A 57,671-nucleotide genomic window follows, 5' to 3' on the forward strand; every position below is an offset into this window, starting at 1 on the left:
TTACAGGATGTTTGCCATCTTTTGCAGTCTTTTGAGGTTTTTGGTGGTGAAAGTTCGTTGTTCGAGCGTCTTCGTCTGCCGGGTGGTGTGCGTGGCTTCTCGCTTTGAGACTGGTCGATAGGGCGCCTTCACCGCGGGTTAAAGACCCACGGCGAAGACACTAACCTATCGAAAACCTCGGTCTAAAAAGCAAGCGGCCCCGAATACTTCCGTATCCGGGGCCACCAGCTGTGGTTATTTCAACCTACGAGGCAATCTTCGCGGTCTGGAACATGGACGCCGGCATCGGTCGGTCCAACGACCAGCGAATATGCATCGGCTTGGAGCCCTCGTGAGAAATGTATTTCACGGTGCCCAGGCACATGTAAGGGCTGGTGCCTATAGCATCCTTCTTGTTGCGGCGAACAAAAAGAACGATGCGTCGGTCTCGCTCCTCGTGATGCTGGAAGAGCTGACCCGTCGGACTTTCGGGGGATGTCGCGCTCTGCGAATCCCATGCGAACTCATCAGTGCTGATGGCGTAGTCCTTGTACATGGTGGCCGGGGAGAAGTGCTTCTCAGATTTCTCTAACGTCACCAGCAACGCGGTGGTATTCGTCGGGTCGAAGGGTACAACACCGTTGACCACGCCGCCGGGTACCTTGAAGTTCTCCTCCTGGCCGCCCAGTCCGGCGAATAGTTCCTCGCGGGAGTAGAGGGCGTGAGTGCGCAGGGGGATGCCTTCGCCTTCAAAGAGCGGCAGGGTGGAAGTGGTGTCCGTACCGGCGTTGAAGTTCCAGACGCTTTCTAACTCTTGCAGAATACCGCGGCTCTTACGTAGAGTTGCCAGGCCCTCGTCGAGGGTGAACTTCTTGGTAGAACCGTCCCACTTGGCATAAGGCCAAATGGAGAACAGGAGCATCCATGCGTGGCGGTGCTGTTCATCGGTCATGTCCTGCTCCAGGATGTCCGTGTTCAGCAGCTCCAGGTAGGCGTTAATGCGGAACATATCGTGCACGTGCGTGAGTGCCTTGACTCGCTTATTCGTCTCGACGGCCACGTTGTCCTGGAAAGGAACCACCAGGTCGGGGTACAGTCCACTCGCGGCCTGGAGACTGGTCCAGGTCGTTGCGACGGGCTTAGTGACACCGGGCAGGGTCACCTTGCTGCTACGGCCGTAAATCTGCGGCAGTCCCAATCCGTAGTGGTTGATGAAGTCAATGACGGTGGGGCGAATATCGAGGTCCGTGGAGTTTTGGCGGATATCTTCCAGGTAGCTCTTGACGGTGTCGATGAGGGCGTTTTTATTCATACGCAGGGACTCACGAATTTTCTCGAGAACTTGCTTCTGAGTCAGCTCGTCCAGATGAAAGTGACAGCCAGCCGGCAGTTCAGGGCTCTCAATGTCCCGCTCGGTCAGGGTACCCTGCCGCGTAAAGGCGCGGTACTTGTGGTGAACCATGAAGTTCTTGTTCTGGTGTCCCACAAAGTCGAGGACCGTCAGAACAGACTTCAACGGTGCACGGCGCAGACCGCGGCCCAGCTGCTGCAGGAAGAGGGTGAGCGACTGGGTGGGGCGCAGCATCAGGAGGGTGTCGACGCTCGGAATATCGACGCCCTCGTTGAACAGGTCCACGGTGAAAATAACAGCAAGTTCATGATCGTCACTCATGAACTTTTTCATAACCTCATCACGACGTTTGGAGCTATCATCTCCCACCAAGAAATCAGCGGGAATACCCACCTCGTTGAACTTCTGTGCCATGTATTTGGCGTGCTTCACGTTCACGCAGAACCCGAGCGCCTTCATGCGCAGGGGGTTGTCGACCTTCTCGCGTAGTTCCTTCACGATGATGCGCAGGCGGCGTTTAGCATCTTCATGGTCGGTGTACCGTTTTGCCAGGTCGTTTTCGTCGTACCAGCCACCACGAATGTTGATGTGGCGCAGGTCGGTGCCGTCGGCAATACCGAAGTACTGGAAGGGTACGAGGAGGTTGTCTTCGAGTGCGTCCCACAGGCGGATAGAGGTTGCCACGTAGCCGTCAAAGTACTTGTCGGCGATGTTCACCCCGTCTTCTCGTTCGGGGGTTGCGGTCAGGCTGATAAATTCGCGGGGCTTAAAATAGTTGAAAACTTTGTCCCAGCTGACAGCTTCAATGTGGTGACATTCGTCCATGATGATGACATCGAAATAGTCCGGTGCATAGTTTTCGAGGGCGGCACCTGACAACGTTTGAATGGTTGCAAAAACAGCCTCATTGTATTCAGGCTTTTTGCCGCCGGTCAGGAGCTCACCGAAATTACCTTTTAGCATGACGTCGCCGAAAGTGCGACGCGCCTGGTCAAGGATTTCTTTGCGGTGCGCAATAAAAAGCAGCTTCAGCTTTTTGCCGGACTGCTCGCAGAGGCGCCTGTAATCGAGAGCCGAGAACACGGTTTTGCCGGTGCCGGTTGCGGCCACGGCGAGGTTGCGGTGACGACCCTTAGAACGAGCGTTCTGCATTTCTTCAAGCATGCGCTCCTGGTGCGGGAACGGGTGCACATCCAGCAGGGACGAGTCGATATCGTACTCCAGGCCCTTGCTTTTACGGCCGGTAATATCCGCCTTGGCCAGGACAGTGTCGAGCTCCTGTTTCTCCTTGTCAGAGGCGGTGTAAAGAGTGAAATCGCCGCTCTTCCAGTAGCTTTCAAAGAGGCCCTCAAACTGGCGGATCAGGCCGGGAGTAATCGGGCTGGAGATGCGAACATTCCACTCCAGGCCGTCAGTGAGCGCGGCGCTGGAGAGGTTCGAGCTGCCCACATAGCCGGTGGACATGCCGGTATTGCGGTGGAACAGCCAGGCCTTCGCGTGCAGGCGGGTGCTGTCGCCCTGGGAACTGATTTTTACCTCGGCACCGTACTCTTCAACGAGGCGGTCAATAGCCTTTCGGTCGGTTGCGCCCATGTAAGTGGTGGTAATAATACGAAAAGGAATACCGCGATTTTTAATAGCTTTAAGCTGCTCACTCAAACTATTAACACCGGACATTTTAAGAAATGAGCAGAGCAAATCTACACGGTCTGCACTTTCTAATTCTTTCTGAATTTCAGTATTGAGATTCAGGTCTTTAGAAGTATTCGTCATCAGAGCAACGTCGCTCAGAGGAATGTCGGGGCGCGTAGTCTTTGTATTCGTGAGGGCGAGTTCGCGCATCTGAATTACGTTGCTGTCGTCATCGGTCAGCAATGAATCGTTCTGCTCTTCGGCATCCTGCGGTAGGAGCTCCATCATGCGGTTGACGAGTTCCACCTGGTCTGCAGGGGTTTTGAGGCTTTCGAGGGCGGGGGCCAGCTGGGTGGCAAAGAACTGGGTGAGCAGTTCGGGGATGTTGTAGTCGTCCTTTTTGAGAATTTCTTCCTGCCATTGTGCGCCTTCGGGGATGGCGTGGCTCATGAGCGATGCGCTCTTGAGGTGTTCGTACAGTCCCAGGGGGAGAGTTTCGTCAGTCGTGGTCATAGCAGCAGCCTAGCAGCCCGGGCGGTTTGCTGCTGCTTGGGTGGTCACCGGCTCACGGGGTCGGGGTGGTGGAATCCTGTAATTACAAAAATTCTCTACCCGTCTTCTCCTCGAAAAGCCACATGTGTTTCGAGAAGCCACGTAACATGTTGCTTTTCGAAACACATGTGGCTTCTCGGCGGTTAAACTCGGCGCACCAAACACCCCGCCCCGCACGCAGAACACACCAGCCCAAACGCTATTGATTCGCATCACACACCGGTGTTCTTGGGTATCCTTGGGGTAACACTCAGACAGAAGCCCGCCCTCCACCTCGAAAGGGGCCGCATGAAAACCTTCTGGACTAACCTACCCCTCACCATCCGCGCGGCCGTCATCTTCTGCTACGCCTACACCGTGGTGCGCCTCCTCAACCTCTTCGCCGAGGTAGGCACCGCACCGCTGACCCCGCGCACGCTCCTCGACGGCACCCTCACCGCGGCTGTCGTCGTCGGTGCTCTCGTCCTGTACCTGGGTAACGCCCTGGGTGCCGCTCTCCGCGCCCGGCGAGAAGGCTACGAGACCCGCCCGGTCGGCGTCATCGTCGCCTACGCGCTTTTCGTGGCGGTGTGTGCCTACCTTGTCGGCTGCCTCATCGCCTACACCGTGGAGGCGGGGCTCACCTGGCTCTTCCCGCCCGCCCTCGGCCCGGTTCTGACCGCCGTGGGCATGGCTGTTCTTGGCGTGATTAACTATGTGCGCCTCGACCGCCGTACCCGCAAGGTCTAACCGGGAAGTTGCACCAAAAGAAATCCCTGTAATTACAAAAAATCTCCCGCACCGGGTGGAGCACACCTCCAAGGCATGCCCCGCCCAGTGCGGGAGATTTCTATATCAACGGAACGCCGCAGCCTTCACGCTACAGCGCCGCGTGCACCTTACAGGCTCTGTGCCTGAATTGCGGTGATCGCAACGGTGTTGATGATGTCCTCAACGGTGGTACCGCGCGACAGGTCGTTCACGGGCTTACGCAGACCCTGCAGAACCGGGCCCACAGCGGCAGCACCCGAAGACTGCTGAACAGCCTTGTAGGTGTTGTTACCGGTGTTCAGGTCGGGGAAGACGAACACGGTAGCCTGACCAGCGACCTCGCTGCCGGGCAGCTTGGTCGACGCAATGGACATGTTCGAAGCAGCGTCGTACTGGATCGGGCCCTCAACCGCGAAGTCGGGGTTCGAAGCGCGCACAATCTCGGTTGCTTCACGCACAACGTCCACGTCTGCGCCGGCGCCGGAGGTGCCGGTCGAGTAGGACAGCATAGCAACCTTCGGCTCCACACCGAACTGGCGTGCAGTCTCCGCGGATGCCTTCGCAATGTCGGCCAGCTGCTCTGCGTTGGGGTTCGGGTTCACTGCGCAGTCGCCGTAGACCAGAACGCGGTCTTCCATCAGCATCAGGAAGACGGAGGAGACGATCTTGGTGCCGGGGCGGGTCTTGATGAACTCGAGCGAGGGGCGGATGGTGTTCGCGGTGGTGTTCACAGCACCGGAAACCATGCCGTCGGCGATGCCCTTGTAAACCAGCATGGTGCCGAAGTACGAGGGGTCGGTCATGCGCTCGCGAGCAGCCTCAATGGTGACACCCTTGTGTGCACGCAGCTCGGCGTAGGTTGCGGCGAAGTCCTCGGAGTACTCGTTGTTCTCGATGTCGATGATGCGGATCGAGCTGGGCAGCTCAATGCCCTCAGCCTGGCAAATCTCTGCAATCTTGGCGGGGTTGCCGAGCAGGATCAGGTCGCAGAAGTCGCGGCGTGCAATGATTTCGGATGCACGCAGGATACGCACGTCGTAACCCTCGGGCAGGACCACGGAGCGGCGGTTTGCGCGTGCGGTCTCGATGAGGTTGTGCAGGAAGCGCAGCGGGGTCATGGAAGCCGGGCGCTCGATGGACAGGCGGGACAGCAGCTCGTCCTTGTTGACGTGCTCGTCCCAGCCACCCAGGGCGGCGGCCAGCTTGCGCTGGTGACCGCTCTCGAGGGAGCCGTGCACGCGGGAGACGGCGCGTGCGGACTTGAAGGTGTCGTGCTCGGTGGACAGCACCGGGAAGGGTGCGTTCTTGATGAGCTCGCCCACGGCGGTGTGCTGGCCGGAAACGTCGTCCAGGCCGCCGGTGAGCAGCACGCCCGAGGGAGCGGGGAAGGACGGTGCCAGTGCGGAGGCCAGGGTTGCGGCCACGATGTCTGCACGGTCGCCGGGGACAATCACGAAGTCGCCGTCGACGAACTGGCCCAGGAAGTTGGAGACGGTCATGGCGGCAACCTTGATGCCGTGAATATCGCGGCTGAGGTCCTCAGCCTTCACGCCGGCGGTGTCGAGCTTGAGGGCCTCGGCCACCTCACCGACGGTCGGAGCGGTCAGCTCGGAAATCTCGGGCAGCACGTAGACGGGCAGGTTTGCCTCGCCGCGCTTGACGGACTTCTCGATGTCCTCGCGCAGGGTGGGCTCCGCACGGTTGACGATGACGGCGAGCAGGTCAGCCTTGGATGCGGTCAGCTCGGTGCGGGCCACGTCAACGGCGGTGACTGCCTCTTCGACGGTGGCTTCCTGCGCACCGACGATAGCGACGACGGGCAGGCCCAGGTCGCGTGCAATCTGGACGTTCAGGTCGAATTCGACTGCGAGTGCGTTGGCGGGCAGGTAGGCGCCGTCAACAATCACGACGTCGCTGTTGGCTGCGACCTTCTCGTAGGCGGATACCGCGCGGGAGGAAATCTCTTCGGTGTCGCCCTCAGCGATGAGTGCGAGTGCGTCGTTCATGGAGACGGCGCCGCCGACCTGCTCTTCGGAGAGGTTGAAGTGCTCGCGAATCAGGCGTGCTACGGGGTCGTCAGCGATGGTTGCGCCGTCGAAGACGGGGCGGAAGAAGCCGACGCGGTCCGCGCGCTTAATCAGGGAGTCTGCCAGGCCCAGGGCAATCAGGGACTTGCCCGAGTTCGGGGACGTAGCGGAGAGGTAAAGACCGGTGGTCATATTCTACTTTCCTTCGGTGGGGTGGCGTTCGGCGCCGGTACCGCGCGTGCGCAGGGGTTCCCTGTGTCTGTGCGGTGTGCGTCGAGCGTAGGTCACTTTCTATGTTAAGACTTTGCGGGTGTGGCGCCTAACAGCGTTCAGGGTGCGATGTGTCGCACGGCGTCCCGGGCGGGGCCGCCGCGTGCCTCGCGGTGCCCGCAGCTGCTGGACTAGCCGTCTGGCCCTCCCGTTTACGGGTTTTACGGGTTGGGGATGCGCGCGTACCGTACGCTGTGGCCGGGCGCCCAGATGCCGCGTGCCTCAAATTCGATGCTGTTGCGCTGGTAGCCGAGGCGCTCGTAAAAAGAGAGCGCCCGTTCGTTTTCTGCCATGACCCACAGGTAGGAGTTCTCGTCCGGGTAGATGACGGATTCGTAGAGTGCCTGACCGAGGCCGGTGCCGTGCATGTGGTTGAGGGTGTACAGGTGCGTGAGCTTGCGGGTGCCTGCGGGCAGTTCGGGGAGGTTGTCGGCACGTTCGAGCTCCCACTCGGAGGGCTCACACAGGGAGAGCGCCAGGCCGACCGGCTTATCCCAGTCGATGCGGGTGCCGATGGAGCAGGAGAGCCCGCCGTCGGGGGTCCAGCCGGGCACCTCATAGGCGAAGAAGCCGCGCACGGTGGGGGAGGAGAGGTGGCGGTGGAAGTCTTCGAGGTATTCGTTGCGTTCGGCGCGGTGGCGGGCGGTGAAGCTTTCCCCGAGCGTGTCGAAGTAGATCGGGTCGTAGGTTTGCTCCATGCAGTCCAGCTGCAGGTTGACGTATTTTTCGGCGTCGGTCGGTTCAATTGGTGCGAGCGCGTAGCGGCCCTGACATACAAATCCCATGGGTTCTAGTCTACTCAGTCGGCCCCTGTGGAGGCGGTTCCTTGCGGGTGCGTACGCTAGGGGCGTGCGGGAGCGGCACCCCGGGATGCGAGCGCCGTCGGGCGGCCCGCCCCCGATTAGGTGCGGCGCTGACCGGGGGCGGGCCGTCGGCTAGGCTAGAGGGTATGGCGAAAAAGAGCAGGGCACCCAAGAAAACCCAAAAGGCGCAGAAATCCCAGAAGCAGCAGAAGAACCGGGCCGACGATACCGAGAACACCCCCGTGCAGGGCGCGGCGGCAGGCGTGTACCCCATCTCCACGGGTGAGGCGGAGCTCGTCCCCGACGGCTACCACGCCGACGGCTGGCTGCTGCTCATCAACGGCGTGCAGTCTTCCCACGTAATCGTGGGCGAACCCCGCCAGCTGGATTTTGAGTACATGCGCTGGATCGCGGCGGTCGTCTCCTCGCACGTGGAGGAGCACCTGGACGCCGCGAAGCTGCGCATCACCCACCTCGGCGGCGGCGCCTGCTCCATGGCGCGCTATTTCGCTGACCTGTACCCGACCAGCCGCAACACGGTCGTTGAGCTGGATGCCAAGCTCGCCGAGTATGTGCGCGCCTGGTTTGACATCCCCAAGGCGCCGCGCGTGAAGATTCGCGTGGGCGAGGCGGGTGCCGTCACCTCCACGTTTGCCCCGGCTTCCCGCGACGTGCTGATTCGTGACGTATTCGCCGGGGACACCACGCCCGAGGCGCTCACCACCGTCGAGTTCACCCGCACCGTCGCCGAGTCGCTCGCACCCGGCGGCCTGTACATCCTGAACTGCGGTGACGGGCCGGCGCTGACCGGTGCCCGTGCGGAGGCGTCCGCCCTGCTTGAGGTGTTCGAGTACGTGTGTATTGTGGCGGATTCGGCCATGTTGAAGGGTCGCCGCCGCGGCAACGTCATTATTGCCGGCTCGCACGCGCCCCTGCCCGAGACCGGTTCCGTGCAGGCGGCCGCTATTTCCCGTGAGCTTATGGGTGGAGGCGTACCCGCCCAGTACTGGGACACCGCGCGGGTACGCCAGTTCGCGGGTTAGGTTTTCAGTCGCGGCTTAGGTTTCGGGGATAGGTTAGTTTTTTCAGTCATAGGTTAGTGACGTTGGGGGTGGTTCTTAACCACCCCAAAAGTCACTACCCCACCCCTAAAATCGCTAACCCACGGCCGAAGCCATTCCGAGATATATACGGCACGGGCGAAACCCCACCGCTACCGACCCCAACCCGATACCATGGTGACCATGCGATACACCTATCTGGGCCCCTCCGGCACCTTCACTGAATCCGCCCTGCTGAGCGTCCCCGGCGCAGCCGACGCCGAACGCATCCCCGCCACCAGCGTGCCCGACGCGCTCGCACGCCTGAACGCGGTCGAGGCGGACGCCGCCATGGTGCCCATCGAAAACTCCGTGGAGGGCGGCGTGAGCGCCACCCTGGACGCTATCGCAGCCAGCGAGGGTGTACGCATTATCCGCGAGGTGCTCGTACCAATCCGCTTCGTGCTGGTCGCCGCGAAGCCCATCAGCATCGAAGACGTTAAGACCATCTCCACCCACTCGCACGCCTGGGCGCAGGTGCGCGGCTGGGCGCAGGATAACGTACCCGCCGCCGCGTACCTGCCCGGCTCCTCCACCGCGGCGGCGGCTGTCGGCCTGCTCGAAGAGGGCTGCACCTACGACGCGGCAATCTGCTCCCCGGCGCTACTCGCCTACCATCCCGAACTGCACGTCATCCAGGACAACATCGGCGACAACAAGAACGCCGTGACCCGCTTCGTACTGCTTTCACGCATCGCCGACATTCCCGAACCGACCGGATCCGACAAGACCACCCTGACCGTGCCGCTACCCGCTAACCGTGCCGGCGCGCTCATGGAGCTGCTCGAACAGTTCTCGGTGCGTGGCGTGAACCTCTCCCGCATCGAATCCCGCCCCACCGGCGAGGGCATGGGCTCCTACTCGTTCAGTATCGACGCCGACGGCCACATTTACGAGGCACGCATGCGCGATGCACTGCGCGGCCTGCACCGCGTCTCCCCGACGCTGAAATTCCTCGGCTCCTACCCGCGCGCCGACCACGAAAACACCGAAGTCGACAGCATCCACTCCGACGGCTCCTTCGACGCCGCACACGAATGGGTCGAGTCGCTCTTCCCGAACGGTCGCCCCGCACAGCTGCAGCGCCACTAACGGCACCACAAGCAACACCACCGGCGGCGCCACTTACAACACCACAGGCCGGCCGCCGCTAGACACCCCCGCACCTACCCGCGCCCCACCAGCGCAAACCCCGCCCACAACCCACCGCAAGATTAGGTAGGATAAAACAGTGATTGATATTAACCTCCTCCGCGAAAACCCCGACGTCTTCCGCGCCTCCCAGCGAGCACGCGGCAAGGACGAAACCCACGTCGACCGCATCCTCGAAGCCGACGCCGCACGCCGCGCACTCATCGGCGAATACGAGACCCTGCGCGCCGAGCAGAACGCCTTCGGCAAGAAGGTCGCCAAGGCGCCCAAGGAAGAAAAGCCCGCACTCGTTGCACAGGCCAAGGAACTGGCCGCCCGCGTCAACGATGCGAAGGCAGCCTCCGAGGCGAAGACCGCCGAATACGAGGAACTGATCAGCAGCATCGAGAACCTCATCATCGATGGCGTGCCCACCGGCGGCGAAGACGACTACGTGGTCGTCAAGAAGGTCGGCACCCCCCGCGACTTCACCGGTGACGGCTTCGAGCCGCGCGACCACCTCGAAATCGGCGAGCTCGTCGACGGCATCGATATGGCCCGCGGCGCGAAGGTCTCCGGCGCACGCTTCTACTTCCTCAAGGGCCAGGTAGCACGCCTCGAACAGGCACTCATGTGGATGGCGCTCGACCTCGCAACCGAGCACGGCTTCACCATGATGACCACCCCCACCCTGGTACGCCCCGAAATCATGAACGGCACCGGCTTCAACGTCAAGCACGATGACGAAATCTACCGCCTGGAGCGCGACGACCTGTACCTGGTCGGCACCTCCGAGGTGGCGCTCGCCGGCTACCACACCGACGAAATTCTCGACTTCGAGAAGGGTGCGAAGAAGTACCTGGGCTGGTCCTCCTGCTACCGCCGTGAGGCAGGCTCCGCAGGTAAGGACACCCGCGGCATCATTCGCGTGCACCAGTTCAACAAGGCTGAAATGTTCGTGTACTGCCCCGTCGAGCAGGCAGAAGAGATGCACGAGAAGCTGCTGTCCCTCGAAGAGGAAATGCTGCAGCGCTGCGGCCTCGCATACCGCGTGATTGACACCGCCGCAGGCGACCTGGGAACCTCCGCAGCCCGCAAGTTCGACTGCGAGGCGTGGGTCCCCACCCAGGGCACCTACCGTGAGCTGACCTCCACCTCGAACTGCACCACCTACCAGGCGCGCCGCCTGAACATTCGCGAGCGCACCCCGGACACCGTGGACGAGGCAGGCAACGTGCGTAAGGGCCGCACCCGCTCCGTAGCGACCCTGAACGGCACCCTGGCAACCACTCGCTGGTTGGTGGCCATCCTGGAGACTCACCAGCAGGCTGACGGTTCTGTTGTGATTCCGGAAGCACTGCGCCCGTACATGGGCGGCGCCGAGGTCATCCCCGCAGTAGCCGCTGAGTAAAGGATTCCTGCTGGAGTGAGTCTCCACTCCGGCGGGGGATTTGGTGCCTCGCGCGCTCGGAATCCCCCACCTCCGTCCCACCAGCAGGCCGATGGCTCTGTGCGTATTCCCGAGGCATTGCGCCCGTACATGGGTGGCGCCGAGGTTATCCCCGCAGTAGCTGCTGAGTAATCTCGAACCCGGCCGAAAACCCGCTCACCGCGTAAACGGTGGGCGGGTTTTTGCGTGGGCAGGTAGTCTAAGAACTATGCCTCTTTACCGTAAACTCCTTGGTGTTTCGGCGGCGGCGGCGCTGACCGCCTCCGCCACTGGTGCCCGCAAGAAGGCGCGCCGACGCGCTATCGAGCTGGGTGCGCCCTTCGGCGTTCTGCCGACCCTGCCCACCGGTGAAGCGCAGCGTGTGGGCGTGGTGTACAACCCGAGTAAGCCCGGTGCCGCGGCCACCGTCGAGATTCTGGAACGTATCCTCGCGGCGAACGGCCACCCGAAGGCGCTGGTGCGCACCACCCGCGTGGACGAGCCCGGCTCAGAGGCCGCCCGCGAGCTGATTGCCGAGGGCGTTGACCTGCTGATTGCCGCAGGTGGTGACGGCACGGTGCGTGCCGTGGCGGCGGCGCTGGCGCATCACGAGGGGCCCAAGCCGCGCCTGGGTATTCTACCGATGGGCACCGGCAACCTGCTGGCGCGCAACCTGTACATCCCGGTGAGTGACGTGGCGGCGTGCGTTGATATTGCGCTCAACGGCGCGGGTCAGAGTGTTGATGCGATTGAGATGACGACTACGAGCACCACCGGCGAAGAAACCGAACACACGTTCTTTGTGATGAGTGGTGCCGGCTTTGACGCGCTCGTCATGAACGATACGAACGAGGAGATTAAGGCGAAGTTCGGCTGGGTCGCGTACGTGCAGTCCGGCATGAAGCACATGCTGGGCAGGTCGCATCCGGTGCGCATCAGCGTGGACGGTGGGGAGCCCCGCATCCTGCCCATGCGTTCGGTGCTGGTCGCGAATTGCGGTCGCCTGCAGGGCGGTATTCGTCTGGCGGATATGACGGATGTGCACGACGGCAAGCTTGAGGTGATTGTGGCGTCCCCGCGTGACCTGGTGGAGTGGGGCCTGCTGATGGCGAAGGTGATGCGCCGTACGATTCTGGGTTCGCCGCGCGTTGAGCTACCGGTGATTCGCCACCTGGTGGGGTCCGAGGTGGTGCTGGAGTTCCCGGATGGTGCGCAGCCGGTTGAGGTGGATGGCGACCCGGCGCCGTCGGCGCACCGTATTAGCGCGCGGGTGCTGCCTGCCGCCGTGGAGGTGGCGGTTCACCCGGACGTGCTCTAGGGTCGCGACGTTTTAGGAGCGTATTTTAGGGTTGCGGGCCGTTTGCGGCGCCTGTTTTTGAGGAATCGCCCAGGTGGGTGGCGTATTCTCGGGATTGTTGATGTATACACCGAGTACGTCAGGAGACAACCACGATGAGCAACCAGCCTGCCCTTCAGCACACGTATCTTCCGCATCCCGCGGATGGCCTGCGGGAGAAACCGCGGCGTGGTTTCTGGAAGACTGTTCTACGTATCATCGCCTGGGGCATGTACGTTCTGAGTGTGCCCGTGTGTTTGATCGTGACGGGGGTTGTTATTGTCGGCCTGGTGTTGCTTGGCGGTTCGATTGATAACGTGATTCTTCACTTTGTGGTCATGCTGGTGATGCCTTTTGTGGCTCTGGTCCTTGGCTGTGTTGGGCTGTATTTCTTTGGTGTGAAGATCATTGGTGGTCTTTTCACGTATTCGCGGGCTGATAGCGAGGTGGAGGACCGCAGCGAGCGTTTTGTGATAGGTACGTACGAGCTCTTTGCTGAGATATTTTCGGGCCTCCCTGACATTGACTTCTTCTGACGGAGGTGGCGTCTAGGGGCTGGCTCCTAGAGCTGGCTTAAACGTATAAACGCGGTGGGGCGCGACCTGTTGAAAGGTCGTGCCCCACCGTGTTTTATTGCCCGTACAGGCTGTTAGGTTTTAGGAACCCCAGGTAATGAACTCGTCCGGGTCAGCCTTGCCAGCTTCAGTAGGAGTAGTAGGAGCCCAATAGTGCCAGTCACCATCGTGCCACTCCATCACAATATCGGCAGACCAGTACGTAGCCGACGGGGTCTTGATTAGCAGTCGCACCGTTGCGCGCTCCGGGGTGTAGGAGATGTAACGGTAGCCGGAAATGTGGAGAACCGGAGCGGTCGTAGTGTCCTTCTTGCGGAGTTCGCGGAGCGTATCGGCGCCGGGGCCAACAATAGTCGGCATATAGTCCTTCGGGGACTCTACCATCTGAATATATGCCCAGGTTGCGGCGTACAATCCGCCTTCAGCCGAGTGCTCGAAGCAGTTACGAATCGGCGAGTTTGCTACCGGACCTGCGGTCTTCGATACCGGACCCATCCAACCCCCATCAGTGGTTACCCACGTGGTGTCCTTGGGTGCTGCATCCAGTACTGCCTGGTCGTCTGAGGCGCCAGCGCCGCAGGTGCCTGCCGCTACCGTTGAGGTGGCCTTCGACTGAGCCGCACCGTTCGAGCCGCCTGCGGCGGAGGTGTTGGAATTATCGCCGCCGCGCGGAATGAGCACGATGACCAGTACAACGAGGAGGGCGACGACAGCTGCTGCCAGTCCGAAAGCCCAGCGGGGGATAGTGACTCCACCCTTGTTCTCCATAACAATCTCCAAAATACGTAGACCCCGCAATTTCGGGGCGCGACAAACCCACCCCCAGCAGGAGGGCAGAGATTGAATGAGTGATGAGAAACTATGCGGTGCCGCAGGAAAAGCGTCTGAGCCAGAACACAACATCGAGGACTGCAAGACGCAAAAACACGACGGCACATATTTATCGGTGTCAAAAGATACCCTATCATGCCTACAGATATCCTGCAGGCGCTCGCCCTGAGTTACCATGATATGAGCTGGACTGCACGAAAAACACCGAATTTCTACCGATAATCCGGTGTCGAACCATGCACCCGCTATGCGTCAATGCCTGACGCAGACACCAACCGCAGGCGGTCGCAACGCTACACTGCCCCGCCTAGACACATCACACCGATACATAGAACCGTTCATCAGAGAAAGCTCCTCTCCATGACCCGCAAAATCACTGCTGCCGCCGCTGTACTTGCCCTGCTCGCCACCGGCTGCTCCGCTAGCACCGATAGTTCCGCACCGGGCGGAACCCTCATCACCGGCGGAACCTCTACCGCCACCAGCACCCCCACCCCCACCTCTACTACTCCTGCACCCGCAACCACCACCGCAGGTCGCACCCCCACCGTTGCCGAGGTGACCGCTTCCCCGAGCGCAGAGGCAAGTACCACCGCGGCATCCACCACTGCGGCAGCGACCCCGACCGTGAGCCTTGACCCCTCACCCCTGGCGGGAACCGGTGGTGGACCCCAGCAGCCCTCCAGTGTTCCCACCCTCAATAGCATCACTGACGAAGACCGCGGTCGTGCCCTTGAAACCGCGAAAGCAATTGTCGCCGCATACACCAGCGGCAAGCCGTACAAGGAATGGTCAGAAGAGCTTTACCCCATGATTGATCCCAAACTGCAAAACCAGTATGGACCTAACTCTCGTATTGATATTTTCAAGGGAACCGTCACCAATGCTGAACTGGTTGATGACCCGACCCTGAAGGTTCCTGGTGGCGACAATCCCTACTGGCTCACGGTTTGTGTGAAGGTCGAAGGAAGTATCAGCCCCGCCTACTATGTGCGGTTGCACCGTACCGCGGAGCGCCCTGATAAGTGGAAGGCGTCTCATATCCTTGAGCCGCAGGGCTTCAACAGCTTTGTGAAGGAACGACTGAAGGAACAGAATAAGTAGAGCGATGGGCGCGGCTTCCTGCTAGGATGCCCCCTGCAGGGGGCCTGGGTCGGGGAGCTCACCCGGTACCCTAAACGCCCACATGTGACCTGGATTATGAAAAAAACCGCGGATTTTTTCACTATTTCCTGAAAATCAGGAGGGATAGTGAAAAAATTGACGATTTTTTACACTATTTTTCTTGCCGTCCGCCCCGGTGCAGTCCTCGCCTCTATACGCTGTGAATCGGCAAAAATCCCGATAGCTAGAGGACCAACCCGCAAACGTAGAAGCAGGGGAGGGGGCGCACCGGAGTGCGTCCCCTCCCCGTGTAGAGCTTGCTACTTTTCGTAGCGCCTAGTAGTGGTAGTGGTAGTGATGGCGGGGGGCCGAGGCGGCCACCGCCGTAGCCGTAGTCGCCACCAAAATGCCGGATAGCAGAACGTTGGCCCTGCGCTGCTCGTACAGCTGCTTGTCCATCATGTCCTCCACGATAGCGTTGTGAATTCGCGTCTCGCGGGCCTGCTCCTCCATGCTCAGGCGCACCCACAGCTGGTGCCTCTCCTGCTCGTACAGGTTCAGCGCCTCCTGCAGGGTGTAGGTGCGGCCCTGGCGAACGTACTTGTACAGGGTGTCCGCCGCGTTCGGGTACAGGTAGTCTTCCGGGAACCAGTGGGAGAAACGCTCCATGTACTCGTTGTGCACCTTAGAAAGCTCGGCGATGGCCGGCTCCTCATAGTCGCTCCACACAGAGTCGTTATGCGCCCGACGCTTGTTGTTCTCCCTCTCAACCTTCGCCGCCGCCAGCGGGTATGCGACAAAGTACATCAGCGACCACCAGAGAGCCGCAATCACAATCGCTGAGACAATCGCCGGCACGTGAATGGTGTGCCACGGAATATCGCTCGAGTGAATCTGCGGGTTGGCGTACAGGTAGCGTAGGTAGGCGATCAGCATGATGATGGAGCTGGCAAGGTATGTCCACGGAATCAGCTTAAAACAGGCCACGAAGAGCCGCTTGAGCTTAATCCGAGGGGGCTCAGGTACGGCGGCAACGTATGCCTTCTGCGCGCTCTTCATCGAATCGGCCCAGGGCGCGGCGCGATCCACCAGCTGCATGACCTGGCGGAGGTGCTCCAGCAGGTCCTGACGCTGATGCATCTGCTCCTGCGGAATCGGCGAGTTGGTGGAGGGGGCTGGGATGGGAGCCGGACTACTGGCCGACATGGGGGTCTGCGACATCGGGGTGCCCTTTTCGTAGTGTAAAAGTGTGTATCTGCGTGCTACTCGTGCGGTGCGGCGAACGTGAGGAACCTACGCGGCCGTCCAGGTGACGTACTTGTCCTTGGCGAATTCGTCGGTCACCTGCGGCTGCTCGGCGGGTACCCACAGGGCCCAGTCGCCGTTGTGCCACTCCATGGTCGTCTCAAAGTAACGGTAGGTGCCTGACGGGGTTTGGAAAAGAATACGGATGACGGCGCGTTCCGGGGTGTACGACATGTAACGGTACCCCATGATGCGTACGACGGTGCGGGTCGTCGTGTCCTGCAGGCGGTCCTTGGTGATTTGCTCCGCGCCGGGGCCGATGACGGTCGGCAGGTACGCCTCCGGGCTGTCATTGACGTGGATGAGTGCCCACGCGGATGCGTACAGGGCACCCTGCGCCGAGTGCTCAAAACAGCTACGAATCGGGGATTCCACGACGGGGCCCGCGGTCTGCGAGATGGGGCCTATCCATCCCGATTCGGTGGTCACCCACTGGGTGTCCGTCGGTGCGGTCTTCAGAACGGTCTTGTCTGCGGATGCGCCGGCCCCGCAGGTTCCGGGTTCGGCCGCAGCCTGATTGGGGGAGCCTAGATGCTCGACCGGGGAGGCCCCGCCTCGCGGCACCATGAACAGCAAGATGGCGAGGACGATGAGGCCGAGGATGTAGAGGAAGACGTAAACTCCGCGTGGGATGCTCGAATGGGGTGTTTGCTGCAACGTGTCTCCAATCTTTGCGCTCCCAGCGGTGGGAACGTGGCGTGGCCCGGCCCCTTGGTGCGGGGGCTGCTTTCGTAGAGTGTGGAGTGAGTGAAGACGGCGCGAGGCTCCGCGTGCCAATCCACGGTAGGAATTGATGATTCCGAATGGACTGTCAGCGCCTCGGTACAGGTGTCAGATTTACCCTATCACGCCTGCCGCTAGGGCGCTGAGTGAACGGTCGTTCTCTCATGAAGAGAGCGTAGAACACGGCAAAAGGCGCACCCCGTGGGGCGCGCCTTTCTGAGGCAAAATCCCTGTCTGACAGCGTGGTGGCTTCTATATATTTCACCACCTGCAACCCAGGAGGGCCCATCCATCCAACCTAGCAACTCGGGGTCACTAGTGCCGCCTTCAGGTTTTTGATGCACCATCAGACTACCATCCGTCGGAAACCAGTATCCAGAGGTTTGTCACGCCGGGCGGCACCCTCCCCAGAATGACCGTGGGCGGTGCCTGTTTTCGGCACCTGGGTTAGGCTGGAATATACGAGGTGCCCCACAAGAAAATTGGTGAGTGGGGCCGCCGCCCGCGCCATCGGGAAGCAGAGGGCACAAGAAGTGAACTCTTCCACCGAACCCGGCGCAACCGCCAACGTAACCGAGCGATACCAGCCCGTCAACTACCTTCCGGAAAGGGGATAACCATGGAAGACAGCACCCCCGACTTTGAGGCGCTCCACAAGTACCTCGTAGACAACAGCTCAGAGGTCTTCACCCCGCTCATCGAAGCCGAAGAAGACGAAGAAAAACGCCGCTTCTACCTCGCCCTGCAGACCTACTCTCTGCAGCAGAAGCAGCGCATTGTTCTCGCCGACGAGAACTTCGTCGTCTAAGCCGTTTAGGCAGTCTAAGGAGCCGCACATGAAGCCCCAATACATCATCATCGGCGGGGTCAACGGAGCCGGTAAGAGCACCCTCTACCGCACCGACCCGCAGATTTTCGGTGCCACCCGCCGCCTCAATGCCGACGAGAAACTCCGCGCCGCAGGAGGCGACTGGCGCAACCCCGCCGACGCCGCCCGCGCCATGCGAGACACTGTGCAGGACCTGCACCAAGCGCTCGCGGCCGGCGAGTCCATCCACCAGGAAACCACCCTGGCGGGTAACGCCAAATCCTTCCAGAACCTCATCGACCGCGCCCACGCCCAAGGGTACGAGGTGACCCTACTGTACGTGACGCTCAACAGCGCCGACACCGCCGTGGACCGGGTCGCCGCCCGAGTCGCCAAGGGCGGCCACGGTGTTGACGAGGCAGATATCCGCCGCCGCTACGACAGCTCCCACGCGAACCTGCAGGCGCTCGCCTCCTCTGTGGACATCCTGCAGGTCTTCGACAACACCCGCTGGTACGAACCGGTGTACTGGCGTGCCGGTTCAAAGGTGTTGCTCGACGAACCGAGATACGGCCTGCACATCAGCTAATCGTGCCCTCCCACCCTCACGGCCCAACCGTGAGGCCGACCTGCGAAGGTCAAGAAAGGAACATACAGTGTCAGATCGTTTTGACCTGCACCTGCGCTACCCCGAACTATTTGAGTCGCTCACCGAAGAGCAGCGCCGCAATGTGGTTCAGCCCCTCGCCTCATCCTGGCTTGAGGGCGACAACCCCACCCGCGAAGACGTCACGCTACTCATCGACTACGAGCTGGGGCGCATCACTGCGGAAGAATACGACCGGCAAGCACTAGCGAAGGCGCTCGCCTACCAGACGCTGACAAGCCAAAACGCGGGCAGCCAAAACGCGGGTCAGCAGAGTGCAGAGGAGGGCGAATAGCCATGAGCCAGCAGCAGAACTGGGAGGCGTACTTCTACCCCGAACCCTACCAGCACATCATGCGGAACAAGCCGGGCATCAAGGACCCCGCGGCGCTTTCGCTCTTTGAGCACCGCATCGTCACCCGACGAGGCTACGAGCTCACCAAGAACCCCGAGCTCATCGCCCACACCTTCGACGCCGAGCACTTCAAGGCTATTCACCGCTACCTCTTCCAGGACGTGTACGACTGGGCGGGGGAGTACCGCACCGTGGACATGTCCAAGGGTGTGAGTGCTTTCGCGAGCGTTCAGGACGGGCCCTTGAGTATTGACCGGTACCTCGACTACGTTTTCGCCACTAGCCGTGCGACGGACTGGGCGAGCCTGAACCAGCAGGAATTTGTGGAGGTTGCCGCCGCGATTTTCGCGCATCTGAACCATGCGCACCCTTTCCGTGAGGGTAATGGTCGTGCGACCCGTATTTTTATGGATCACCTGGCGGCGCGTAGTAATTTCCGGTTTGATTATGCGCGTGCTGGCCTTCGCGGCTGGCACCAGAGTTCGATGTTTAGCGGCCCGGATCGCGGGTATTTTGAGGTGCATCCGGAGGAGCTGCATCAGCTGTTCGGCATCATCACTGTGCCGCGTGACGCCTAGTCAGGGCGCTAAAACACCTCGGGCAGATGCCCGATGAGGGCATTAAAGCGCGGATGTCCGCCCCCGTGAGGTGGCGGTCCACCCCGAGGTGCTCTAGCGGGCGTGGTGAAGGTGCTGGGGGAGAGGCTGGCACCACCCCCGAAACACCTATATGTGACCTGGATTATGAAAAAAATCGCCGATTTTTTCACTATTTCCTGAAAATCAGAGGGGATAGTGAAAAAATTGGCGATTTTTTACACTATTTTTCTCGCCGTCCACCCTGGTGCAGTTCTCCCTTCTAGACGCTGTGAACCGGCAAGAATATCACGTATCGGTTCTGTGTCTGGGGGGATTTATTTTCAGAATATTCTCGGGTATCCCAAAATACCCCCTTATCTTGTCAGGGGTATCCCCTATGGTCCTTATAAGAGACTTCCAAGCAGATAATCTCTATAGCTCGTAGAAGAGGAGGAAAGGCAATGGCAAAGAAAACCAGCACCGACGATGGTGCCCTGTACCGTGCCTATAAATTCCGCCTCGACCCCAATCAGGCACAAAAAATCGCCCTGGCACAGTGCGCAGGCGCAGCGCGCTATACGTACAACCTGTTCACCGACCATAACCGTAAGGTTTCTCGCGCCTGCGCAGAATACGTGGATACCCGCATTTCTGAAGGTGCTACTGAGGCTATTGCTAAGGCTGAGCTTGATGACATCAAAGAAGAGAACCCTGCTTATAAGTACATCGGTCATTTTGAATACGGAAAGCGATACCTAACCCCTGAGAGACAGCGTCATAAGGCTGCTGCTCAGGCTATTGCTGACGGCGCTGACCCCGCCGTGGTTTGGCCTGAAACTGAACGGTCTTCTGAGCCATGGATGCACACCATCGACCGACGTGTTCTAGTCTCCGGGATAAAGAATGCCCATGCAGCGTGGGGCAACTATTTTGAATCCCTCAAAGGCCTGCGTGCTGGCCCCCGAATGGGTGTTCCACGTTTCAAACGTAAGGGCATCAGCCGTGACTCTTTTACTGTCGACCGCGACCCACGTAATGACGAAGTTGGAGGCTACGGCACCCCCTACAAGAGGGGCACACCTGAATATGTACGTCGCACGGCACAGCTGAAGCGCCGTGGAGTTAAGACCACCCCGACTATTGAGGACTACCGCCACGTGCGCCTGGCATCCTTGGGCGTTATTCGTACTCATAACACCACGAAGCCCCTAGTGAAGGCTGTGCGTGCTGGTGCTGATGTCAAATCATTTACTGTCTCCCGTGCTGCTGACCGGTGGTATGTTTCTATCCTTGTTAAGCTGTCCCGCACCCCGGTGACCCCTACCCGTGCCCAGCGTTCCGCTGGTGCTGTCGGTGTAGATTTGGGCGTGCGATACCTCGCCGCGCTCTCTGACGAGCAGGCCCCGCAGCGTTTCGCGCAGTACCCCTCCTTGGAGTTCACCGATAACGGTGCTCCTACCTTGGCTAACCCCCGCTGGGCACGTGCCGCTGAGAAGCGCCTGGTGCGTCTGCAGCGTGCCCTCTCGCGTGCCCAGAAGGGCTCTAATCGTCGTGCCCGCATTGTGCGGCAGATTGCACGGCACCACCACCTGGTAGCCTTGCGCCGTGAATCCGGTCTACATCAGGTCTCTAAGCGCCTGGCCACCGGGTACACCCTCATCGGGCTTGAAGACTTGGCTGTGGCGGGTATGACCGCCTCAGCTGCCGGTACCGTTGAGGCACCGGGTAAGCGTGTGCGCCAGAAGGCCGGGTTGAACCGGTCCATTCTGGACGCCGCTTTTGGTACGTTGCGCCGCCAGCTGGAATACAAAGCCAGCTGGTACGGCTCGCAGGTACAGATTATTGACCGCTTCTTTGCATCCTCTCAGACGTGTAGCGCCTGCGGAGCACGAGCGAAAACCAAGCTCGGACTCCACGTGCGTGTCTTTGAGTGCGCGGCCTGTGGTGTGCGGATTGATCGTGACGTGAATGCGGCACGTAATATCCGTGCGGAGGCTGTGCGGATGTATGAGGCGCAACTCGCCCCCGGCACGGGGGAGAGTCTAAACGGACGCGGAGCCGCAGGCTCTGATGCTGCCGGTTCGGTGGTGTTGGGGGATGTGGCGTTGGATGCGTCAAGGCCTGCCGCCACTGGCGGCGGGTCACCGTAGGCGAGTAATCGTCTACTCATCCCCTTTATTTATGTATACGTGTGGAAACTGAATAATTTTGGTCTTTGGCTGGGTATTGCGACTTGTGGCTGAGTGTGTTCCCCGTATGTGCGGGGGTGAGCCCACGACACGTACCGAAAGGAAGTACCCCATGAAGGGTTCCCTGCATGAGCGGGGATAAATAGAGAGGTGCCGGGTTCGTGCTCCTCATTCTGCGTGCTTGCAGAAATGAACTGGCATGTGCCTGGTTGCTAATCCTCCGGTAGCTTCTGACACCCCACCAATCCCGCGCCTCCTGCCCCAAAGCTGCCCCTAGTAAAAACCCCCGTTAAAAATACGGTCGGGGCCGTCTCGCACGCAGGCTCGAAAAGTGCGAGAATGGAACGAAAAGAAAACTACGAAAGAGACACTTTCATGCTTATTCTTGTTGTGAACGCTGGTTCTTCCTCCCTGAAGTACCAGGTGCGTGACACCTCCCTCCCCGAAGCAGAGCAGATGCTGACCTCCGGCCTGGTTGAAAACATCGGCACCGACGTGCCCAACCACGAGGTCGCATTCGACATCATGTCCGAGAAGCTTGAGCCCGTCCTGGCAGGCCGCGAGCTGCAGGCAGTCGGTCACCGCGTGGTGCAGGGTGCGGAGAAGTTTACCCACCCCACCCTGCTCACCGAGGAAGTTGTCCAGCAGATCGACGACCTCTCCCCGCTGGCACCGCTGCACAACCCCGCACACGCTCAGGGTATGCGCGCCGCAATGCACAAGTGGCCCTCCCTGCCGCAGGTCGCTATCTTCGACACCGCGTTCCACTCCACCATGCCCGAAGAAGCATGGCGCTACGCAATCCCCTACGACCTGGCTGACAAGTACAGCATCCGCCGCTACGGCTTCCACGGCACCAGCCACGAGTACGTCTCCCACGTTGCAGCCGACATGCTCGGCATCGCCCGCAACGAGTTCAACGGCATCGTTGCTCACCTCGGTAACGGCGCATCCGTGACCGCGGTGAAGGACGGCAAGTCCGTCGACACCTCCATGGGCTACACCCCGCTGGCCGGCCTGATCATGGGTACCCGCTCCGGCGACATCGACCCCTCCGCACTGACCACCATCCTGTCCCGTGAGGGCATTGACGGTGCACGCCTGGACACCATCCTGAACAAGGAGTCCGGCCTGCTCGCACTGGCTGGCTCCAACGACATGCGTAAGGTCGTTGAGGCTGCACAGTCCGGCGACGAGCGTGCACAGCTCGCACTGGACATGACCTCCTACCGCCTGATGAAGTACATCGGTGGCTACAACCTGGTTGTTGGTGGCGCACAGGCTCTGATCTTCACTGCAGGTATCGGCGAGAACTCCGGCGACTTCCGCAAGCTGGTCCTGGACCGCCTCGGCCCTCTGGGCATCAAGTACAACGAGGAAGAGAACGCTAAGCGTTCCCCCGAGCCTCGCGTGATTTCCACCGAGGATTCCGCTATCAAGGTGCTGGTCATCCCCACCAACGAGGAGAAGGCTATCGCCGAGGCAACCGAGGAGCTCGTCAAGAGCCTCTAAACCTCACGCACCCCGCCGTGTAGGCGGCTGAGCGTAAAGTTATCCGCCGTGGCGCCCATTCCGTATGGGTGCCACGGCGGACTTGTTTTGTGGGCATCCATTAGCATGAATGTATGTGATTCAACTTACTTTACAATGCAATATTGCGGCAATGTGGTATGTATTGCATGTATATCATCTGTCACTTAGAAAACAAGAATGAAAGTTAGTTAAAAGTGTGGGTTTAGATGCTACATAAAGTGTAAATTTATTGCTTGCTTGGGAAAGTTGTGCAAGGGGGGGGTCGAGTGTGTCGATTCGCAATATCCCAACATTGATGGCAGTTGAGGTTGAAGGTGAAAAAAGGTTGATGATTCTAGGTTAATGCTGCTAGAAAAATTTTTGTCAATCCAAGTTATTGCATGCTGTGAAGCAACGAATGTAAATTTTTATGCTTTCATATAACGAGTGTTCATCGAAAAGAACTGAAGCGGATTTATAGCCGCACAAGAATTCTGGGAGCACACTCTGAAGTATACGTTTAAACACATACTGCGATAACTTTTATTTTTTGTATTTTATATACAGAAATAAAGTGGATCAATGTACAAAACTCATTCCAATTGAGAGAGATTTGGTAATGGATATTCACTCGACTAAGAGCCACTCCGAGCAGAGTGGAAAGCCGATGGGTCGTCGTTCCCTGGTTAAGGGTGTAGCGTGGGCAGCTCCTGTTGTGGCAGCAACCGCAGTGGTGCCCGCCTACGCAGCATCCAAGAACCCTTGCGAATACGGCACCATCGTATCCGTGCCCTGGGGCGAACGTGCGGAACGTCGTCGCTACAAGGGCACCGTCAACGAGGAGTACGAGTGGGCAGTTATGCCTACTTCCAACTGCAGCCCCCAGCCGCAGACCTACTTCATCGACAACACCACCTCCGAGCATAAGCTTGCCTATCCCTGGGGCCGCTTTGAAGGCGTAACCGACTTCCCGCCGATTTACCCCCCGAACGGCAAGGACACCCCCGACTACGATTCCAAGGACGGCGTTGGTGGCGTTGGTGGCGGCGTTATCATCAACGTTCGTGTTGAGAACGTTGCAGGTGACGTCTCCTATGCACCGACCCCCACCGGTGCGGACCGTTTCGCATTCGGTGAGTCTGACGCAAACCGCAAGAACAACATGTACTACGCCGAAGGCTACAAGGGCAAGGGCGCAAACCCCCCGGTTGTTCGCCTCAACGACAACTACAAGGGTAGCCGTTCTACCTACATCGCTCACGGTAAGTACAACTACCTGCACTTCCCGGATGGTCCCCGTCCTCCCAAGGAAAACAGCCCCCTGTGGACTTACGCATACGGTAAGCACTACACGACTGCTGAAGGCCGCGACGGCTGGTCCTGGGACATTCAGGTGATGGCTAACATTACCCACCCCAATGCTGGTCAAGACGTTGTGTCGTACATGACCTACCTGCGTAAGCACACCTACGGTGACCCCGCGCATCAGTCGGCAAAGGTCATTCCGGTGCAGTACCGCGTTATTGTGACTTCCCCCTGGGGTACTGTCACTTATCTTTCGGCAGCTGTTTAATATCAGCTTGCATTAGGTCTGAATGGAGTAGTGACCCATTCAACCTATTTCAATCTTGGATTGAGATTTATATATTTGTGATGTTTATTTGAGTATGAAGTTGATGGATTTTTAGTGTATTAGGGAGTGATGTCTCTAATAAGTAGACGCTATTCTTCTGTCAGCTTTTTGGAGGGGCCGGGCCGCGCCACGTGTGCGGAACCGGCCCCTCTGCATGCATCCATAGGGAGAAAAACCAAGCAGTGCATCTCTTGGTGGGCTATTGCGGGAAAGGCGAGAGGTGGTGGGCATTCTATGAGAAAAAACGTATTCACATTCACTAGTACGTGCCCAAACCCGATAGAGTGGAGTCAGACAACACTCGATACGAAGTGGACGAGATATGACTCAACCTCCTGAAAACCACCAGCCCGGCGGGCAGTTCAACGCCCAGCCCGGCCCCCAGGGGCGCCCCGCCCCGCAGGGCACGCCCCTTCCGCAGGACCTCTCCGCGGGTTGGCTGCCCGAAGATAAGCGTCAGAAGCCGGTGAGCCCCCTTCCGGAACCCAGGTTCTTTGCCTACCAGTCCATACTGCCGACGAAGGTGTTGCACGCGCTGCGTCACCCCGCCGAAATCCCGTGGCTGGTCGCCGCCTACGCGGTCACCGCGGCCGGCTACGTCGTGCTGTTCATGTCGATCATTACGCTGTTTGGCCGCATGGGCCAGTGGCTCTTCTCGTCCGGTTCGGGCGACTACACCGGCGGCACAAGCAGCCGCGTGGCAAGCAGCGTGCAGGACATCGTCATGCAGGCCGTGTCCATGCTGGTTCTGGGCCCTCTCGTGCTCTTCATCGTTCGTGCCCTCTTCTACGCCCAGCAGCGTGTGACCGGCGTGCGCATCACCCCGACCCAGTTCCCCGAGGCGTACCAGATGCTCGCCGAGGCAGCCGAGGCAGCCGGCCTGCGCCGCGTACCCGACGCGTACGTTATCAGCGGTAACGGCACCATCAACGCCTTCGCATCGGGTCACGGCTTCCGCCGCTTTATCTGCATCTACTCCGATCTGTTCGAAATCGGCGGTAAGTCCCGTGACCCGCAGGCCCTGCGCTTCATCATCGGTCACGAGGTGGGCCACATCGCGGCCGGTCACGTCAGCTACTTCCGTCTGATTTTCACCACGCTCTTCAGCCGCATCCCCATGCTGTCCAGCGCGCTGTCCCGCGCTCAGGAGTACACCGCCGATAACTTCGGCTACCGTTTCTGCCCCGAGGGTGCCGAGGGTGCCATCAAGGTCATGGCCGCCGGTAAGTACCTGAATAAGCAGGTCAACTTCGACGAGCTGGCCGACCGCGCCGTCACCGACCGCGGCCTGGCCGTCTGGTACGTGAACCTGCTGATGAGCCACCCCGTGATCACCTGGCGTGCCCACGCCCTGCGTGACCGCACCCAGCCGGGCCGCCTCTTCTGGCGCCCGACCGAGAACCCCACGGACAACGGCACCCCGCGCGTGCCCGTGCTGGTTCCCGCTTCGGAGCCCGTTGGCATGTGGCCCGACCCGATTCAGTCCACCGAGTTCATGCAGGAAAACCAGAAGACCTGGGAACCCCACAACCTCGAGACCGTGGACGTGGTACAGAAGCCCGAGGAGGACCTCGCATACCCCGAGAACACGGCCCTGTTCAGCGGATGGCAGACCGAGCAGGCTCGCGCGTTCCACGCTCAGCGTTGGGATGCGTACGCGGCCGCCGGCGGTGCACCCGCCGCGGGTGCGTCCGGCTTCGGCCAGCAGGCGGCCTCCGGCTTCGGTCAGCCCGGCCAGCAGCCTGGCCAGCAGTCCGGAACCCCGGATCAGTCCGGCGCCCAGCCCGCTTCCCCGCCTGCTTCTCAGTCCGGCCCGTTCGGCTCGGCCCCTGAGCAGCCCGGCTCCCAGCCCGGCTCCAACCGACCCGACGCCGGCCCCTCCGGCGAGGGCGGTTACGGCTTCGACCCCGGCAACAAGTAGCCCGCTAAGCCGTGAACGCGTCCGCGGGCGCTAAAGGCTCAAGAACCCGCCGGGGGCACCTTATCGTGAGAGGTGCCCCCGGCGGGTTCAGCTCTTTAACCGCAGGTCATAGAATAGGGGCTATGCTCTCATCACTGCGCTCCATCAAGCTTGACCCGCTGCTGACCATGCTCATCACCGCCGTTATTCTGGCCATTATCGTGCCGGCGCGCGGCGACTTCGCCGACTGGTTCAGCACCGGAACGAAGTTCGCGGTTGCCCTGCTGTTCTACCTGTACGGCGCTCGCCTCTCCACCGCGGAGGCCATTCGCGGCCTGACCCACTGGCGCCTGCACCTGATGATTTTGAGCTGCACGTTCGTGCTGTTCCCGCTGGTCGGTTTGGCGCTTTCACCACTGCGTTTTGTGCTCGGTGATGGGCTGTACATGGGTATTCTGTTCTTGACCTTTGTGCCCTCGACCGTGCAGGCATCGATTGCGTTCACCTCGATTGCGGGCGGTAACGTGGCGGCGGCGATTGTGAGCGCCTCCCTCTCTTCGATTGTGGGTGTGGTGGCGACCCCGCTGCTCGCCATGCTGCTGATGAACACGGGCCATATTGAGTTCTCCGGAACGGTCTTCCTGGACATCGCCATTCAGCTGTTCCTGCCGTTCGTGCTCGGTCAGCTCACGCGCCGCTGGGTGGGGGAGTTCGCCAAGAAGCCGACGACCAAGTGGCTGGATAAGTTCTCGGTCATGATGATCGTGTATTCGGCGTTCTCCGCTTCGGTGGTGCAGGGCGTGTGGACGCGCGTGGCCTGGTGGCAGATCGTGGTGCTCATCGTGCTCATGGCAATCATTGTGGTGTTCATGCTGTGGCTGACCGACCAGCTGGCTAAGCGCCTGGGGTTCAACCGTGCCGACCGCATCACGATTCAGTTCTGCGGTTCGAAGAAGTCGCTGGCGGCCGGCCTGCCCATGGCCATCATTATTTTCGGTGCCGGGTCGCTGGGCCTGATGATGCTGCCGATCATGATTTTCCATCAGGTTCAGCTGATGATTTGCACCTGGCTTGCGGGGCGTTACGCGCGCCTGGATGTGGTGGGCGCGGCGGCCGCGCTGGAGGCTTCGAAGAAGTAGCCGGCGTCCCCTGCACGCGGTCGTCCGCTACCCTCTCGGATAGCGTGCGGGGCGTTCACGAGGAGGGAACATGACGAAATTTTTTAAAAATAACCGAATAGTGCATTTATGTGCAATATGTGGTGTTTGTGCTGGTCAGTTGATTTTCTGTGGGGTTTGCAGGGTATTTGGCCCAAAATTCCCCTCGGAGACCCTGAACACTATCCGGTGTTGGGGGTTCGCATTAGCCAAATGGTGCTTTAGAATATTTCACTGTAGCTTCAGCGAAACCGGGTTCCACCTGCGAATATTTACTGACGCTACGTCACATGGGCACGGTAGAGATTCACTCCCTCAACCGGCCCGGAGCACTCGCCACGGCGGATTCACTCCCCGACCGCGCGATGACCGGAAGAGATTCACTCCCTCGCACCGGCAGACGCTCCCAAACATTCACTCAGACACAACTGGATAACTCAGCTTCACCACGCGCAGCTATAGCTCCGGCTATCCTGCGTGCTCGTCGCTGTAGTGCATCCACCCCAGAAACGAGGACACATTATCATGGCTACCATCATGAGCGTGAACGTATGCGATTCCAAGTACAACGCTGACCCCACCGGTGTACGAGACTCCACCAGCGCTATCCAGAAGGCCGTTGATGACGTCGCCGCACAGGGCGGCGGTTCCGTCGAGATTCCCGGCGGTATCTACCGAGTCTCCTACCCCTTCATCGAGATGAAGCACCGCGTCGAAATCTTCGGCCACGGTCAGGCAACCCGCATCGTCGCTTTCACCGACAAGAGCATCCCCTCCACCAAGAACGGTAGCTACGAATGTACCGGCGTGTTCCACACCGGTAGTTACACCACCCCCATGAGCGGTGGCACCAACCAGAACAAGCCCATGCGTATGGGCGTGCGCGACCTGTTTATCCGCACCAACAAGTACAACCTGCCGCTGAATTCTAAGAGCAACCAGATCTTCCTGGAGAAGCACACCCAGCCCGTCGACAACGTTGCGGGCGTCATCTTCCACACCCGCATCGCGGACGCCAACCCCGGCGAGCCGGACGCAGTGCCCACCCTGTCCAACATCGAGATTTGGGACACCGCCATCGGCGTGGCCATCCTGGGCCTGGACGACCAGGGCATGAAGATTGACAAGATCCGCATCCGCCAGACCCTGCGCCAGGGCCTGCTGGTCGGCAAGCCCGTGGGTCACCCGCTGCGCGCTCGCGAGGGCGACACCCCCGGCGCGGCAGATAACAAGTTCTCCATGATTGATGTCTCCGATGCCAACATGAGCTACGGTACCTTCGCCGGCATCGAGATTTACACCTCCCAGTCGAAGTTCGAGCTGTCGACCAGCTGGTTCAACAAGCGCAACCAGGGTAAGAACGCCCTGTACGAGGTGAAGACCCGCCACGTGGGCGCCGGCTGGTTCATCCAGGGCACCCGCAACATGTTCATTGGCTGCACCGCCCAGGAGAACGCTGGCCACGGCTGGCTCGTGGAGTGGGGTAATAACCAGTTCATTGGCTGCCTGGGTGAGTCTTCCAGCTTCCAGGATGCCGTGACCGGTGCTGCTCGAGGTGATGAGGCCGCCAACTGGTACATTGGCCGTAACGCCCGCGGTAGCCGCTTCGTGGCACCCCGCGCGCACAACCCCTACAGCTGGGCGAAGGCTTCGCTGTACGGCTTCTACATTGAGAACAACATTCGCGATATGCACATCACGAACGGTTCCGCTAAGGATGACCGCCTGGGCGAGAACAATATGATGGGCCGTCGCGTGCACGTGACCGGCGCGATGGGAGATAACGTGCTCATCGAGGTGGATCACATCCGTCACTCGACCTTCGCACCCAAGCAGCTGGAGAAGCGCGGCAACGGCGTGTTCATGGGCTAGTGATGGCCTCGACGTGCGAGACCGCCCCGAGGGGGCACGGGCTCGCTCTGGTGTTTCCGGACCACCAGTTCCGGGCTGATGCAGCGGCCCGGAACCGACACCAGTCGCCGCGGGGGCGAGGAGAAATCCTCGCCCCCGCGGCGTTTAAACGCCCCGTTGCATGCGCGACCCGCCACACTTTGCGGGGGAGACGGCAGGGGAGTGCGCATCACAGTGCCGGTCATCGCCTCCGCCGGCACAATGCGGTACCCTTGAGCAGGAGCCACTCTCGCCCCGCGCGAAAGGGCCCGCGCCGCTCAACTCACTCAGCACAGCGCACCGCCCGCGCACCCTATTCACTCAATTCAACCGCCCCACCGCGGCCCGTATACCGGCCGCGGCACACCCTTCCCGGAAAGAATTGAGCCTCACGTGCCTGATACTCCCATGAGCATTAACGCCGTCAACTACGGCGCAGATCCCACCGGTGCCAAGGATTCCACCGCGGCCATTCAGCGAGCCGTCGACGACGTCGCCTCGCACGGTGGCGGATCCGTTGAGCTACCCCGCGGCATCTACCGCGTTTCCTACCCCTTCATCGAAATCAAGCACCGTGTCGAGGTTATCGGGCAGGGCCCCGCGACCGTCGTCATCGCCCACTCCGACCGAGCCATTCCCACCACCAGCGACGGGTACATCGAGTACACCGGCGTGTTCCACGTGGGGAGCTACACGACCCCCGTCTACGGTGCCTACAACGCGAACAAGCCCATGCGCATGGGCGTGCGCAATCTGCACATCCGCACCAACGCGGCTAACACGCCCATCGCCAGCTACCCGCTGGATGCGCACACCACCCCGCTCGACCACGTTGCCGGGGTCATTATGCACACGCACTTTACGGGCGATCAGCTCAACGAGCCGGACGTCGTGCCCGTCATCGCCGGCGTGGAGGTCTGGGATACCGCCATTGGTGTGGCCGTGCTCGGCCTGGACGACCAGGGCATGAAAATCGACGACGTGACCGTGCGCCGCACCCTCAACCAGGGCCTGTTGCTCGGCAAGCCCGTCGGCCACCGCCGCCGCGGTACCGAAGGCCAGAACTCCGGCGCGGCCGACAACAAGCTACGCGGCGTTGACGTGGCCGAAGCCAACCTCAGCGGCGGCTCCTACGCCGGTATCGAGGTGTACGCGGCCCAGTCCAAGTTCGAGAACTGCTCCAGCAATAGCAACCACCGCACCCTCGGAAAGAGCGCCCTCTACGAACCCGGCACCCGCAACGCCGGTGCGGGCTGGATCGTGCAGGGTGAGCGCAACATGTTCATTGGCTGCACCGCCCGCTCCAACGCGGGCCACGGCTGGCTCGTCGAGTGGGCCAATAACGTTTTCATCGGCTGCGCGGGTGAGGCGTCCAGCTGGGCCGGAACCGTCAGCGGTGCCGCCCGCGCCGACGAGGCGGCCAACTGGTACATCAGCCGCAACGCCCGCGGTACCCGCATGGTCGCCCCCGTCTCGTACAACCCGCCCGAGCAGGCCGCCTCGCTGTACGGCTACTACATCGAAAACAAGATTTACGACCTGCGCATCACCGAAGGCACCGCCAAGGACGACCGCATCGGCGACGGCAATATGCTGGGTCGCCGTGTCTACGTAACCGGTGAAATGGGCGCGAACGTGGTGATTGAGGTGGAGGACCTGCGCCACACCACCTCCACGCCCGCTCAGCTTCGCGTGGAGGCGTATAACGTCATGCGCGGCTAGGGCCCGGGCGGGGGAGCCGCGCGCCAAGAGGTTGCGCGTCGGGGCGACCACTCACTAAGAATTCAATTTCATCTTGAATAAATTTTCGAGATGTACTTTAACTTTATTAAAAGGGAAGGTTTAATGCTGTCGCCTGCCCGGAACCGCTCGCGCGCCGCGGGCGGCCCGGTGCCTTCCTTCGGTGTTGCACCGACCTAACCGGTTCCTTCCGGCCGGTTTCCAACCACAATGTACGAGGACCGCACCATGCTTTCGGCTTTCTCACGCTCCCTTGCACCCGCACGACCCCTGCGTCGCGTGCTCACCCTGATCGTCGCCCTCGCCCTGGGTGCCTTGCCGGTGGGCGCATCCGCAGTGGTGCCCCACCCCCAGACCGCGGTGGCCGCCGTCCAGCCGCCCCGAAACAACGCTGACACCGAGTACAACACCTGCGTTGAACGCCTCGTGGGCGATGCGTCCCCCACGCCCGGCGTGTGGGCCGTCTGCCGCGGCTACCTCGACGAGGATGAGTACGTTGTGCGTCGTCGCCACGATGCGACCGTCACCCGCGCCGAGCTGGTGCGCCTGCTCTACCGCATGGCCGGCTCGCCCGCTGTGAAGGACCTTCCGGCCGTCTCTCCCTACGCTGACGTGCCCGCCAGCGACCCGGACTACGCCGCCATCATCTGGGCCGCGGATGCGGGCATCACCGCTGGCTGGGACGACGGCCTCTTCCACCCCGACGACCGCGCCAGCCGCTACACCCTCTCCGCGTTCCTGTACCGTGCGGCGGGTAGCCCCGAGGGGGCTGCGACCATTCGCCGCCCGAAGCTGGTTGAGCGCGATGCGCAGCGCAAGGAAGACGCGGCCGCACGGAAGAGCCGTTTCGCCACCGAGAGCCGCTGGCTCACCCGCACTCTGGGCGAGTACCCGGCGGCCGATCGTGACGGCGACGGCGTGACGGATAAGGTAAAGCCCGGCGATCCGCTGTACTTCTCGGATGCGCTCTACATGCTTCGGGCCTACGTGAAGGCCGGCCTGAAGGTTGTCGGAACGCCCGCCGGTAACTAGGGCTGGCGTTGGCTAAAATCAGTGCTGACTAGTGCATATATTCCCCGCCCGCCGGTGCGACCCACCGGGCTGCGCAGGCGGGCGGTGGTGTACCGGCATGCCTCCGATACGCCCGCCCGTGAGGTGAGCTCCCCGCACCCGCTAAGCTAGAAGGCATGAAGATTGCCACCTGGAACATCAACTCAATCCGCGCCCGCGAAAACCGCGTCGAAGACTGGCTCGACGAGCACGAGGTCGACGTGCTCGCCCTGCAGGAGACCAAGACCAAGGACGAGACCTTCCCCTTCGACCTCTTCGAGTTCATGGGTTACGAGGTGGCGCACTTTGGCCTGAATCAGTGGAATGGCGTGGCAATCGCCTCCCGCGTGGGCCTTGAGGACGTGCAGCGCGGCTTCGACAACCAGCCGCACTTCGGCAAGCCCGGCGAACCCGAGGTGCTGGAGGCGCGCGCGATTGGCGCGACCTGCGGCGGCGTGCGCGTCTGGAGCCTGTACGTGCCCAACGGCCGCGGCCTGACCGACCCGCACATGGATTACAAGCTTCGCTGGATGGAGGCGCTGCACCAGAACGTGCACAACGAGCTGGCCGCCAACCCACAGTCGCAGCTCGCCCTGGTCGGTGACTGGAACGTCGCCCCCGAGGACGCCGACGTGTGGGACATCGACTACTTCCGTGATAACGAGCTGACCCCCGTCTCCGAGCCTGAGCGCCGAGCCTTCGCCGCCCTGCTGAAGGAGGGCATGGTGGATGTGGTGCGTCCGCACACCCCGGGCGAGTACACCTACTGGGACTACCAGGCGGGTCGCTTCGCCAAGGATGAGGGTATGCGCATTGACTTTCAGCTGTTCTCGCCCGAGCTTGCGGCCCGGGTGCAGAACGCCTGGATCGATAGGGTGGAACGCGCCGGTGAGGGCGCGAGCGACCACACGCCGGTGGTCGTGGAGATTGCCGACTAGGCCGAGTATATAGCTTTGACGGGTGCTCAACCCGGGATATTTACCGCGGGAGGCGGGGGATGCGTTCCCCCGCCTCCCGCGGTTTTGCGTCTCGGGGGCGCAGTCCTCCCCAAAGTTTCCGTGTGGCTTAGTTGAAAAGTTCGTCTAGCCGAACTATTGTTAAATTCCGCCCGGGACGACAGGCAAAAGCGCATCATGATGCCTGCGCAGACACACCGTGTCCCTATCGTCCCGGCGCGGCAAATCCCAACGCATCAACCACATACTCAAACCCGTGACTTCCAATGAAGGATGCCTCATGAACGCTCTCACCCCCGCAGGCGGCAACGCACGCCGCCTCATCCAGGCGCTCTGCGCCGCCCTCGCACTCACCCTGCTACTCGTACTCACCGGTTGCGGTAGCACCGCCAGCACCACCGACGGCGCTAAGAGCAGCAGCGGCAAGAAGACCGTGCTCACCACCTTCACCGTGCTCGCCGACATCGCCCGCAACGTGGCAGGCGACGACCTGAACGTCGAATCCCTCACCAAGCCCGGCGCAGAGATTCACGAGTACGAGCCCACCCCCTCCGACCTGAAGAAGGCGCACGCCGCCGACCTGGTGCTCGACAACGGCCTGAACCTCGAATCCTGGTTCGCCAAGTTCGTTGAAGAATCCCACGCTAAGCACGTGACCGTCTCCGAGGGGGTCACACCCATCTCCATTACCGAGGACGCCTACGCGGGCAAGCCCAACCCCCACGCCTGGATGAGCCCCAGCAACGTGCAGAAGTACGTGGACGTCATGGTCCGCGAGTTTAGCGCCCTCGACCCGAGCCACGCCGCCGACTACAAGACCCGCGGCGAAGCCTACAAGAAGCAGCTGCAGCAGGTGCGGGACGAGCTCGTCAGCGAGATTTCCACCCTGCCGGAGAACCAGCGCGCGCTCGTCACCTGCGAGGGTGCCTTCTCCTACCTGACCTCCGACGCTGGGCTGAACGAGAAGTACATTTGGGCGGTCAACTCCGAGCAGCAGGCCACTCCCTCGCAGATTTCCTCCACCATCGACTACGTGCGCGAGAACCACGTTCCTGCCGTGTTCTGCGAGTCCACCGTCTCCGACAACCCGATGCGCCAGGTGGCCGACGCGACCGGCGCCCGATTCGGCGGCGTGCTCTACGTGGACTCCCTATCGGACTCGAACGGTCCCGTGCCCACCTACCTGGACATGATCCGCTACGACGCACGCACCATCGTGGCGGGCCTCAAGGGCAACTCCTAAACCCGGCATAAACCCCGAATAAACCCGGGCCAAACCCGGTATCGAAAACCCCGGGTAAACCCCAAACCCTCGATAGGATAGGAGGGGCGGTCGCCTTCTTGGCTCCGCTCCTCCCACGCCGTTAACACCCGCTCACACAGCACCCACTCACCAACACGCAAGCAAGTACACCCGCCCCACGCATACGGTGACCACCAGAAAGAACACAAGGAATGAGCACTCTTCTCAGCTGCGAAAATGTGCACGTGAACTACGGGCCAGTCCGCGCCCTCACCGGCGCATCCTTCACCCTGGACACCGGGCGTATCTGCGGCCTGATCGGCATGAACGGCTCCGGCAAATCCACCCTCTTCAAAGCCATCATGGGGGTTGTGCCCGCGCACGCCGGCACCATCACCCTGGACGGGCAGGCCGTCGGCGGCAAGCGCGCCCACCGCCACCGTGCCGGAATCGTCAGCTACGTTCCGCAGAGCGAGGAGATTGACTGGACCTTCCCCATCTCGGTGCGCGAGGTCGTCAGCATGGGCCGTTACCGCAACCTCGGCATCACCCGCCGCCTGCGCGCCGCGGACCGTGCCGCCGTGGATGAGGCGCTCGCCCGCGTGGAACTGACCGACCTGGCCGACCGTCAGATTGGGGCGCTCTCGGGCGGGCAGCGCAAGCGCGCCTTCGTGGCCCGCGCCATCGCCCAGGGCGCCCGCCTGCTGCTGCTGGATGAGCCTTTCGCCGGCGTGGACAAGCGCAGCGAGGCCATGCTGATTCAGGTCATCGAGCAGCTGCGCGACGAGGGCGCAACCGTGCTGGTTTCCACGCACGACTTGGCGAGCTTGCGCCAGTTTGCCGACGAGGCGCTACTGCTGCGCGGCGATATTCTGATGCACGACGTCCCCGAGAAGGTGCTCGCCCCCGAGAACCTGGTGCGCGCCTTCGGCATGGAGGTGGATGCCGGCGTGTCCGCAGCTTCTGCGCCCGCGGCGGCCACCGAGGAACCCGTGCCCGAGGATTCCGTGCCTGCCGCACCCTGGGCTCGTGCCGCGCGAGACCGGGCTACCCGGGCTTCGCAGACCGCTCAGACCCGCATCCCCGAAGGGAAGAACTAAGAATGAACATTCTGGATTTTCTGATGGAACCGCTCACCCTGCCCTTCATGCTCCGAGCCGTGGTCGTCACCATTATCGCCGCCGCCGTCTGCGCCCTGCTCTCCTGCTGGCTCGTGTTGCTCGGCTGGTCGCTCATGGGGGACGCCATCTCCCACGCGGTGCTGCCCGGCGTGGTGCTCGCCTACATTTTCGGCGCGCCCTTCGCCGTCGGCGCGGTGGTTGCCGCCCTCGTGGCGGTGGCCCTCATCGGCGGGGTGCAACACAGCGGCCGCGTGCGCGAGGACGCCGCCATCGGCATCGTGTTCACAACCCTCTTCGCGCTGGGCCTGGTGCTGATTTCGGTCACGCCGTCCAATACCGACCTGAACCACATCCTCTTCGGCAACGTGCTGGGCGTGTCCTGGGCAGACGTCACGCAGGTCGCCATCCTAGCGGTCCTCGTGGCGGCCGTGCTGCTCATTAAGCGCCGCGACTTCGTGCTGTACGCCTTCGACCCGGGGTTTGCGCGCGCCGTTGGCCTGCGTCCGCGCCTGCTCGGCGCGCTACTGCTCGTGATGCTGGCGCTCACCTCCGTGGTGGCCCTGCAGATCGTGGGTGTGGTTCTGGTCGTGGCGATGCTGGTTATCCCCGGCTCCACGGCGCGCCTGCTCACCGACCGCTTCGTGCCCATGCTCGGCGTGAGCGTGGGGGTTTCGCTCGCGGGAACGCTGACCGGCCTGTACGCCAGCTACTACCTGGACGTCTCGCCGGGCGGTGCCGTGGTCGTCACGCAGGGGCTGCTCTTCGCGATTGCCTACGCGTTGGCCCCGCGCTATGGCCTGGTGGCGCGCCTGCGGGCTCGTCGACAGGTCGCCGAAGCCTAGCGGCCGGCACAACAGCGGGCCAGTACAACAGCGGGCGGGGACACTCGAGAAGTGTCCCCGCCCGCTGTTTACTATCTGCGAAGGCATGCTGGTGAGCGGTGCCCGCACCGCCCGGGAGGGGCCGCGAAGCCCGGGGGTTAGCGCGCGGGGCGCGATACGAACAGGGAGGCGGTCGCCTCCGCACCGAGCGGAATAATCGTGCTCCCGGAGACCACCGCGCCGCTCTCGTCCGTCTCGTGCAGGTTGCCGGAACCGGCACCCACCACGCTCACGTTCACCGCCTCGGAGAAGGGGGCGCCCTCCTCCACCTTGAGGCGCGCGCCGGGCACGAAGCCGTGGCCGTGCAGGTAGCGCAGCAGGCGCGGGTCGTCATCGTTAATGCGTTCGAGCATGACCGTCTCGCCCGGTTCGCACTGGCTCAGCGGCACGGTCTGTGGAAAGCTGATGCGACCGGAGGCATCCGGGATGGGGTCGCCGTGCGGGTCGCGGGTCGGGTGGCCGAGCAGCGTGTCGATGCGGTCCACCATGAAGTCGGATACCGCGTGTTCTAGAACCTCCGCCTCGTCGTGCACGCGGTCCCAGGTGTAGCCGAGCGTCTCCACGAGGAAGGTTTCGATGAGGCGGTGGCGGCGAATCATGGCCAGGGCGTAGGCGCGCCCAATCTCGGTGAGCTCGATGGCACCGTAGGGCTGATGCTCAATCAGGTCGGCGGCGGCCAGGCGCTTGAGGCCGTCAGAAATCGAAGAGATGCGCAGGCCCATGCGTTCGGCCAGCGCCGAGGCGGTGGCGGGGGTTTTGGTCCATTCTTCGAGGCGCCAAATCTCCTTGAGGTAGTTCTGGGTGCTGACGGAAAGTTCTGAGAGAGGCATAAAGATAAGTTTACCTTTTCTGCGGTTTTGCCTGCCGGGGCGGTCCGCCGGGTCTGAAGAATAGCCCGAAAATACAAAATCCCGCCCGGCCGTGAACCATCATGGCGAGACGGGATGTGCGGGATGCGCCGGCACCGCGTGTTCGGGCGGGCCGGCATCCCGGGGCTTACCGAGGCTTAGGCGGCGCGGCGGTGCGTGCGCTCGATGCGGGTCATCAGCTCGATGAGCGCGCCGCGGGCGGCCTGCTCTTCGTGCCAGAGGGAACGGACGAGGGTGCGGCTGACCGCCTGGGTGGTGATTCCCAGGGCGGTTGCGGCGGCCTTCTGCTGGCCGCGCACACCGGGTACAAGCAGGTTTACGACGCGCCACTCGGCGTCGGTGCGGTCGGCGCAGACGCGGTAGAGCAGGCGTGCGGAACCGGTGGCCAGCTCGGCGAGGTGGTGGTTGTCCGCGCTGATGCTGATGCAGCGGACGGGGGCGCCTCCCTGCGCCTCCTCGATGGCCAGGCGCGAGAATTCGAGGGCGTCACCGGTGCAGTCGGTGGTGCTGACGGCGCCGAGCGCCCCGGCGAAGCGGGGGATGTTGAGCTCGCCGATTCCGATGCCCACCCAGAAGCCGTTATCGCGGGCGGCCATCAGCGCCGCGTGCAGTGCATCGCTGGCCCGGTCGAAGGCGCCCTGAATCTCGTCAGGGTAGGTCTGGGCGAAGGCAACACGCGGGTTGAGCTTGGCGAGTTCGTCCGACAGTGCAGTGAGTGAGTGCTGTGCGGAACGTTGGATGAAAGTAAGAACGAACACCCTCTTATTATGCCGTAAAACCTTCAACGCCCAGCGTAAGGTTCGGCGTAATACCGGCAACACTCAAAACCCCTAAAATGCGCATTGATAAGGGGAATTATTGAAACGTTACACCGCGTGTAAAAATTATTGAAAGGATGTAGAACACCCCCGAAAAGAAAATAATTTTCATGCAAGTGCACGTTGAATTATTCGCTTTCGGGGGCGTTGAGTGGAGTTGATAGACGGCGCTACCACGGAACTACTGTGCGTTCGTTACCTGCGAGATATGCGGCAGCTGACGCAGCGGCTTCTGGAATACCATCACCACCAGCGACAGGAAAATGAACACCGCGTAGAACAGTGCCGTGTACGTAATACCCCAATCAACAATGAGGAAGCCTGCCAGCAGAACAGCCAGCGGGGTCAGCGCCATGTTCGGGATGCCCTGCACCGAGTGCACGCGACCGATCATGTGCTCCGGGGTGGATGCGTTAATGTACGCAATGATGCTCGAATTGAAGGAAGGGAGCACAATACCCGCCAGCACAATCAGCAGGCACACCGCCCACAGCATCGAATGAACCACCGGTAGCAACAGGTAGCAGGCCGACATGATGGCCAGGGAGGTGATACCGAGCGGGCCGAGCGCAAACTTCTCGGTCAGCGGGCCGACCAGGAACGAACCGAGCAGCACGCCCACGCCGAAGGCGCTCGCAAAGATGCCGATGAAGAGCGGATGTGCGCCCTCCAGTGTGTAGTAGTAGATGAAGGTGAGCGGAATACCGACCGTTCCAAAGTTCGCAAGCGTTGAAACGAACGCAATGGACACCAGTACCTTGTTCTTCAGGATGTACTCAAAACCGGCTTTTGAGTCCTGCCAGAAGCTGGTTTTCTCGCCTTCCTCCTCTTCCACGGGCTGCCGACTAGCCCCGTAGGTCTTGGGCGCGACGATGAACGCCAGCAGGTTAACGACCGCGTGAACGGCGGTCATGAGCACGGTCGAAAAGCCGATAATGATGCCCGCAACAGGGCCACCCAGTAGGTTGGCGGTGGACTCACGCGTCTCACCCATACCGGAGGCGTACCCCAGGTGCTCCTTGGGGACTACACGGGTAATGATGGACTGCTCGCTCGGGTAGTCGAAGGTTGAAATGATGGCGGCGAGAGAAATCGTGATCACCAAAACGTAAATGTTGGTGACGTTGAAAACGAGGTAGAGAAGAATCGCAACCCAGGACAGCGACTGGCCGATACAGGACAGCGCCAGGCACTTCGAGGGGCCGATTCTGTCAACCCATGTTCCGGATATCGCCCCGGCGCAGGTGGCGAGAACACCCGCGACAAAGAGGGTGATGCTCGCGGCCTCGGGGGAGCCGGTCAGCGCCAAAATAATGATGGGCGTGGTGATATAACTCATCGAGTCTGAGAGCTGGTTGGCTCCAATGGCGAAGAGAGTATTTCGAAAATCTCTATTCTTGAGTAGCTCGGTGTTGACACTCATGGGGGACCTCCACGATGGGGTTGGGTGTCGCGCGGCGTGCAATCCGTCGTGCGTAGTTCATTGTGCGCAATTCGTAGCGCGCAATTGTATGAGTGAATACCCCGACAGTCGGCTGTGCCTGCCTGTATTCGCTTGTTTTCGCTTGTGCCCGCCGGTCATGACGGGCCCGCCGGTTATCACGGGGTGGTTGAGGATGCACGGGGCGGCTCATCGGGAGCCCCCGCACAAGAAGTGTGTCGCGCGATACTTTAGATTCTATAAGAGATGTGAATCATATACATGAACGCTAGTTGAAAAACTTTCCTCATTTTGAGTATTGACATTAGGGTTAGTTTGACTATAATCCATTCTTGGTGCTTCCGCCCGGCTGAACCCGAATCAGGGCACGCCAAAGACACCCGCAACGCAGCGGGCGGGGGAGTGTAGAAGAGCGCAAAATAAGGGCCGCACTAGGGGCGCTACTCCACCAGGCCCGCGAAGCCCGACAGAGCCAGCACCTCCTCAACATCCTGCGGCACCGAACGCGCCACCCACGGCGAATGCACCAACACCGCCTGCCACTGACCGCGCGACACCGCCACATTCAAACGATTCGGCGACAGCACAAACCCGGCACCGCGCCCAGAATCAACCCGCGACGACGCCAACGACACCAACACTACCGCAGCCTCCTGACCCTGGAACTTATCCACTGTGCCCACACGCACGCCAGCACCCGAAGAATCCGCCAGACCAGCCGCAATCAGCGCCTCACGCACACAATCAACCTGCGCGTTATACGCCGCCACCACAATGCAATCCTCCGCCGCCAACGGGCGCGGCTCAGCACCAGTCGCCGGAACCCACTCACGACCCAACAACTCGCGCACGCAATCCACCACCGCCTGCGCCTCCTGCACGGAACGCACCGAACAGCCCGCATGCTCCACCGGATACGACACCACACCAGGCGCAACACCCTGCAGGGCGCGACCAGCCGTCGCCGCCGCGCTCGCCAACGCGCCATCATAAGACAGCCACGAAACTCGCTCGCACAACGCCGAATCCATGCGCCACGACTCACCCAAGAAATAGCCAAAACGAGGATCCAGCGCCGCCGCCCCGTCAGACAACCAGCCCAGTGCCGAAACATCCACCGGGTACGGGTGCACATCCGTCGACACCTGCGGCAACTGCTGCGGATCGCCCAGCAGCAGCACCGAACGCGCCGCACGAGCCGCCGCCGCCGTGTTCGTCAGCGAGAACTGGCCCGCCTCATCGACCACCAGCACGTCCAGCGACCCGGCGGGCACGCGACGCTCACTCACGTAATCCCACACCGTACCGCCAAATAGCAGGCCGCCTGCACCGGCAATCAGCTCCGTCAGCTCAGAATCAGACACCTCGGCCCACGGGGCGTCCGGAGTCACCGACTTGCCGCGCAGACGCACCGCGCGCGAAACATCAAAACCATCACGGGCGCAGCACGCCGACATGAGATTCTCAATCACCGCATGCGACTGAGCCACCACGCCCACCTTCGCACCCTCCGCCACCAGACGCGCAATCACATGCGAGGCGAGGAAGGTCTTACCCGCACCCGGAGGGCCCTGAACCGCCACATAGGAGCGGTCAAGGGCGCGAACCGCCGCGTGCACGGCATCCACCGTGGGTAGGGCAGAGCCCGGAAAATCAACCTCACGGGGTAGATTTTCTGTATTTTTAGCGTTCGAGGCGCCCTTCTTCAGGCGCGGTGCGCGGCGGAACAGCAGGTCCGCGGAGGCGCTCTCCACCCCCGTCAGCGAAGCCGCCGCCTCGACCACGCTCGGCAGGGCGCGGGACGAGGAGGGAACCTCTTCGGACTCGCTTGAAGCCCCGGAATCTTCGCCGGGCGCGGGGTCATTAAGCACGGGGTCGCTCGGCATGAGCGCGCCATCGAAAAGCAGTGCGTGCACATCGGCCTGCAGGGCCGCCTCAATCGTCGCCGTAGACACCGGATCGCCCGGACCAAGGCCCGAGGGCATGGCACGGTGCGGCTCATCCTTCACGCGGATGCGCTCCTGCAGAAGCACCTCCAGGAACTCGCCGGCCGACTCAGCGCCAGCCGACTCGCCGGACTCTGGGGCAGCCTCTTCGGGCTCCGCAGAACCCACGGATCCGGCACGGAAACCGCCCTGCGCCACCGCCAGCACACGCATGCCAAAGAAACCCGTCGCCGCCAACTCGGCGGGCACACGCTCACCCGGATTCGACGCGCGGAAATAGTTCACCTGCGACTCCATGCGGTCCAGCGCAATCTGCGGGCTCGACCCCGCCTCATACGCACAAAACACCGCACGGTCAGAGGGTGCAATCACCAGGCTCGGGTCGGCCTCAATCCGCGCGCGCAACAGACGCACCTGCGCGCCGCGCACACGATACCAGCCGGGGGCGTCCGGCACCTCGGTGGGCTCCTTCATGGCGGCGGCAAGCGCCTCCAAATCGGCGGGGGTGTTCAGAAGAGCATGCGCATGCTCCGCCGAAAGCACCTGCACCCGATCAAGGTACGCGTAATCGCGGCTCGCCACCCATGCCGTCGGGCCGTCCTCCAGGCGGCGAATGTGCTCACGCCAGAACGGGGCACGCTCGCGGCGGTGATAATTCGTCATGGACAGCAGCATCGCCGCCTCAAGCTCACCGGCACCCCAGCCGTGCTCCGCCGCGTGCTCCTCCAGGGAGGCGAGCTGGGCATCCAGCAGGCACTGCAGACGGTACTGTTCGCTGTCGTTCTCCACCGCGGCGGGCACCCGGTACATGACCGGGTGCTCCTCAGTTTCGGGATTCTCGGCGGTATCTTCGGCAGTGTCTTCGGTGACGAGTTCCGGGGTGTCGGTCGCGAGGGCAAGAGACGCCGCCGAGTTCAGGCACGCCGGGCACTCGTCGCAGGTCAGAAAATGCGGGATGCGCTCGGCAAGTTCCGCCGGTTCCGTGCCCTCGTTCAGCGCCTGGGTGAGCAGCAGGAGGCGCTGCTCCTGCAGGCGAATCAGCGGCAGAATACGCGCCGAATCAACCCGGTGAGGTTGAGGAACGGGGGAGTGGTGCTCCGGGGTCGCCGATTCGGACTCTGCACCGTACTCCTCAGCGCCGTATCCCTCAGTGCCGTGCTCCAGGTGGAGGTCGAGGCGCACGGCATTCTTGGTGTTCTCGACGCTCTTGGCGACCCCGGCGGCCAGCAGGTGCGCCGCCAGGGCACCGCGCAGCAACGCCCGATGCGCCGCCTCACCCAGGTGCGGGGTGCAGATAATTCGTGCGGTATTGCCTTCGGCGGTGCTGTCCGCGGGTGCACCGTTCGTGACTGCGTACTCCAGGCGGTCGAGTTCCACCGTGTAGGTCAGCCCCGCCGCGGAGGTTGCCGCCAGGGGCACCGGGTGCGCCTTACCGCCCGCATGCTCACCGGTGACCACCCCACCCTCGGTCAGTACTCGCAGGCACTCGCGGTACGCTTCGCGGGCGCGCTCAAGCTCCGACTCAGCCGGGCGCGCAGTCTGCTTCTGTGCACGTTCCCGAAGCTCGGTGTAGAGCCGCAGCTCGCAGGCTGAGGTTGCGGTCAGATCGGCGAGGGTGAAGGTAAGGTCCATGGTGGCTTTTCTGCTGGAGAAGAGGGAAATAGGACGGGCGTGAAACCCGCCGGGGGAGTGGGTGCGAATCCCGATTGGGAGGGCTTATTAGCACCCCGAGTCGCCCCTCGCCCCGAGAGGTTGATTTTCAGGTTTCACGTGAAACACTACAGAAAATCAACCTATCCAGGATGACTTAGGGGGATTTCGGGGTCGTCCGGGCACACCCGCTAGGACGTGGCACCCGCCGCGGGCGCCTCAGAAACCGGGGCACTCGCCCCTTCCGAAGCCGTCGCAGGCGCGGGGGTTAAAGCCGCCGCAGAGGCCCCCGCAGAAGCATTGGTGGACGCACTCGGCGCGCTCGAACGGTCCGCAATCGCGGCGGCCGCAGCGTCCACGCGCTCCTTTGCCGCGGGCAGGGCCTCCGCCCCGCCCAGGTCGTTCAGAATAATCGCAAAGATCAGGCGCGTGCCGTCCGGGCGGGTCGCCACGCCACACAGCGAGGACACCGTGTAGAGGGTGCCCGTCTTGGCGCGCACAAAGCCGCGCGCGTGCACCGAATTCGCCGCCGCAAAACGATCGGCCAGGGTTCCGCTGTCGCCCGCGAGCGGGAAGGCCTGCATGAGCTGCTCGGCGCGCTCATCGGCGTTGAGCAGGGCCACGGTCTGCACCAGGGTTCGGGCGGTCACGCGGTCCGTCAGGGACATGCCGCACACGTCGGCCTGCACCAGGTTTTCCACGGTCACGCCGGCATCCGTGAGCGTCTGCCGTACCGTCTGCTGGGCGGCCTCGGCGCTACCCTCCCTGCCCGCGGCGATGGCGGCGTAGCGTCCCAGCACCTCGGCCAGGGCGTTATCGGATTCGAGCATCATGTGCTGCGCCTGCTCGAACAGGGTGGCCGACTCCACCGACCCCACCTCGGTCGCCCCGGTGGGCGCGGTCGCGCGCTCGGCCAGGGTGAAGCTCAGGCCCGACTCCTTGCCGGCGGTGTTGAGCGCATCCACGAACGCCTGCTGGGCGGCCACGGCAGCGTCCTCCGGACGCACCGGGTTACTTGCGGTCGACTTGCCCGGCACCGTGTGCGATTCGAGCGCAATCGGGTGGATGGGGGTAATCTGCCCGCTGGACACGTCGCCCTCCTCCCAGCCGGGGTTGACGCTCGGGCCGGTGAAGAGCGCGGTGTCCAGGTAGACGGGCATGGCGCCGGTCGGCTTATCGCCCGCGGCAACGGCCTTGACCGTCTGCTCGGCAAGGGTGGCCAGGCCGGCCCGCCCCACGACCTGCTTCGGGTCGGAGGCCCCCGCACCCAGCAGGGAGTCGCCTCCGGCCACGAGGTACAGCGCATCGCCCTGGCGCACCGCGCGGGTGGTCAGGTGGCCCTGCAGGTTGGCGTGACGGCTCAGGGTGAAGAAGGTCAGAATCTTGAAGGTGGAGGCGGGCACGCGCGCGGCATCGGCGTTGGCGGCGTAGAGGTCGCCCGGCGCGGTGGTCGCGCCCGTACCGGTGAGGCCGCCGTCCAGGCCGGTCACGAGGATGCTGTACTGCGGGTAGGTGCCGTCGGCAAATAGCTTGTCGAGGCTGGAACGCAGGCGCTCGGCATCCTCTGCGTTCAGCGCGGGTGCGAGGCTCGGGGTGGCGCTTGCGGAGGCGGTAGCCGGCTCGCTGGCGGTGCCGGATGCGCTTCCCGAGGGGCTTGCGGATTCTTCGGGGCGCTTCTGGTCCACGGCCGCCGATCCGCAGGCGGTCAGCAGGAACATGCCGCCGAGAGTGAGGGCGGCTCGGCGGGTGAGGGGTCGGCCGGCGTGAGGGCGGCCGGGGGGCTGTGCGTGAGGATTGAAGGAGGGCATCCTTCGAGCATAGCGGCAGGGCACGCCGGGTATCGAATTGGGGCGTTACCTACGCCGCCCCGTTTTGCCCCCGTAATACGCGGTTTCGGCACGTGCGAACGGGTTACAATGGGTGAGTTCAACACCTAGCTTTCGCACCCGTGCGCCGATGTCGCCGCGAAAGTGACCTTAACTCACGAGAAAGAAGGTTCCGATGGAACTCGACGTCACTATTGAAATCCCCCGCGGCTCCCGCGTGAAGTACGAAGTGGACCACGAGACCGGCCGCCTGCGCCTGGACCGCGTGCTGTTCACCTCCATGCAGTACCCCACCGCTTACGGTTACTTCGAGAACACCCTGGGTGAGGACGGCGACCCGCTGGACGCCATGCTGATTCTGGATGTTGACGTTGTTCCCGGCGTGCTGGTTGAGGCTCGCCCCGTTGCAGTGTTCAACATGACCGACGAGGCCGGCGGCGACGCTAAGGTTCTGTGCGTTCCCACCGACAAGCGCTACGACCACATCAAGTCCCTGGCTGATGTTCCCGAGCAGCTGAAGGCTGAGATTCAGCACTTCTTCGAGCGTTATAAGGACCTGGAGCCCGGCAAGTGGGTTAAGGGCGAGGGCTGGGAAGACCTGGCTGCTGCCGAGAAGATGGTCCAGGAGGCTATCGACCGTTTCGCAGCTGAGGGTCACTAAGCTGCCGCGTCGTTAGGCGCATTAGGTTTTTGGAAGGGGCGTGTTTCCCGTATCTGGTTCGTGCGAGTTTTCGTACGTGCTGGAGACGGTGGGCACGCCCCCTTTTACTGTGTTCCTTGGCTGTGTTCGGAGGTTCCGTGGAAGGGTATGTAACCGAACTATTCTTCGGAAAACAGCCTCAGAGTACCTCTGGGAGTGCTAATATGGGCATATTACGAAGAATACTTCGTATAACCTGAGGTTCTGCAGCGGTGAGGAGGAAACCCCCATGGCATTCGACGCAACGGGGTTCGCACAAGAATTTGGTGCGCAGGTTCGCGCCGTCCGCAAGTACGAAAAAATCACCCAAATGGAGTTGGCGTGGATGGTCGGGCTCAGCGATAAAACAATCCGCGATATTGAGCGTGGGCTACCCGGCCCGTCAATTGGTGCGGTCCTCAAAGTCGCCCAAGAGCTCGGCATTGAGCTAACTATTGCCAACCCCCTCACCTAACCCCTCCCGCACACTGCGATAGAAAACAGAACCTGGAGAAAAGCCATGACAGATGAACTTATGGCAGATGTCTATAAAGATGGTGTTCTCGCCGCATACTTGAGGCGAGACGCCAACGGGCTGATTCATTTCACCTACCGGGCAGATTATAAAGGGCCAGCAATTGCCACGAGCCTGCCTTTAAACGCGGAATATACCGCAGAATCAATTCCGCCTTTCTTTCAGAATCTTTTGCCTGAAGGCTATAGGCTCGACGTCGTTAGTTCCGAGAAAAAAATCAGCAAAAATAACACTCTGGGCTTGTTGCTGGTGATTGGTTCTGACGTTCCAGGAGATGTGCAAATTATTGAGCACGGGCGGGAACTGTACACCGCTCCTGCCGCATTGGTGAACAACCCTGAGGTCGTTTCCTTTGCGGAACTTATGGGCACGGTTGACCGCCGAGGACTGCCTGGCGTTCAAGAAAAGCTGAGCGCCGTCATGAAAACCCTGCCCGTGCATTGGACGGGCGCTGGCTACGATGCGCTTCTGAAAATTAGCCCGCAACGCATGCCTGGGCTTGTGGAAAACGAAGCTGCCCACCTCACCGCAGCCGCACTCATGGGGATTCCTGTAGCTCAGCATGAGCTTGTCTATGATCGAGACGGCGTATCAGGTTTGATGGTCTCCCGTTTCGACCGAACACCCTCTGGGGGACGCATCGCTATGGAGGATGGCGCACAGATTTTGGGTGTTCCTTCGGGTGAGAAATACACGGAAGATAATCCTGCTGTGACAACAGAAAGTGTCATTCAAGCAATGGTGAAGCTTGCTGCTTCCCCTGCTATTGCCCGCAGGAATCTTTACATGCATTTTCTCTACGCTTGGCTGACCGGCAATGGGGACCTGCACGCAAAAAATATCTCGCTCCTCAAGGGACGCCGTGGATGGGAAGTAGCTCCTATCTACGACATCCCCTGTTCGCTCGTGCACATTAAATCTCTATCCATGGCGCTTAGCGTTAACGGAAAAGATAATTCGAATCCCGGTGACGGTTCGCCGCCCGAAGATTGGAAGATTACTGTTGACGATTGGCTTGCTCTCGCAGAGACTATCGGTCTTCCGCCTAAGGTGCAGAAAGACGCTCTAACTCGTGCTCTCAAAGCGGCTCGAGCAGTTCGCTGGCCCACAGACCGAGCCGCCCCGGGATATGTTTTCAACTCGAATGCCTCACCGTTTAAGGCCATGCAGAAAGAGTTGGAACGCCGCCAGGACGAGTTAGAAGAGTACCTTCATACGCGCTCCTAAGGCTTCTGACTTCTTGAGCCTTCGTTATTTCTAAATTCTCTTCGTGAAGTATCTATGTACATAGATACTTCGCAATTTCTATAAAGGAACCACCATGCAGAATGGACGCGCAGGACGCCTGCATCCGGCCGTCGGCACCGCCCGCCGACACCTCGCCGCCGCCCTCGAAAAGCTCCTCGGCGCCGGAAGCATCAAAGCCACCGGACGCTCCCGCACCAGCCGCACCGCACCCGAGCCGGACGCCGCCGACCTGCCCCTGCTCCTGGTCGCCTGCAGCGGCGGCCCGGATTCCCTCGCGCTGGCCGCCATCGCCGCGCACTTCGCCCGCCGCGGCGATGTGCGCGTGGGCGCCGTCATCGTCGATCACGGCCTGCAGGAAGACTCCACCGCGGTCGCCGCGCAGACCGCGCAGACCCTCACCGACCTGGGGCTTCACCCCGTCATCACCGAAAAGGTACAGGTTCCCGTCGGCAACATGGGCCCCGAAATGGCGGCACGCACCGCCCGCTACGCCGCCTTCAAGAAGGTTGTTGAGGCGACCGGCGCCCGCGCCGTGCTCCTCGGCCACACCCTCGACGACCAGGCGGAAACCGTGCTGCTCGGCCTGAGCCGCGGCTCCGGCACGCGCTCCCTGGCGGGCATGCCGCCCGTGCGCGTCGAAGGGGGCGTCACCTACCTGCGGCCCTTCCTCGGCCTGCGCCGCGCCGACATGCTCGATATCTGCGAGGCCGAAACCCTCACCCCCTGGATTGACCCGACCAACACCGACGAAACCCTCATGCGTGCCCGCATCCGCCACAGCGTGCTGCCCTACTTGGAGGAGCACCTCGGTGGGGACGTGGCCCGCTCCCTGGCCCGTACCGCCGCGGTGGCCGGCCCGGATGCAGACTACCTCGACGAGCAGGCTCGCGAAGCCTTCGAACGGGTGCTACTACCCGCCGGAACCGCCGTGCGCGGCATCGAGCGCGAGGATGCCGTGCTGCTAGACCGTGCGCAGGTGGCGGCGCTGCATCCGGCGCTGCGCCTGCGCGTGCTTGCCGCCGCCTGCAAGGCCGCCGGGGGAGAGAACCCCGGCTTCGAGCGACTGCAGGCGCTGGACTCCTTCACCGCCGAATATGCGGTAGCTGGGCCCGTTCAGATGCCCGGCCACGTGAGCGCCTACCGCCGCCGCAGGGTTGCGCACCCGGTGACCGGTGAACGCGTGGATGCGCTGGTCCTCGTGCCCACCCGCGGGTAGCCACCGCTCCGCTACCGGGGCTTCGGGGCCGGTCGCCGCAAACCTGCCGCCCGGCCCGCATATAGTGCCCCCACGTGCGGATTCGGCTATTGCACACGCCTCGAATCGGGCTCCCCGCGGGTGCGCGAGGGGCTGGTGAGGTGCGCCGAAGCACGTTTTTAAGTCATACTTAAAGCGAACACCATCCACATTGTCCGGTGCGGGGTGCCCGCCAGCGAGCGGTCTGCGCCCTCCCGGAGGCGCAGTAGCGTCCAAATATACGAAGGAATTATCGTGCAGGCTATCGACGTGAAGGACGATATCAAGAACGTACTCTTCACCAAGGAAGAGATCAATGCGAAGGTCGCCGAGCTGGCGGCTCGCATCGACGAAGACTACGCCGGCAAGGACGTGCTGCTCGTGGGCGTGCTGAAGGGCGCCATCATGGTGATGGCTGACCTCTCCCGCGCGCTGAAGGGCCACTACACCATGGACTGGATGGCTGTCTCCTCCTACGGTTCCGGCACCAAGTCCTCCGGCGTGGTTCGCATCCTGAAGGACCTGGACACCGACCTGGTCGGCCGCGACGTGCTGATTGTTGAGGACATCATCGACTCCGGCCTGACCCTGGCCTGGCTGCAGCAGAACCTGATTTCTCGCGGCGCCGCAACCGTTGAGATTTGCGCCCTGCTGCGCAAGCCCAAGGTCGTCAAGGCCGACGTCAACGTCAAGTACGTTGGCTGGGACATCGAGCCCGAGTTCGTGGTCGGTTACGGTCTGGACTTCGCCGAGAAGTACCGCAACCTGGACTGCATCGCAACCCTGCACCCGCACGTGTACTCCTAAACTTCATCGTCGGCACCCGAAACGCCGATACACGCCCCGCCTCCCGCCGTTTGTGCGGGGGCGGGGCGTTCCCGTACCCGCACGCGGGATGGCTGAGGGAGGGTTCCATCCTTTAGCCCGCAGGTGAAATAGAGAAGAAGGGTGCCTGGCCCCCGGCCGCGGTAGGGTACATTTAAGGTTGCATCGTTGGGTGTTCCGGCACGAAAATGCCGCAGCCCCAACGGGTTACAGCCGCAACGTAAGGACAAAGCATTGGCGCAAACCCCCAATACTCCGCAGAAGGGCACGGATAGCTTTCTGAAGAAGCTCATCAACGGCCCCTGGTTCTGGCCGGGCGCAATTGCCGTGGTCATGCTGGCGTTCTTCATGAGCTCCCTCTTCACCCAGACCTCGCGTCAGGTGGACACGAACGTGGGTATTCAGCTGCTTAACGACCACCAGGTCAAGAGCGCGAAGATTTACGACGGTGATCAGCGCGTGGAGCTGCAGCTCAAGGAGGACTACAAGAAGGGCAACGACAACTACGGTAAGTCGGTGAACTTCTACTACGTGCAGCCCCGCTCCGAGGACGTGGTCAAGGCCATGAACTCCGCCGAGCTGGAAAGCTACACGGACCAGCCGGTTGAGCACAGCTTCCTGGGCTCCCTGGTGTCCCTGCTCCTGCCGATTCTGCTCTTTGGTGTGCTGTTCTGGTTCCTGATGGGACGCGTCGGAGGCGGCTCCTCCGTGATGAGCTTCTCCAAGTCCCGCGCGAAGAAGTTCACCAAAGACAAGCCGGATGTGCGCTTCAGCGACGTTGCCGGCGTGGACGAGGCGCTCGCCGAACTGGAAGAGGTCCGCGAGTTCCTGGCTGAACCCGAGAAGTTCACCCGCCTGGGTGCAAAGATTCCCAAGGGCGTGCTGCTGTACGGCCCTCCCGGCACCGGTAAGACCCTGCTCGCCAAGGCTGTGGCGGGCGAGGCCGGCGTGCCCTTCTACTCGATTTCCGGCTCCGACTTCGTTGAAATGTTCGTGGGCGTGGGTGCCTCCCGCGTGCGCGACCTGTTCAAGGAAGCGAAGAGCGACCCCGCCGCCATCGTCTTCGTCGACGAGATTGACGCCGTTGGCCGCCGCCGCGGCGTCGGCATGGGTGGCGGTAACGACGAGCGCGAGCAGACCCTGAACCAGCTGTTGGTTGAGATGGACGGCTTCGACGGCAACTCGAACGTCATCGTCATTGCGGCAACGAACCGCCCCGACGTGCTCGACCCGGCGCTACTGCGTCCCGGTCGTTTCGACCGCCAGATTGGTGTGGACGCCCCCGACATGAAGGGCCGCGAGCAGATTCTGCGCGTGCACGCCGCGGGTAAGCCCATTGCCAACACCGTGGACCTGGCGCAGGTTGCGAAGCGCACCCCCGGCTTCACCGGTGCCGACCTGGCGAACGTCATGAACGAGGCGGCCCTGCTGACCGCCCGCGATAACGGCAACGTGATTGACGACCGCGCCATCGACGAGGCTATCGACCGTGTGATGGCCGGCCCGCAGCGTTCCTCGCGCATCATGAACGAGCACGATCGCAAGGTCACCGCCTACCACGAGGGCGGCCACGCCCTGGTCGCGGCGGCACTGCGCAACTCCGCCCCCGTCACCAAGATTACGATTCTTCCGCGCGGCCGCGCCCTGGGTTACACCATGGTCATGCCGCAGGACGACAAGTACTCCACGACCCGCCACGAGCTGCTCGACCAGATGGCCTACGCGATGGGTGGCCGTGCGGCTGAGGAGATCGTCTTCCACGACCCCTCGACCGGCGCGTCCAACGATATTCAGAAGGCAACCGACACCGCCCGCAAGATGGTCACCGATTACGGCATGAGCTCCGTGATTGGTTCCGTGAAGCTTGGCGGCGAGGACACCGAGCCGTTCCTCGGCGGCGGGGGCGCTTCGGCCCGCAACTACTCGGATGAGACTGCGGCCAAGGTGGACGCTGAGATTCGTGCCCTGCTGGAGCAGGCGCACGATGAGGCGTTCGCGATTCTGCTGGAGAACCGCGACGTGCTGGACCGCCTGGCCTTCGCCCTGCTCGAGAAGGAAACCCTGCTCGAGCACGAGATTGCCGAGATCTTCAAGGACGTTCGCAAGCGCCCTGAGCGCGAGTACTGGTACTCCAAGCCGACCCGCGAGCGCACCGACATTCCGCCGGTGAAGGCTCCGAGCGAGCTGGCTCAGGAGGCGCAGAAGGCCGAAGCTTCGGCTGCTCCTGCAACCCCGGCTGCCCCCGCGGCACCTGCCCCGCAGGCACCGACTCAGCCCGTTCAGCAGGCACCCCAGGCCCCGGTAGCACCGGCGGCCGACCCGGACGCCGATCCGACCGTCGCAATGCCGCCGCAGCAGTACCCGAACTACCCCGTGCCTCCGGTACAACGCCCGGAGAATGGCACCCCGAACCAGAATGGAGCTGAGAATGAGCGAGGCTAAGACCGCCGTCGACCAGCCGCGTATTGAGGCGGCTGTGCGCGAGATTCTGCTCGCAATCGGTGAGGACCCGGACCGCGACGGCCTGCAGCAGACCCCGGCCCGCGTGGCGCGTGCCTACGCGGAGTTCTTCTCGGGCCTGCACCAGGACGCCGGCGAGATTCTGGGTACGACCTTCGATATCGCCCACTCCGAGATGGTGCTCGTGAAGGACATCCCGTTCTACTCGACCTGTGAGCACCACCTGGTGCCCTTCCACGGCGTGGCGCACGTGGGTTACATCCCGGGCCCGGATGGCAAGGTCACCGGCCTGAGCAAGCTCGCCCGCGTGGTGGAGATGTACGCCCGCCGCCCGCAGGTGCAGGAGCGTCTGACCACCCAGGTGGTGGAGGCTCTGGAGGAGCACCTGAACCCGCGCGGCGCCATAGTGGTGATTGAGGCCGAGCACATGTGCATGTCGATGCGCGGCGTGCGCAAGCCGGGCGCGAAGACCGTGACTAGCGCGGTACGCGGCGCGCTCATGAACACCGCAACTCGTGCGGAGGCGATGAGCCTGATCTTCTCGCAGCGCTAAGCAGGTGGGATGAGCATATAGCTATATGACAGGGGGCAGGATTCTAAGGAATCCTGCCCCCTGCGTTGTGTGGTCGTATTTGTTGGGCTGTATGACGAGAGCCCTTGCGTGAAGAGCACTTGAGAATGTAAAGTTGTTACCACTAGAACCGGCACCACTCCTTCGGGAGTACAGGACCGGTCTTCTTTTTTATCTTCAGTAGATTCGGATCTTGTTACGGTGCGGGAAGTTAAAGAATTTAAAAGCTACGGTGAGCAACTAGCCATACTCGAAGGACGAGGGATGGCGATAGAAAATCGTGAAGAAGCGATTGAATCCCTCGCCAAGGTTAATTACTACCGTCTTAGCGGATATTGGCATGCCCTACGCCAGACTGAGCGTGATGCGTCTGGAGAGACTACCCCGGTTGACCAATTTAGAGAAGGGGTACGTTTTGACGACGTTGTAGCTCTTTATGAGTACGACCGGCGTCTGCGCTCTATTGCACTTCCTCATTTATCCCAGCTTGAAGTGTATCTACGAGCTAGGCTGGGGTATCTACTGGGAGAGATTGACCCCCTAATTCATGAGAAGGAAAATCTATTAGATGTAGCTCCTGCGAGGAGAGAAATTTGGAATAAGTTTGTTCAGATTTGTGGTGACTCTCTTCAGCGTTCTAAGGAAGATTTCGCTGTACATCACATAGAACAATACGATGGTAAAGTCCCCGTATGGGTGCTGGTAGAGGTTCTAGACCTGGGAGCCTTGCAGACTCTATATATGCTTTCCCCGAGAAGAGTCCGTGGTCAGATAGCACAGGATATGAACTGTACCAATCCGCAGCTTGGAAGCTGGATACGTTCGTTGAGAGGGATTCGGAATATCTGTGCTCATCAGGCGCGGCTGTATAACAGGGTGCACTCCAAAGTTCTTCTACCTAGGGCAACATCGGGTGGAAGGGTTGAGAGTCCTGAAATCCGTGAGGTTATTGACCTGTTCGGTGTTCCTCAGAATGAAGAAAACCACGAAATGCGTAAGACCTTCGGTATGCTCACCCTCCTCAAATATCTGATGGACCAGGGTGGAATCGGGGACACGGAATCTCTGACGCAGATTCTGAAGGAACGTCCTAATATTTCCGTTCCTGGGGTTGATATCTCTCGGGCAATGGGTATACCGCAAGGTTGGGAAGAAACCCGTTTGTGGAGCTAAAATCTCACAGATTATAGACACGCTAAAGGGGGCGGAGGTTTTCACCTCCGCCCCTTTAGTCGTGCGGTTGTGGCCCTCGGGGCCGCCGATGCTTAGCGCCGTTCCGGGCCTTTAGAAGGCTCGAAGAGCCTTAGCCCTCGTTCTTGTTGTCCCAGCCCAGTGCGAGGGTCACGATCAGGCCCAGGGCGATGAAGCCGCAGCCGGTTGCAGAACCGAAAGCAATCCAGCGGACCGCGGGAGCGTTCTCGGCCAGAACAATAACGAACAGCGAAGCAATCGCGATCAGGGACAAAATCCACGCGCCGGTCTTCAAATTCACGATGAGTCACTTCCTAGAGTATGTATGTGTATGAGGTGCCCAACCCACACCGCTGTGACGCGGGCAGAGCATACCCTCCCAGGATACCCCCAAATCGGTATGCCATATGCAAATATGGCGCGCTGTGTCATTCGGCAGATTCGGTAGGATTAAAACCATGACCGAAGACACCGCCCCCCACCCCGCTGCCGCACCCCTGCCCTGCGATGCGCTCGCCGCCGAACGCACCCTCATCATGGGCATCCTGAACGTCACCCCCGACTCCTTCAGCGACGGCGGCCAGCACTACACCGCCACCGACGCCATCGCCCATGCCGCCCGCATGATTGCCGAGGGCGCCTCCATCATCGACATTGGCGGTGAGTCCACCCGCCCCGGTGCCGTGCGCATCAGCGTGGAGGAGGAACAGCGCCGCATCCTGCCCGTCATCGAGGCAGTCGCGCAGATGGGCACCACCATCAGCGTGGACACCATGAACCCGCAGACCGCCCGCGCCGCCATCGCCGCCGGTGCCCACATCATCAACGACGTGTCCGGCCTGAACGTAAGCGATGAAATGATTGAAACCGCCGCCGAGCTGCAGGTGCCGTACATCCTGATGCACGCCCGCGGCACCTCCCAGACCATGAACGGCCTGGCGGAGTACCCGCGCGGCGTGGTCACCGAGGTCGTCGAGGAGCTGACCGGACTGCGCGAGCGCCTGCTGGCCGCCGGCGTGCTGCCGCAGAACCTGATTCTTGACCCGGGCCTGGGCTTCGCGAAGGGCGGCGTGCAGGACTGGGAGCTGCTCGCCGCCGTTGACGAGCTGCAGGGCCTGGGCCACCGCCTGCTCATTGCCGGTTCCCGCAAGCGTTTTATCGCCAACGCCCTGACCGCGGCGGATGCGGCCCTGGCCGAGCGTCTGAAGGCGACCGGCTTCACCGCAACCGATGCGGGTGAGGCTGAGCGCGAGCTGTGGCAGTCGCTGTCGGAGCCGCGCCCGGCCGAGCATCGCGCGGCAGCCTCCGCGGCGGTGACCGCCCTGGTGGCCGCCCGCGGCGTGTGGGCGGTGCGCGTGCACGACGTGCCCGCTAGCGTGGACGCGGTGACTATTGCCTCCGCGCTGCGCGCCGTCATGTAGGTACCGCCCCCCCTATGCGCCTCACGGGGCTCGGCTCACGCGCCGGGTACCCGCTACAACCAACCACTGAGGAGACTCCATGCCGAATTCGGCCTACGCCCACCACGACCGCATCACGCTTAGTGGCATCACCGCCGTGGGTTTCCACGGCGTTCTCGACTTTGAGAAGCGTGACGGTCAGCCCTTCACCGTCGACGCGACGCTCTACACCGACTTCGCGGACGCCGCCGCGGGGGATGACCTGGAAAAGACCACGAACTACGCGCAGGTGGCCGAGCTGATTCACCAAAAAATCGTCTTCGGCTCGCTTGACCTGATCGAGACGCTCGCCGTGCGGATTGCCGAGGGGATTCTCTCCGAGTTCGCGCGGATCGACGCGGTGGAGGTGAAGGTCTCCAAGCCGCAGGCCCCCATCACCGTTCCCTTCGAGAACGTGGCGGTGAGCGTGTTCCGCGAGCGTATTCCCGAGTCCCTGCAGGCCGCCATGCCCGGTACCGAAGGGAGGTGCTAACGATGCCGCTCAGGCCGCTTTCCGCCCATCGCGCCGTGCTGGCGCTGGGCTCAAATCTGGGCGAGAGCGAGAGCACCATTGAGCGTGCCGTCGTCGACCTTCGGGAGGCGGGCGTGCGCATCCTGCGGGTCTCGCCGCTGTACCGTACCGCTCCGGTGGGTGGGCCGGAGGGTCAGCCGGACTACGTGAATGCCGTGATTGAGGTGTCGACCGAGCTGAGCCCCTACGAGCTGCTGAAGCTGTGCAACGCGGTGGAGGCGGCGCATTACCGCGAGCGCCTGGTGCGCTGGGGCCCGCGCACCCTCGATATTGACGTGATTGACTACGAGGGTACCGTCTCTGATGACCCGGTGCTGACTCTGCCGCACCCGCGCGCGCACGAGCGGGCTTTTGTGCTGACGCCGTGGGCGCGTATGGATCCGGAGGCGCGTCTGCTGGTGGCGCGCAGCGAGGAGGGCGCCGTGACCTACGTGCCGGTGAGCGTAGCGGAGCTTTCCCGCGACCTCAACCTGACCCACGAGGATGCCGGCGAGGACGCAATTCGTTATATGCGTGAAATGAACCTGTCCGTTGGCCCCTAAGTGTGGCACTCTGGAAGGTAGAGGAATCGACCGAAAGGAAACACCATGAAACCCCTCCGGTATTCGGCGGTGCTCTGGACGGCGATAGGCGCCGCGGCGCTGACCGTGCTGGTGAACGCGGTGCTGGTGAACGCCGGTCATAGCGAGCTGCATTTCTCGTGGATGCTCGGGCTGGTGTGCCTGCTCGTGGCCGCCGGCGCGGTGTGGCTGGGGGTGCAGGTGGCGCGGTATCGCCGTATTCGGACGCGCGAGAAGGCACCGCACATGGGCCCGATTCTGGCTGCGCGTGCCCTGGCCTATGCGCAGGGTTCGATTCTGACGGGTTCCCTGCTGACGGGTGTGTGTGCCGCAATCTTTGGTTTTCACCTGACGGTGGCGCCTGCCCGCGGTCTGTCTGCGCTTTTCTGGCAGGTCGTGGTGAACCTGGTCTGTAGCGTTGCACTGCTGGCGGCCGGCCTGTGGGCGCAGCATTGTTGTCGTATTCCGCCGGGGGAGGACGAGGACGATTCTCCCTCCGGTTCCGTGAAGTCGCGAGAGGGAGGAACCTATGCCGGCTCCTAAATCGAACAATTATTCTCAGAATCCCATGCCGCAGGGCGGCGGCCCGGGACAGAACCCCGCGCAGGGCGCGCCGACTGCACGACCCGCCGGGGTCTCCCTGGGCCTGCCCGGCGTGGGCGGGCCTGCACCCCGGCAGGCCGCACCCGACCCGCAGTGGCAGCCCGCGGCCCCCGGCTACCTGAAGGTTCGCTTCATCCACACCGTGGCCGCGTTCGTGCCGGTGCTGCTGGTGGGGCTGGGCCTGGATGCACTCGCGGTTCTGACCGACGGACCCCTGTGGATGCGCATCCTGGGCGTGCTGGTGGCTCTCGTTGCGGTGTTCTGGGGCGGCTGGTGGCTGCTCACCACCCCGCGCCGCACCCGCGCCCTGGCCTACGCGCTGGAGAGCAACCACCTCATGACCCGCCGCGGCCTGGTTTTCCGCAGCATCACTTCGATTCCGTACGGGCGCATCCAGTACGTTGACGTCGATTCGGGACCGCTCGAGCGTCTCAGCGGGGTGTCGCGTCTGACGGTGCGCACCGCCGGTGAGGCCGCCGGCACGGTTGTGGTGTACGGCGTCCCGAACGACATCGTGGATGCGGTCCGCGCCGAGCTGGTGCGCCGCGCCGATGAGCGAATGGCGGCCCTGTAATGAGCGCGCCCGTTCCGAACAATAACGTCCCGAGCGGTAGCGCGCCGGGCGGCCAGGGTGTGGGCGGCCCCGGCGGTCCGCAGGAACAGACGTGGTGGCGCGCCGATATCCGC

Annotated in this window: 49 protein-coding genes (1 of these 49 only partly in view); 37 read left to right on the forward strand and 12 right to left on the reverse strand. The window is 62.1% G+C overall.

What is annotated here, in order from left to right:
• Positions 1-244 precede the first annotated feature (244 nt).
• Positions 245-3,475 carry a DUF3427 domain-containing protein gene (locus HMPREF2944_RS04495; protein WP_070680920.1) on the reverse strand — a complete coding sequence of 1,077 codons (3,231 nt, stop codon included), beginning with the start codon at positions 3,473-3,475 and terminating at the stop codon, positions 245-247.
• 327 nt (positions 3,476-3,802) lie between these two features.
• Here HMPREF2944_RS04495 and HMPREF2944_RS04500 point away from each other — a divergent pair, with 327 nt between their 5' ends.
• Positions 3,803-4,243, forward strand: a complete 441-nt coding sequence (locus HMPREF2944_RS04500; RefSeq protein WP_070680922.1) for a hypothetical protein — start codon at positions 3,803-3,805, stop codon at positions 4,241-4,243.
• Between the two features lie 149 nt (positions 4,244-4,392).
• Here the strand turns inward: HMPREF2944_RS04500 and pta are convergent, their stop codons facing one another.
• Positions 4,393-6,483, reverse strand: a complete 2,091-nt coding sequence (gene pta, locus HMPREF2944_RS04505) for a phosphate acetyltransferase (RefSeq protein WP_049332384.1) — start codon at positions 6,481-6,483, stop codon at positions 4,393-4,395.
• A gap of 239 nt (positions 6,484-6,722) precedes the next feature.
• On the reverse strand, positions 6,723-7,346 hold the full coding sequence (locus HMPREF2944_RS04510; RefSeq protein ID WP_070680925.1) for a GNAT family N-acetyltransferase: 624 nt from the start codon (positions 7,344-7,346) through the stop codon (positions 6,723-6,725).
• A gap of 164 nt (positions 7,347-7,510) precedes the next feature.
• On the opposite strand from HMPREF2944_RS04510, the gene HMPREF2944_RS04515 reads away from it, so the two are divergent.
• From HMPREF2944_RS04515 to HMPREF2944_RS04535, 5 genes are all read left to right on the forward strand, one after another.
• The gene (locus HMPREF2944_RS04515) at positions 7,511-8,407 is read left to right on the forward strand and encodes a spermidine synthase (protein ID WP_070680927.1); all 897 of its coding nucleotides are present in this window, start codon (positions 7,511-7,513) and stop codon (positions 8,405-8,407) included.
• Positions 8,408-8,608: 201 nt separating this feature from the next.
• Positions 8,609-9,556 (forward strand): prephenate dehydratase, encoded by a 948-nt coding sequence (gene pheA / locus HMPREF2944_RS04520; protein WP_070681146.1) that lies wholly within the window; start codon positions 8,609-8,611, stop codon positions 9,554-9,556.
• A gap of 139 nt (positions 9,557-9,695) precedes the next feature.
• Positions 9,696-11,006: a serine--tRNA ligase gene (gene serS, locus HMPREF2944_RS04525; protein ID WP_070680930.1), complete on the forward strand. Its 1,311-nt coding sequence runs from the start codon at positions 9,696-9,698 to the stop codon at positions 11,004-11,006.
• A 247-nt stretch (positions 11,007-11,253) separates the two neighbouring features.
• Positions 11,254-12,342, forward strand: coding sequence for a diacylglycerol/lipid kinase family protein (locus tag HMPREF2944_RS04530; RefSeq protein ID WP_070680933.1), 1,089 nt, complete (start codon positions 11,254-11,256; stop codon positions 12,340-12,342).
• Positions 12,343-12,476: 134 nt separating this feature from the next.
• Complete coding sequence (locus HMPREF2944_RS04535; protein ID WP_070680936.1) at positions 12,477-12,896, forward strand: hypothetical protein; 420 nt, start codon at positions 12,477-12,479, stop codon at positions 12,894-12,896.
• 120 nt (positions 12,897-13,016) lie between these two features.
• Here the strand turns inward: HMPREF2944_RS04535 and HMPREF2944_RS04540 are convergent, their stop codons facing one another.
• Positions 13,017-13,703 carry a DUF8175 domain-containg protein gene (locus HMPREF2944_RS04540; RefSeq protein WP_070680938.1) on the reverse strand — a complete coding sequence of 229 codons (687 nt, stop codon included), beginning with the start codon at positions 13,701-13,703 and terminating at the stop codon, positions 13,017-13,019.
• A gap of 423 nt (positions 13,704-14,126) precedes the next feature.
• Here HMPREF2944_RS04540 and HMPREF2944_RS04545 point away from each other — a divergent pair, with 423 nt between their 5' ends.
• Positions 14,127-14,870 (forward strand): carbonic anhydrase, encoded by a 744-nt coding sequence (locus HMPREF2944_RS04545; RefSeq protein WP_070680941.1) that lies wholly within the window; start codon positions 14,127-14,129, stop codon positions 14,868-14,870.
• A gap of 336 nt (positions 14,871-15,206) precedes the next feature.
• Here the strand turns inward: HMPREF2944_RS04545 and HMPREF2944_RS04550 are convergent, their stop codons facing one another.
• Together HMPREF2944_RS04550 and HMPREF2944_RS04555 are read right to left on the reverse strand one after the other, a co-directional pair.
• Entirely contained in the window at positions 15,207-16,091 is an 885-nt protein-coding gene (locus HMPREF2944_RS04550; RefSeq protein ID WP_141755735.1) for a hypothetical protein, read from the reverse strand.
• A 72-nt stretch (positions 16,092-16,163) separates the two neighbouring features.
• Entirely contained in the window at positions 16,164-16,832 is a 669-nt protein-coding gene (locus tag HMPREF2944_RS04555) for a DUF8175 domain-containg protein (protein ID WP_070680947.1), read from the reverse strand.
• Positions 16,833-17,517: 685 nt separating this feature from the next.
• Here HMPREF2944_RS04555 and HMPREF2944_RS04560 point away from each other — a divergent pair.
• From HMPREF2944_RS04560 to HMPREF2944_RS04635, 16 genes are all read left to right on the forward strand, one after another.
• Positions 17,518-17,706, forward strand: a complete 189-nt coding sequence (locus HMPREF2944_RS04560; RefSeq protein WP_070680949.1) for a transcriptional regulator — start codon at positions 17,518-17,520, stop codon at positions 17,704-17,706.
• A gap of 28 nt (positions 17,707-17,734) precedes the next feature.
• Complete coding sequence (locus tag HMPREF2944_RS04565; RefSeq protein WP_070680952.1) at positions 17,735-18,295, forward strand: ATPase; 561 nt, start codon at positions 17,735-17,737, stop codon at positions 18,293-18,295.
• A gap of 67 nt (positions 18,296-18,362) precedes the next feature.
• Complete coding sequence (locus HMPREF2944_RS04570; RefSeq protein WP_070680955.1) at positions 18,363-18,647, forward strand: antitoxin VbhA family protein; 285 nt, start codon at positions 18,363-18,365, stop codon at positions 18,645-18,647.
• Between the two features lie 2 nt (positions 18,648-18,649).
• A complete protein-coding gene (locus HMPREF2944_RS04575) occupies positions 18,650-19,285 on the forward strand; it encodes a Fic/DOC family protein (protein ID WP_070680958.1) in 636 nt (211 codons plus the stop codon).
• A gap of 461 nt (positions 19,286-19,746) precedes the next feature.
• Positions 19,747-21,435, forward strand: coding sequence for an RNA-guided endonuclease InsQ/TnpB family protein (locus HMPREF2944_RS04580; RefSeq protein ID WP_070680961.1), 1,689 nt, complete (start codon positions 19,747-19,749; stop codon positions 21,433-21,435).
• Positions 21,436-21,849: 414 nt separating this feature from the next.
• A complete protein-coding gene (locus HMPREF2944_RS04585; protein WP_070680963.1) occupies positions 21,850-22,986 on the forward strand; it encodes an acetate/propionate family kinase in 1,137 nt (378 codons plus the stop codon).
• Between the two features lie 619 nt (positions 22,987-23,605).
• Positions 23,606-24,559, forward strand: a complete 954-nt coding sequence (locus tag HMPREF2944_RS09385; protein ID WP_070680966.1) for a hypothetical protein — start codon at positions 23,606-23,608, stop codon at positions 24,557-24,559.
• Between the two features lie 382 nt (positions 24,560-24,941).
• Positions 24,942-26,540 (forward strand): M48 family metallopeptidase, encoded by a 1,599-nt coding sequence (locus tag HMPREF2944_RS04595; protein WP_070680969.1) that lies wholly within the window; start codon positions 24,942-24,944, stop codon positions 26,538-26,540.
• A 122-nt stretch (positions 26,541-26,662) separates the two neighbouring features.
• Positions 26,663-27,658 carry a bile acid:sodium symporter family protein gene (locus HMPREF2944_RS04600; RefSeq protein WP_049345995.1) on the forward strand — a complete coding sequence of 332 codons (996 nt, stop codon included), beginning with the start codon at positions 26,663-26,665 and terminating at the stop codon, positions 27,656-27,658.
• A gap of 543 nt (positions 27,659-28,201) precedes the next feature.
• Positions 28,202-29,548 carry a glycosyl hydrolase family 28-related protein gene (locus tag HMPREF2944_RS04605; RefSeq protein WP_070680972.1) on the forward strand — a complete coding sequence of 449 codons (1,347 nt, stop codon included), beginning with the start codon at positions 28,202-28,204 and terminating at the stop codon, positions 29,546-29,548.
• Positions 29,549-29,959: 411 nt separating this feature from the next.
• Complete coding sequence (locus HMPREF2944_RS04610; protein ID WP_070680975.1) at positions 29,960-31,288, forward strand: glycosyl hydrolase family 28-related protein; 1,329 nt, start codon at positions 29,960-29,962, stop codon at positions 31,286-31,288.
• Positions 31,289-31,534: 246 nt separating this feature from the next.
• Positions 31,535-32,338: an S-layer homology domain-containing protein gene (locus HMPREF2944_RS04615; RefSeq protein WP_070680978.1), complete on the forward strand. Its 804-nt coding sequence runs from the start codon at positions 31,535-31,537 to the stop codon at positions 32,336-32,338.
• A gap of 155 nt (positions 32,339-32,493) precedes the next feature.
• Positions 32,494-33,294, forward strand: a complete 801-nt coding sequence (locus HMPREF2944_RS04620) for an exodeoxyribonuclease III (protein ID WP_070680980.1) — start codon at positions 32,494-32,496, stop codon at positions 33,292-33,294.
• A 298-nt stretch (positions 33,295-33,592) separates the two neighbouring features.
• Complete coding sequence (locus tag HMPREF2944_RS04625; protein WP_070680983.1) at positions 33,593-34,555, forward strand: metal ABC transporter substrate-binding protein; 963 nt, start codon at positions 33,593-33,595, stop codon at positions 34,553-34,555.
• Positions 34,556-34,767: 212 nt separating this feature from the next.
• Complete coding sequence (locus HMPREF2944_RS04630; protein ID WP_246826260.1) at positions 34,768-35,655, forward strand: metal ABC transporter ATP-binding protein; 888 nt, start codon at positions 34,768-34,770, stop codon at positions 35,653-35,655.
• 2 nt (positions 35,656-35,657) lie between these two features.
• Positions 35,658-36,518, forward strand: coding sequence for a metal ABC transporter permease (locus HMPREF2944_RS04635; protein WP_070680986.1), 861 nt, complete (start codon positions 35,658-35,660; stop codon positions 36,516-36,518).
• A gap of 137 nt (positions 36,519-36,655) precedes the next feature.
• On the opposite strand, the gene HMPREF2944_RS04640 is transcribed toward HMPREF2944_RS04635, so the two are convergent.
• The 5 genes from HMPREF2944_RS04640 to dacB form a co-directional block, all read right to left on the reverse strand.
• Entirely contained in the window at positions 36,656-37,387 is a 732-nt protein-coding gene (locus HMPREF2944_RS04640) for a metal-dependent transcriptional regulator (RefSeq protein ID WP_070680989.1), read from the reverse strand.
• A gap of 176 nt (positions 37,388-37,563) precedes the next feature.
• Entirely contained in the window at positions 37,564-38,184 is a 621-nt protein-coding gene (locus HMPREF2944_RS04645; protein WP_239662801.1) for a recombinase RecJ, read from the reverse strand.
• Between the two features lie 241 nt (positions 38,185-38,425).
• The gene (locus HMPREF2944_RS04650) at positions 38,426-39,667 is read right to left on the reverse strand and encodes an MFS transporter (protein WP_070680992.1); all 1,242 of its coding nucleotides are present in this window, start codon (positions 39,665-39,667) and stop codon (positions 38,426-38,428) included.
• Between the two features lie 458 nt (positions 39,668-40,125).
• Positions 40,126-43,263, reverse strand: coding sequence for a DEAD/DEAH box helicase (locus HMPREF2944_RS04655; protein WP_070680995.1), 3,138 nt, complete (start codon positions 43,261-43,263; stop codon positions 40,126-40,128).
• A 209-nt stretch (positions 43,264-43,472) separates the two neighbouring features.
• Complete coding sequence (gene dacB, locus HMPREF2944_RS04660) at positions 43,473-45,089, reverse strand: D-alanyl-D-alanine carboxypeptidase/D-alanyl-D-alanine endopeptidase (protein ID WP_070680998.1); 1,617 nt, start codon at positions 45,087-45,089, stop codon at positions 43,473-43,475.
• A gap of 193 nt (positions 45,090-45,282) precedes the next feature.
• Between dacB and ppa the strand changes: the two genes are divergently transcribed.
• The 8 genes from ppa (at position 45,283) to HMPREF2944_RS04700 (ending at position 53,832) form a co-directional block, all read left to right on the forward strand.
• Complete coding sequence (gene ppa, locus HMPREF2944_RS04665; protein ID WP_049344276.1) at positions 45,283-45,768, forward strand: inorganic diphosphatase; 486 nt, start codon at positions 45,283-45,285, stop codon at positions 45,766-45,768.
• Between the two features lie 268 nt (positions 45,769-46,036).
• A complete protein-coding gene (locus tag HMPREF2944_RS04670) occupies positions 46,037-46,261 on the forward strand; it encodes a helix-turn-helix domain-containing protein (RefSeq protein ID WP_049344278.1) in 225 nt (74 codons plus the stop codon).
• Between the two features lie 45 nt (positions 46,262-46,306).
• A complete protein-coding gene (locus HMPREF2944_RS04675; protein WP_049344280.1) occupies positions 46,307-47,548 on the forward strand; it encodes a type II toxin-antitoxin system HipA family toxin in 1,242 nt (413 codons plus the stop codon).
• A 94-nt stretch (positions 47,549-47,642) separates the two neighbouring features.
• Positions 47,643-48,785, forward strand: coding sequence for a tRNA lysidine(34) synthetase TilS (gene tilS, locus HMPREF2944_RS04680; RefSeq protein ID WP_070681001.1), 1,143 nt, complete (start codon positions 47,643-47,645; stop codon positions 48,783-48,785).
• Between the two features lie 273 nt (positions 48,786-49,058).
• Positions 49,059-49,610 (forward strand): hypoxanthine phosphoribosyltransferase, encoded by a 552-nt coding sequence (hpt, locus tag HMPREF2944_RS04685; protein ID WP_049333480.1) that lies wholly within the window; start codon positions 49,059-49,061, stop codon positions 49,608-49,610.
• Between the two features lie 252 nt (positions 49,611-49,862).
• On the forward strand, positions 49,863-52,070 hold the full coding sequence (gene ftsH, locus HMPREF2944_RS04690) for an ATP-dependent zinc metalloprotease FtsH (protein ID WP_070681004.1): 2,208 nt from the start codon (positions 49,863-49,865) through the stop codon (positions 52,068-52,070).
• Positions 52,057-52,641 carry a GTP cyclohydrolase I FolE gene (folE, locus tag HMPREF2944_RS04695; protein ID WP_049333477.1) on the forward strand — a complete coding sequence of 195 codons (585 nt, stop codon included), beginning with the start codon at positions 52,057-52,059 and terminating at the stop codon, positions 52,639-52,641. The genes ftsH and folE overlap by 14 nt, the downstream gene beginning before the upstream one ends.
• 282 nt (positions 52,642-52,923) lie before the next feature.
• On the forward strand, positions 52,924-53,832 hold the full coding sequence (locus tag HMPREF2944_RS04700; RefSeq protein WP_083313069.1) for an Abi family protein: 909 nt from the start codon (positions 52,924-52,926) through the stop codon (positions 53,830-53,832).
• A 130-nt stretch (positions 53,833-53,962) separates the two neighbouring features.
• Here the strand turns inward: HMPREF2944_RS04700 and HMPREF2944_RS04705 are convergent, their stop codons facing one another.
• Positions 53,963-54,151, reverse strand: coding sequence for a hypothetical protein (locus tag HMPREF2944_RS04705; protein WP_049333476.1), 189 nt, complete (start codon positions 54,149-54,151; stop codon positions 53,963-53,965).
• A 157-nt stretch (positions 54,152-54,308) separates the two neighbouring features.
• Here HMPREF2944_RS04705 and folP point away from each other — a divergent pair, with 157 nt between their 5' ends.
• The 6 genes from folP to HMPREF2944_RS04735 all read left to right on the forward strand — a co-directional run.
• Positions 54,309-55,271 (forward strand): dihydropteroate synthase, encoded by a 963-nt coding sequence (gene folP, locus HMPREF2944_RS04710; RefSeq protein WP_070681010.1) that lies wholly within the window; start codon positions 54,309-54,311, stop codon positions 55,269-55,271.
• A 79-nt stretch (positions 55,272-55,350) separates the two neighbouring features.
• Positions 55,351-55,782 (forward strand): dihydroneopterin aldolase, encoded by a 432-nt coding sequence (gene folB, locus HMPREF2944_RS04715; RefSeq protein ID WP_049333471.1) that lies wholly within the window; start codon positions 55,351-55,353, stop codon positions 55,780-55,782.
• 2 nt (positions 55,783-55,784) lie between these two features.
• The gene (gene folK / locus HMPREF2944_RS04720) at positions 55,785-56,363 is read left to right on the forward strand and encodes a 2-amino-4-hydroxy-6-hydroxymethyldihydropteridine diphosphokinase (RefSeq protein ID WP_070681013.1); all 579 of its coding nucleotides are present in this window, start codon (positions 55,785-55,787) and stop codon (positions 56,361-56,363) included.
• A gap of 45 nt (positions 56,364-56,408) precedes the next feature.
• A complete protein-coding gene (locus HMPREF2944_RS04725; RefSeq protein ID WP_049333467.1) occupies positions 56,409-56,924 on the forward strand; it encodes a DUF3180 domain-containing protein in 516 nt (171 codons plus the stop codon).
• Positions 56,911-57,558, forward strand: a complete 648-nt coding sequence (locus tag HMPREF2944_RS04730; RefSeq protein ID WP_083313070.1) for a PH domain-containing protein — start codon at positions 56,911-56,913, stop codon at positions 57,556-57,558. The genes HMPREF2944_RS04725 and HMPREF2944_RS04730 overlap by 14 nt, the downstream gene beginning before the upstream one ends.
• Positions 57,558-57,671 carry the 5' portion of a PH domain-containing protein gene (locus tag HMPREF2944_RS04735; protein ID WP_070681016.1) on the forward strand. 1,734 nt of this gene lie beyond the right edge of the window, so the window shows 114 of its 1,848 coding nt (coding positions 1-114); the start codon lies at positions 57,558-57,560; the stop codon falls past the right edge of the window. Before HMPREF2944_RS04730 ends, HMPREF2944_RS04735 begins: the two co-directional genes overlap by 1 nt.

Source organism: Rothia sp. HMSC072E10, from assembly GCF_001813965.1.
GTDB classification, from domain to species: Bacteria; Actinomycetota; Actinomycetes; order Actinomycetales; family Micrococcaceae; genus Rothia; species Rothia mucilaginosa_A.

What these genes read in the sequence shown, in the direction of transcription:
- HMPREF2944_RS04495 (WP_070680920.1), bottom strand. Translation starts at nt 3,475, where the DNA reads ATGACCACGACTGACGAAACTCTCCCCCTGGGACTGTACGAACACCTC.
- HMPREF2944_RS04500 (WP_070680922.1), top strand. Translation starts at nt 3,803, where the DNA reads ATGAAAACCTTCTGGACTAACCTACCCCTCACCATCCGCGCGGCCGTC.
- pta (WP_049332384.1), bottom strand. Translation starts at nt 6,483, where the DNA reads ATGACCACCGGTCTTTACCTCTCCGCTACGTCCCCGAACTCGGGCAAG.
- HMPREF2944_RS04510 (WP_070680925.1), bottom strand. Translation starts at nt 7,346, where the DNA reads ATGGGATTTGTATGTCAGGGCCGCTACGCGCTCGCACCAATTGAACCG.
- HMPREF2944_RS04515 (WP_070680927.1), top strand. Translation starts at nt 7,511, where the DNA reads ATGGCGAAAAAGAGCAGGGCACCCAAGAAAACCCAAAAGGCGCAGAAA.
- pheA (WP_070681146.1), top strand. Translation starts at nt 8,609, where the DNA reads ATGCGATACACCTATCTGGGCCCCTCCGGCACCTTCACTGAATCCGCC.
- HMPREF2944_RS04530 (WP_070680933.1), top strand. Translation starts at nt 11,254, where the DNA reads ATGCCTCTTTACCGTAAACTCCTTGGTGTTTCGGCGGCGGCGGCGCTG.
- HMPREF2944_RS04535 (WP_070680936.1), top strand. Translation starts at nt 12,477, where the DNA reads ATGAGCAACCAGCCTGCCCTTCAGCACACGTATCTTCCGCATCCCGCG.
- HMPREF2944_RS04540 (WP_070680938.1), bottom strand. Translation starts at nt 13,703, where the DNA reads ATGGAGAACAAGGGTGGAGTCACTATCCCCCGCTGGGCTTTCGGACTG.
- HMPREF2944_RS04545 (WP_070680941.1), top strand. Translation starts at nt 14,127, where the DNA reads ATGACCCGCAAAATCACTGCTGCCGCCGCTGTACTTGCCCTGCTCGCC.
- HMPREF2944_RS04550 (WP_141755735.1), bottom strand. Translation starts at nt 16,091, where the DNA reads ATGTCGCAGACCCCCATGTCGGCCAGTAGTCCGGCTCCCATCCCAGCC.
- HMPREF2944_RS04560 (WP_070680949.1), top strand. Translation starts at nt 17,518, where the DNA reads ATGGAAGACAGCACCCCCGACTTTGAGGCGCTCCACAAGTACCTCGTA.
- HMPREF2944_RS04565 (WP_070680952.1), top strand. Translation starts at nt 17,735, where the DNA reads ATGAAGCCCCAATACATCATCATCGGCGGGGTCAACGGAGCCGGTAAG.
- HMPREF2944_RS04575 (WP_070680958.1), top strand. Translation starts at nt 18,650, where the DNA reads ATGAGCCAGCAGCAGAACTGGGAGGCGTACTTCTACCCCGAACCCTAC.
- HMPREF2944_RS04580 (WP_070680961.1), top strand. Translation starts at nt 19,747, where the DNA reads ATGGCAAAGAAAACCAGCACCGACGATGGTGCCCTGTACCGTGCCTAT.
- HMPREF2944_RS04585 (WP_070680963.1), top strand. Translation starts at nt 21,850, where the DNA reads ATGCTTATTCTTGTTGTGAACGCTGGTTCTTCCTCCCTGAAGTACCAG.
- HMPREF2944_RS09385 (WP_070680966.1), top strand. Translation starts at nt 23,606, where the DNA reads ATGGATATTCACTCGACTAAGAGCCACTCCGAGCAGAGTGGAAAGCCG.
- HMPREF2944_RS04595 (WP_070680969.1), top strand. Translation starts at nt 24,942, where the DNA reads ATGACTCAACCTCCTGAAAACCACCAGCCCGGCGGGCAGTTCAACGCC.
- HMPREF2944_RS04600 (WP_049345995.1), top strand. Translation starts at nt 26,663, where the DNA reads ATGCTCTCATCACTGCGCTCCATCAAGCTTGACCCGCTGCTGACCATG.
- HMPREF2944_RS04605 (WP_070680972.1), top strand. Translation starts at nt 28,202, where the DNA reads ATGGCTACCATCATGAGCGTGAACGTATGCGATTCCAAGTACAACGCT.
- HMPREF2944_RS04615 (WP_070680978.1), top strand. Translation starts at nt 31,535, where the DNA reads ATGCTTTCGGCTTTCTCACGCTCCCTTGCACCCGCACGACCCCTGCGT.
- HMPREF2944_RS04620 (WP_070680980.1), top strand. Translation starts at nt 32,494, where the DNA reads ATGAAGATTGCCACCTGGAACATCAACTCAATCCGCGCCCGCGAAAAC.
- HMPREF2944_RS04625 (WP_070680983.1), top strand. Translation starts at nt 33,593, where the DNA reads ATGAACGCTCTCACCCCCGCAGGCGGCAACGCACGCCGCCTCATCCAG.
- HMPREF2944_RS04630 (WP_246826260.1), top strand. Translation starts at nt 34,768, where the DNA reads ATGAGCACTCTTCTCAGCTGCGAAAATGTGCACGTGAACTACGGGCCA.
- HMPREF2944_RS04635 (WP_070680986.1), top strand. Translation starts at nt 35,658, where the DNA reads ATGAACATTCTGGATTTTCTGATGGAACCGCTCACCCTGCCCTTCATG.
- HMPREF2944_RS04640 (WP_070680989.1), bottom strand. Translation starts at nt 37,387, where the DNA reads ATGCCTCTCTCAGAACTTTCCGTCAGCACCCAGAACTACCTCAAGGAG.
- HMPREF2944_RS04650 (WP_070680992.1), bottom strand. Translation starts at nt 39,667, where the DNA reads ATGAGTGTCAACACCGAGCTACTCAAGAATAGAGATTTTCGAAATACT.
- HMPREF2944_RS04655 (WP_070680995.1), bottom strand. Translation starts at nt 43,263, where the DNA reads ATGGACCTTACCTTCACCCTCGCCGATCTGACCGCAACCTCAGCCTGC.
- dacB (WP_070680998.1), bottom strand. Translation starts at nt 45,089, where the DNA reads ATGCCCTCCTTCAATCCTCACGCACAGCCCCCCGGCCGCCCTCACGCC.
- ppa (WP_049344276.1), top strand. Translation starts at nt 45,283, where the DNA reads ATGGAACTCGACGTCACTATTGAAATCCCCCGCGGCTCCCGCGTGAAG.
- HMPREF2944_RS04670 (WP_049344278.1), top strand. Translation starts at nt 46,037, where the DNA reads ATGGCATTCGACGCAACGGGGTTCGCACAAGAATTTGGTGCGCAGGTT.
- HMPREF2944_RS04675 (WP_049344280.1), top strand. Translation starts at nt 46,307, where the DNA reads ATGACAGATGAACTTATGGCAGATGTCTATAAAGATGGTGTTCTCGCC.
- tilS (WP_070681001.1), top strand. Translation starts at nt 47,643, where the DNA reads ATGCAGAATGGACGCGCAGGACGCCTGCATCCGGCCGTCGGCACCGCC.
- folE (WP_049333477.1), top strand. Translation starts at nt 52,057, where the DNA reads ATGAGCGAGGCTAAGACCGCCGTCGACCAGCCGCGTATTGAGGCGGCT.
- HMPREF2944_RS04700 (WP_083313069.1), top strand. Translation starts at nt 52,924, where the DNA reads ATGGCGATAGAAAATCGTGAAGAAGCGATTGAATCCCTCGCCAAGGTT.
- folP (WP_070681010.1), top strand. Translation starts at nt 54,309, where the DNA reads ATGACCGAAGACACCGCCCCCCACCCCGCTGCCGCACCCCTGCCCTGC.
- folB (WP_049333471.1), top strand. Translation starts at nt 55,351, where the DNA reads ATGCCGAATTCGGCCTACGCCCACCACGACCGCATCACGCTTAGTGGC.
- folK (WP_070681013.1), top strand. Translation starts at nt 55,785, where the DNA reads ATGCCGCTCAGGCCGCTTTCCGCCCATCGCGCCGTGCTGGCGCTGGGC.
- HMPREF2944_RS04725 (WP_049333467.1), top strand. Translation starts at nt 56,409, where the DNA reads ATGAAACCCCTCCGGTATTCGGCGGTGCTCTGGACGGCGATAGGCGCC.
- HMPREF2944_RS04730 (WP_083313070.1), top strand. Translation starts at nt 56,911, where the DNA reads ATGCCGGCTCCTAAATCGAACAATTATTCTCAGAATCCCATGCCGCAG.